We start from the raw sequence: 53754 nt of genomic DNA on the forward strand, positions 1-53754 counted from the left end.
CTTCACCACCCGCTTCCCCATACCTGACAGAATACATGAATCCGGCGTCACCGTGACGGCGGAGTTGATGCGCTAACGATCCGCGACGGACATTCGAAGCCAATGCGAGCGAAAGATCCAAACAGGTCGTTGTGGGCGGGTTTGGCCTGGCTTGTCCCCAGAACTCCTCAGAACAGGGTGGGGATCGAGGGTTCGAGGCCGCGCAGGTCGTCGTAGTCGACGACGGCGCAGCCCAGGCCCCGGTCGGCGGCGAGCAGCCGCGCCTGCGGGGTGATCGACTGGGCGGCGAGAATCCCCCGGACCGGGTGCGGCAGTGCCGGGTCGTCGCGCAGCCGGACGAGGTAGCGGGTGAGCTGCTCGACACCGTCGATCTCGCCCTTGCGTTTGATCTCGACCGCGACCGTGGAGCCGTCGCTGTCCCGGCAGAGCAGGTCGACCGGTCCGATGCCGGTCTCGTACTCCCGGCGCACCAGGGTCAGCCCCGCCGCGATGGCGTCCGGTCGGTCCGCCAGCAGGACCTGCAGGTGCGCCTCGACGCCGTCCTTGCGCAGTCCGGGGTCGATCCCCAGCTCGTGGGTGGAATCGTGCAACACGTCCTCAAGGGTGATGACGAGCTGCTCGGACGCCTTGTTCGTCACCCGCCAGACGCCCTCCTCCTCGGCGATGACGCAGGGCGGGCTCATCCAGTTCAGCGGCTTGTAGGCGCGTCCGTCCGCGTGGATGGAGACCGAACCGTCCGCCTTGACCAGCACCAGCCGCACCGCGCTCGGCAGATGGGCGGTGAGCCGCCCGACATAGTCGACACTGCACCGTGCGATCACAAGCCGCATGCGGTCACGGTATCGCGCCCGCCGCGTCCCCCTTGCCTGGCCCGTCGAATCCGTCATCGGCATCGGCATCGGCACCGGCACCGGCACCGTCGCCGGCCTCGGGCGGGGCCCTCCTCCCGGCGACAAGATCGTCGAGAAGCGTGCGGCGGCCGGCGTAACGCTCGGCGAGGAGTTGGGACTTCTCGGCGCCGAGGCGGGCGAGGCGGACGGGATCGGAGTTGTCCTGCATGTCGGCGTGCTTGACGACGACGGCCACCGGATCGGCGGCGACTCGAGCGAGGTAGTCGCGCATCGACTCGTCCGGGCGGCGCGAAAGCGCGTCCACCGCGTCGACGACGACGCTCGGATACCCCGCCGCGGTCAGATCCGCAGGCGTGACCTCGGTGTCCTCCACGACGTCGTGCAGGATCGCGGCGAACTGCGCGGCCAGCGGATCAACCCCGGCGGGGCCGGCGGTGCGGGACACCGTCTCCATCACCCGTCGGGGATGGCCGATGTACTCCTCCCCGGCCTTGTCGATCTGCCCGGTATGCAGCCGCGCCGCCAACGCGATGGCGTCCTCGAGTGTCGGTGCCTGCGTGGACGCGCGAGCGGCGATAGGCGTGGGGGTCACACCGGCCGCGGCCGTGGCGGCGGCACCATCAGGGGGAATCGAGCCCATGACGTGACCGTACGACTCGCAGAATGTCCAGAATGATGGCGTCCAGCTCGTAGTCACGCGGGGTGTACACCGCGGCCACGCCGAGTCGGACGAGCTGCGACGCGTCGGCGGGCGGGATGATGCCGCCGACGATCACGGGCAGGTCGTCGGCACCGGCGGCGCGCAGCCCTCCGATCACCTCGGCGGCCAGGTCCAGGTGGGCGCCCGAGAGGATCGACAGGCCCACGACGTGGACGTCCTCCTCGATCGCCGCGGCCACGATCTGCGCCGGGGTCAGCCGGATGCCCTGATAAATCACCTCGAAACCGGCGTCACGGGCCCGCACCGCGATCTGCTCCGCGCCGTTGGAGTGCCCGTCCAGGCCAGGCTTGCCGATCAGCAGCCGGATCGGACGGCCGAGCTCGGCATGGGTCCGGGCGACCAGCGCGCGCAGCTCCTCCTCTCGCGACGGCCCGCCGTCAGCGCCGGCGCCGACGTCGGCACCGGCACCGGCACCTGTCCTGGCGCCACGGCCGGCCTTCGCCGCCGTGGCGCCGGCGACACCGGTGGGCGCGCGGTATTCCCCGAACACCTCGCGCAGGGTGTCGGTCCATTCTCCGGTGGTCACCCCGGCACGGACGCAGGCGAGGGTGGCCGGCATCAGGTTCGCCGTGGTCGCCGCGGCGGTGCGCAGCCCGAGCAGGGCCTCGCGCACGGCGGAGGCGTCCCGTCCGGCCCGCCAGGCGGCGATCTCGCGCCGGGCCGCCCGCTCGGCCTCGGGGTCCACCGTCTGGATGGCCGCGTCGAGCTCGGCGAGCAGCGGGTTGGGCTCGGTCTCGGTGAACCGGTTCACACCGACGACGACCTGCTCGCCATCCTCGATCCGGGCCCGGCGCTCCGCCTGCGCGGACACCATCGCCGACTTGAGGTAGCCGCTCTCGACGGCCGCGACCGCACCGCCCATCGCCTGCACCCGGTCGATCTCCGCCTGGGCGTCGGCGACCAGTTCGTCCACCCGAGCCCGCACGACCAGCGAGCCCTCGAAGAGGTCCTCGTGCTCGAGCAGGTCGGTCTCGTAGGCGAGGATCTGCTGGATGCGCAGGGACCACTGCTGGTCCCACGGCCGGGGCAGGCCGAGCGCCTCGTTCCAGGCCGGCAGCTGTAGCGCCCGGCAGCGGGCGTTCTTCGACAACGTCACCCCGAGGGTCTCCAGCACAATCCGGATGATGTTGTTCTCCGGCTGGGCCTCGGTCAGGCCGAGCGAGTTGACCTGCACGCCGAACCGGAACCGGCGGGCGGTCGGGTCGGTCACGCCGTAGCGGGTGCGCAGCAGATCGTCCCAGAGCGCGACGAACGCCCGCATCTTGCACATTTCCTCGATGAATCGCTCGCCGGAGTTGACGAAGAACGACACCCGGCGACAGACCTCGCCCATCTTCTCGGGCGGGACGGCCCCGGCGACGGCCACGGCGTCGAGCACGGCGATCGCCGAGCAGATCGAGAAGGCGAGCTCCTGCACGGGTGTCGCCCCGGCCTCCTGCAGGTGGTAGCTGCAGATGTTGATCGGGTTCCAGCGCGGCAGTTCCGCGAGCGCGTAGGCGATGACGTCGGTGACCAGCCGCAGCGACGGCCCGGGCGGAAAGACGTAGGTCCCGCGGGACAGGTACTCCTTGATGATGTCGTTCTGCGTGGTACCGGCGAGCTGCGCGGGATCGGCACCCTGCTCCTGCGCGACCACCTGGTAGAGCGCCAGCAGCCACATCGCGGTGGCATTGATCGTCATCGAGGTGTTCATCCGCGCCAGCGGGATCTCGTCGAACAGCCGGCGCATGTCGCCGAGATGCGCGACGGGGACGCCGACCCGGCCGACCTCGCCGCGGGCCAGCGCGTGGTCGGGGTCATAGCCCGTCTGGGTCGGCAGGTCGAAGGCCACCGACAGACCGGTCTGCCCCTTGCCCAGGTTGCGCCGGTACAGCGCGTTGCTCTGCGCCGCGCTCGAGTGTCCCGCATAGGTCCGGAAGATCCACGGCCGGTCCCGAACCGCGGCCGCCTGATCGGCTGCCGAATCGGCTGCCCGCGCTCCGTCGACCGGCGCCGCGGGACTGGATGCCACCGGACGCCCGGGCGATGCCGGACGGCCGGCGGGCGGGTCCGACGGGGCCGAGCGGGTGGACAGATCCGTCATCGACGCCGCCTCTCCCCGGGCGCGCCACGGCGGCCTGGGACATGGAACCTGCCCGGGCCGGACCGGTCACGGGCAACGCTAGGAGAGTACGGCCGCAGCCCTTCCGCCGCTCGCGATGTGCAGGCCTCCCCTTGCTCCCTGGCCCGCTCGGCGCCGGCCGGCGCCGGGAGTTCGCCCCGGCCACGCCAGTGCCCGGCCCGGGGCCGGGCGCCCGTGCGTCAGTGCGTGCAGGGCTGCGGCTGGCCCTTCCAGACGTCCAGCAGCGCCTTGGGGATGCTGTTGCAGGCGCCCGCGTCGTGGCTCACGATCGTCCATGGCCCGGACCCCATCCGCCGCCACACGTACGGGTTGGCGGGTGGCTTGACATCACCGGCGATGGTGATCCGCCCGATCGCCCAGTACTGGTCCTGCGCCGCGTCGACTCCCTCGATCCCGCCGAAGAACATGCCCTCGACCACGGTCACCTGCTGGGGGGTGACGGTGCTCGCCCGGTCGGCGGCCTTGATCTGCGCCGCGACCGTGTACTGCAGGGCCATGCGCAGCGCGACCGGGTCCGGCTCGTCGTTGAGCACCATCTGGTGCGCCGCACCAGGGCTGCGGGAGTTCACCCAGAACGGCGCCCGCTGCGCCGGGCTCAGTTCCGGGGCGGGTGCGGCGGTCACGGCGTCGCCGGGCGCCGAGCCACGATCCGCGGTGACATACCCGATCCCCACGCCGAGCAGGATCGCCACGACGAAGGCCGCGATCACCACGACCGGCCGCAGCTCTCGGGTACCGAGCAGCCCCGCGGGCCGCGCACCGCGTTCGCCGGCGACATCCACCTGCGCGGGCACCTCCACGTCCTGCATGCCTCCGTCCGGCCTCCGCCGTGCTGTGTTCCCCGTCCGCCACCAGTTGGCAGTACCCGATCAGCACGTACCTGGCAAGCATGCCCCATCAGACGGACAGTCGACCGGCAGGCGCACCGCAGATGACGGAGCGCTTCCGCCCGAGTTCATGTGGCCAGCGACCGCTTCCCCTTCGTGCCTGCCATCATCCTGCGCATCCCCGGCGGAGCGCACCGAACCCACACCGCCGTCCCCAGCTGCGCCGGCACCGGCCGGCAGGACGCCCGCTAGGCATGCCCCACATGCACCATCTCCTCGGGTTCCTCGAACCGAAGGACGCGGCCGAGCCGGTCGGCGACGACCATCCGCACGAGTGCTCCGGGTACGTCGACCAGCACCATCGACCGCCCAGCCGCCCGCGCCCGGCGGGCCCCACCGAGCAGAACACCGAGCGCGGATCGATCCTCGAGCTCGAGCCCCGCCACATCGACCCGCAACGGCCCGGTACCGCCGTCGATCACGGCGTGCAGCAGGCACCGCAACGTGCCGGCGCTGCGCACATCCACCCGCCCGACCAGCCGGACCGCCTGCCCCCGTCGGCTCCCCGCCGACACCGCGCAGGACGTCTCCACCACATCGACTCCACTCACACCGGCCGCACGCGGTCCATCCCCGCCCGCTCCCGCTCCCGCTCCACGCGGTGCTCTCCGATGCGGTCCCGCCCCACGCGCCGTCCCATGGGGTGCGGGTCGCCGTATCGGCCTGTCGCCGCTGTCGCTCACGATCCTGTCGCTCAACGTGGTCTCCCGTCCCCGGCCGCCCCGCGAGGACGCCGGTGCTGTCGGCCAGCCCGTCCGCGGGTGGGACCGCGACTGGCACGCACGTGGCGGTCCGCCCGGGACGGACCGTGAGGCACCCGTCACCTCAGCCGGGCTGTCGTCGGTCGGCCACGAAGGGTCGCCGGTCAGGTACCTCGATGATTCCAGCCGCCACCGCGTGGCGATTCCTCAGTCGGATTCCGCGGGCCGGATTCCGCCGGATCTCAGGGCAAAGGACCTGCACCGATCCGTCCGGGGACCCGGCCGAATTCCCGGGCGTCTGGGACGATGACCCAGGAGGCCGATCCGACGGGGCGCCAGCCGGTGGGCCAAGCCCGCAGGGCAAGAACGGGAGGGCCTGCCGAGGCCGGGCTCGGGGTCCGGAGACGATCGGTCGAGGCCTCCCGGTCAACCCCTCAGGCCGGCGGGAGCATCTGGCTGTCGGGAGCCGGGCTGCCGGGGCCGGGGTGTCGGGGCTCGAGGGGTCGGGAGTCGAGGTGTCGGGAGTCGAGGGGTCGGGAGGTGTCAGGCGACCGTGAGCACGGCGGAGTACCTCATCGAGCCGACGGCGTTGGTGATGGCGCTGGCGCTGCTGCTGATCGCGGCGCGGTGGGCGAGCACACCGCTGCGAACCCTGCCACGTGGTGTCGTGTTCGGCCACGACTTCGGCCTGCTGGTTCCGGTCGCCGTCGTCGACACGCCCACCGAGGTGAGCCTCGCCCAGGCTGCGCTGTGCACCCAGGGCATCCGCTCCACCTGGGCAATGGTGATGACCCCGCTGCACATCGACGCCGCCGGCAACATCCTGTCCCGTCCCCGCCGCCGTCGTCACGTGCTCGTCTTCGGCTCGGATGCCGCCCGGGCCGCCCGCGCGCTGGACATCCCCCGCGGCGGCGGCCCGCTGCCCCAGGCCTGACCGACCCGAACGAGCGCTCAGGCGACCGCGCGGTCCTGGACGCGGCTGATGTCGGCGCCGAGCGCACGAAGATCCTCGACGAAGTGCGCATAGCCACGGTCGATGTGGTGGACCTCGGTCACCTCGGTGACTCCCTCGGCCACCAGCCCGGCGAGCACCAAGCCGGCCCCGGCCCGTACATCGGAGGCTGTCACCCGCCCGCCGGTCAGCTTCGCAGGCGGGCGCACGACGACATGGTGCCCGTCCGTGCGCAGGTCCGCGCCCAGCTTGTGCAGCTCCCGGCAGAACACGAACCGACTGTCGAACACGTTCTCGGTGATCAGTGACGTCCCGGAGCTGATCGCCTCCAGCGCGATCACCTGCGGCAGCAGGTCGGTCGGGAAGCCCGGGTAGGGCAGTGTCACCACGTCGATCGAGCGCGGTCGCTCCCGTCCCACGACGCGGAACCCGTCGTCGCGCACGTCCACCTGCGCTCCGGCCTCGACCAGCTTCTCCAGCACGATCGTGAGATTCCCGGCCCGGCCACCCCGGATCATCACGTCCCCGCAGGTCATCAACGCGCCGACCGCGTACGTGCCGGCAACGATCCGGTCCGGCACCGTCTCATGCTCGACCGCGGACAGCTCGTCCACGCCGTCGATCACCAGGGTGGACGATCCCGCCCCGCCGATGCGAGCGCCCATCGCGGCGAGCATCGCGCACAGGTCGGCGATCTCCGGCTCCCGCGCGGCGTTGTCGATGACGGTCGTCCCCTTCGCGAGGACCGCCGCCATCAGCAGATTCTCGGTGGCACCGACGCTGGGGAAATCCAGCCAGATCGACGTGCCCTGCAACCTCCCATCACTGCGCGCGACCAGGATCCCGTCCTCGACGTCGACGACCGCGCCGAGCTGTGTCAACCCGTGGATGTGGATGTCCAGCGCCCGCGAGCCGATCGCGTCCCCTCCCGGCAACGCCACCCGCGCCTCACCGCGCCGGGCCACCAGGGGCCCGAGTACTGCCACTGACGCCCGGATCCGCCGCACCAGATCGCCGTCGGCCGCACCGCCTGCGTCCTGCGGTATGTCGATGCACAACCGGTCACCGGCCGCGCCCGGTGCCGCCACCCCGCCCGGCCTCGGGTCCCCCTGCGACGGGGCTGCTCCCTGCGAACGTGGCGCCCGCTGCACCGTGGCGCCCAGGCCGGTGAGCACGTCCGCCATCACCGTCACGTCAAGGATGTCGGGAACCGCGGTCAGGGTCGTACGGCCGGCCGCCAGCAGGCTCGCGGCCATCAGTTTCAACACCGAGTTCTTGGCACCCGGCACGGCGACCTCGCCGACCAGCCGGGTGCCGCCTGTCACGACGAAGCGCTCCACGGATCTCGATGCTAGGTCCTAACCCGAAGATCTTCACCGGCCCCCACCCGTTTGACCCCCACCACACCCCGTAATCGCCTCATCCCGATGCGCCCAGGTTGAGCACGGACACCCCGTCATGCGCCCGCACCGCCGCCTCGCTCCGGCCGTCCAGCGCATCCGCCACCCGCACCGCGAACGCCGGAACGAACCTCTTCTCCACCTCATCCGGTGAAAGCCAGCAGATCTCCGCCGACTCCTCGGTACTCGACGCGATCGCGTCGTCCACAAGCCGGCAGAGGAAGACCATCGCCACCACCGAACGCGGAAGGTTCACGACGCTGCTGGTCTTCTGGGGATTTCACGTGCTGCTCACCGGATCGTCCGGCGGCGAGCCGCGCAGGCGTCACCTCGCACCGGCAGCCATGGGGGTCATACTCTTGGTGGCGGGTTTCGTCATGACCGTGTGGGGGCCGGCGGATGCGGGTGGTGCAGTCCCTCAGCAGGTCAGACAAGACACACAATGAGGATGCGGTCGGCGCCCGGCCGGACGCTCTCTGGGTGATCGATGGCGCCAGCCCGCTGGGCGACGAGACGGCGGTGGACGGCCGTTCCCCCGCAGCCTGGTTGGCCGCCACGGCCAGCGAGTATCTGGCCCGAATGCCCTGGGTGGAGGCCGGACGGCCGCTGCGGACCGTCGTGCGCGAGCTCATCCAGCATCTGCGCCAGGCCGGTCGGCGCGCCGGGCTGGACTCCACTGCTGCCTTCCCCACCGCCGCTTTGAGCCTTGTCCGCCTGGCACACGGCCATCTCGAGCTCTGCCTTCTCGGGGACAGCCCTGTCCTGGTGCGGGCCCCAGGCAGAACGGCGACAAAGTTCGTCGATCCGCAGTTCGACGGAGTGGAAGAGCATCTGCTCGAGGCGGTTCGCGCGGAGCTCGACCAGGGCGTCGATCCGCAGGTCGTCCACGCGCGGGCGCGAGCCGGCAATCAGGAGCGCCGGGCCTGCCGAAACACCCCGGCGGGGCTCTGGGTGCTCGCGGACATCCCCGCGGCCGCCGAGCATGCGTTCGTCACGTCGGTGCCGGCCGCGTCGGAGACAGAGGTGGTGGTGATGTCCGACGGATACGCCCGGGCACTGCATCCCTTCGGCCTGGTGACCGATGCCGGCATGCTGCTCGACGAGATCGCCGCTGGGCGGGGAGAGGCTCTGCTCGACCGGCTGCGGGCGGCGGAGGAGGCCGATTCGGCGCGGGTGGGGTTCCCCCGTTTCAGTGTCAGCGACGACGCCACGATGCTGTACGCCCGGCTGCAGACCGATGCGGGACGAGCGTCGGATGGGCCGGATTCCTAGACTGGGCGCATGGCGGTGCACCTCACCCGGATCTACACCCGTACTGGCGACGATGGGACGACCGCGCTCGGTGACATGTCCCGAGTGGCGAAGACTGATCCGCGGCTGGCTGCCTATGCCGACGTCGACGAGACGAACGCGGCGATCGGCGTCGCGCTTGCCCTCGGTGGGCTGGCCGAGGAGATCCGCGCCGTCCTCGGCCAGGTGCAGAACGACCTGTTCGACGTCGGTGCCGACCTGTGCACACCAGTTATCCCGGACCCGCAGTACCCGCCCCTGCGGATCACCGAGGGCTACGTCGAACGGCTGGAGGAGGCCTGCGACCGGTTCAACGCCGACCTCCCGAAGCTCGCCTCGTTCATCCTGCCGGGTGGCACGCCGGGGGCGGCGCTGCTGCACACGGCCCGCACAGTCGCCCGACGGGCTGAGCGGTCGGTCTGGGCCCTGGTCGACGCCGACCCGGAGCACACCGGCCCGCTGCCGGCCCGCTACCTCAATCGGCTCTCGGACCTGCTGTTCATCCTTGCCCGGGTGGCCAACCCGAACGGCGACGTCCTCTGGCAGCCCGCCGCGCACGCCTGAGCCCACATCCGAGGCTCATTGGAGGCGCCGACCTGAGGCGCCGACCTGAGGCGCCGATCTCAGGCGCCGACCTGAGGCGCCGATCTCAGGCGCCGATCTCAGGGCGCGGCAGCGCCACGAGGCCGCGCCACCGCCGGCATGAGGCCCATGAGGCTCACACCTGAGGCGGGAGCCACGAGGCCGCGCCGCGGGCAGGCATGCGTTCCCGAAGCCGTGACCGCGTGGGAGCTGTCGGCTGCCTACCGGAGGGTCGACAGTCCAGTCAACCCGATTGTAAACTGACGATCGTGAGCACCACGGTGCGCGTGAGCGATCGGACACGGCAGCGGGTCGCGGCCATGGCCGCGACCACCGGCCAGCAGATGCAGACGATCCTCGACGAGGCCGTCGCGGCGTACGAGCGCGAGCTGTTCTGGCGCGGCTTCGAGGCGGGCTGCAAACGGCTCGCCGATGATGCCGACGCCTGGAGCGATCTCGAGGCCGAACGAGCCGGTGAGTCCCCTACCCTGCGCGACGGCCTGGAGTGATCTCGCCTCGCCGTGGCGAGGTGTGGATGGTCGACTTCGGCGAGCCCGTCGGCCATGAGCAGGGGCTACGCCGCCCGGCGGTGGTCGTGTCGGCGGACCGGCTCAACCGCAGCCGCGCCGGCCTTTCCATCGTCGTGCCACTCACCCGGACCCACCGAGGGCTGCCGTCCCATGTCGAGCTCGAGCCCGGCGGCACCGGGCTGCGGGAGACGAGCTACGCAAAGGTCGAGGACGTGAAGTCCGTGTCCCAGCGCCGCCTCACCCGTCGCCTCGGAGTCGTCGACCCCGACCACCTGCTCCGCATGGTCGAGGCCCTACGCTTCCTCCTGGACATTTGAATCCACACCCCCGCCCCTCACCACCACACACCCCCACCGGCCCACCGGCCCACCGGCCCACCGGCCCACCGGCCCACCGGCCCAGGCGTGATCCGAATCCTGCCGAAGGACACAACCGTGGGTCACTGAAGCGGCCGCGCTTTCGCCGAGGCTGTCACCTGTGGTCACCGTGGCCTAGCCGCGCCGGAGGCTGGTCAGGTCCCGTTCCGGAACCGGCCCGACGATCGAGGCGCAGCGCAGAGTCGAATCGTGGACCGGGCCGCAGCCAGGACGCCTATGGGCGCGTTCCCGGTCTACCGGGGAACGCGCCCACGAAATGCCTGGCCCGGCGGTGGTTCAGACCATCCACCGCCGGAACCTCGCGACCGGACTTGCCGCGGTCAGCCGCTCAGTGTGGCGGTCTCGGCCAGGATGCTGACGCCCTGTCGCGTGACGGAGATGAAGCCGCCGTCGACCTCGGCGGTGATCTCCTGGCTGCCGGTCTTCACCCGGACCGTCCCGCCGGGGGCCAGAACCCCGAGCAGCGGCACGTGGCCGGGCAGGACGCCGAGGTCGCCGTCGGTGGTCCGGGCGACGACCATGTCAGCGTCGCCGGACCAGACCTCCTTCTCGGGCGAGACGATCGCCACCCGGATCGGCATCAGAGGTTCTCCGCGTTCTTCTCGGCTTCCTCGATCCCGCCGCACATGAAGAACGCCTGCTCGGGCAGGTGGTCGAAGTCGCCCTGGGTGAGCCGCTTGAACGAGTCGATTGTCTCGTCGAGCGGGACGAACTTGCCGGGGATGTTGGTGAACTGCTCCGCGACGAAGAACGGCTGGGACAGGAACCGCTGGATCCGACGGGCCCGGTTGACGAGGATCTTGTCCTCTTCGGAGAGTTCGTCGATACCGAGGATGGCGATGATGTCCTGCAGGTCCTTGTAGCGCTGCAGGATCCGCTGCACCTCACGCGCCGTGTCGTAGTGGTCCTGCGCGATGTAGCGGGGGTCCAGGATCCGGGAGTTCGAGTCCAGCGGGCTGACCGCGGGGTAGATGCCGAGGTCGGAGATGGACCGGTCGAGCACCGTCTGCGCGTCGAGGTGGGCGAACGTGGTCGCCGGCGCCGGGTCGGTGATGTCGTCGGCGGGGACGTAGATCGCCTGCAGGGAGGTGATCGAGTGGCCGCGGGTCGAGGTGATCCGCTCCTGCAGCACGCCCATCTCGTCGGCGAGGGTGGGCTGGTAACCCACGGCCGAGGGCATCCGGCCGAGCAGGGTCGACACCTCGGAGCCAGCCTGGGTGAACCGGAAGATGTTGTCGATGAACAGCAGCACGTCCTGCTTCTGGACGTCCCGGAAGTACTCGGCCATGGTCAGCGCGCCGAGCGCGACCCGCAGCCGGGTGCCGGGCGGCTCGTCCATCTGGCCGAACACGAGCGCGGTGTCCTCGATGACGCCGGCCTCGGTCATCTCCAGGAACAGGTCGTTGCCCTCGCGGGTGCGCTCGCCGACACCGGCGAACACCGAGACGCCACCGAACTCCTTGGCGACCCGGCGGATCATCTCCTGGATGATGACGGTCTTGCCGACGCCCGCGCCGCCGAACAGGCCGATCTTCCCACCGCGCACGTACGGGGCGAGCAGGTCGATGACCTTGATGCCGGTCGTGAACATCTCGGTCTTGGACTCGAGCTGATCGAACGGTGGAGCCGAGCGGTGGATGGCCCAGCGCTCGGTCGCGTCGACCTTGTCGACGTCGAGCGGGATGCCGAGCACGTTGAACACGTGCCCCTTGGTGGCGTCGCCGACCGGGACGGAGATCGGGGCACCCGTGTCACGCACGGGTGCGCCCCGCACCAGACCGTCGGTCTGCTGCATCGAGATGGCCCGCACGGTGTTGTCACCAATGTGCTGGGCGACCTCGAGGGTCAGCGTCAGGGTCTGGCCGCCGATCGTCCGGTCGACCTCAAGTGCCTGGTAGATCTCGGGGAGCTCATCCGGAGCGAACTCCACGTCGACGACCGGTCCAATGACTCGGGCGACCCGGCCGACTCCCGGGGCCCGGCCGTCCGCCGTGGCCGGCGAGCTGGTGGTGACGGTCATGGCGTCCTCAGTTTCCCATCGTTGCCCGTCGCCGCAGCCTCGGGCTAGCAGTTCTCTGGCACCTCGGGCACCGCGCCGGTGTGGCGGACTCGTCCCCGCCGGTCGCACCGGCACCGCGCCGTTCTACAACGATCTGCCGTACTACAACGATCTAGTGGTCCCAGCGTGCCGGCGGTGCCGGCCGCGGTCGACCCTTTCGTACCGGCGCTGCCGACACCTGGCAGCTGCCCTGCGCCGTCATTGCCGGTACCCGGCAACCGCTTCGTGCCGCTGCCGGTACCGGCTGACGTCCGGGCACTGGCCGCACCGCCGCACCGCGCTGGTCAGGAGGCCGAAGCCAGGGCGTTCGCCCCGCCGACGATCTCGGAGATCTCCTGGGTGATGGCGTCCTGCCGGGCGCGGTTCGCCAGGCGGGTGTAGGTCCGGGCGAGGTCCTCGGCGTTGTCCGTCGCCGACTTCATCGCCCGTTGCCGCGCGGCCGACTCCGACGCCGCCGATTCCAGCAGCGCCGCGTAGAGGCGGCTTTCGACGTACCGGGGCAGGAGCGCGTCGAGCACCGCCTCGGCGGACGGCTCGAACTCGTACTGGGGCAGCAGCCCGCCGGAGCTGGACGGCCCGGTGGAGGACGACTTGCCCGCCGACGCGTCGAGCACCATCGGCAGCAGCCGGTTCGCGACCGCCGTCTGGGTCAGCGCCGAAACGTACTCGGTGTGGACCAGGTGGATCTCGTCCACCCCGCCGTCCTCCCCGCCCGCGACGAACGAGGAGATCAGCGCGTCGGCGACCGACTTGGCGTCGGCGTACGAGGGCTGCTCGGAGAAGCCGGTGTACTCGCCGTTGATCGTCCGGCCGCGGAAGCGGTAGTAGCCCACTCCCTTGCGCCCCACGACGTGCAGCTCGATGTCCTTGCCCTGCGCACGCAGGGTCTCGGTGAGCTCACCCGCCCGCTTGAGCGCGTTCGAGCTGTAGCCGCCGGCCAGGCCGCGATCGCTGGTGATCACGACGATCGCGACCCGGGTGGCCTGCGGACGGCCGGTGGTCAGCGGGTGGGGGGTGTTCGACTGCGACGCCACCGCCTCGATCACCCGGGTGATCTCCTCGGCGTACGGGCGGGCCGCCGCGACCCGGGCCCGCGCCTTGGCGATCCGGGAGGCGGCGATCAGCTCCATCGCCTTGGTGATCTTCTTCGTCGACTGCACCGAGCGGATGCGCCGCCGGTACTCCCGAAGCTGCCCCGCCACGGGTCAGCCCTCGTTCCCGGCCAGCGGCCGTCCATCCGCCAGCGTGAACTGGTTCTTGAACGCGGCGATGGCCGACTCGAGCTCGGAGAGCGTGTCGTCACCGAGCTTGCCGGTGGCGATGATCGCGTCGAAGACGTGCCCGTGGGTGCGGCTGACGTAGTCGAGGAACTCCCGCTCGAACCGGCGGATCTCGCCCACCGGCACGTCGTCGAGCTTGCCGGTGGTGCCGGCCCACAACGACACGACCTGCCGCTCGGTGGAGTACGGCTGGTTCTGCGGCTGCTTGAGCAGCTCGACGAGGCGCGCGCCCCGGGCGAGCTGGTCACGCGAGGCCTTGTCCAGGTCGGAGCCGAAGGCCGAGAACGCCTCGAGCTCACGGTACTGAGCGAGGTCCAGGCGCAGGCGGCCGGCGACGGACTTCATCGCCTTGGTCTGCGCGGACCCGCCGACCCGCGACACCGAGGTACCGACGTTGATCGCCGGGCGGACGCCCTGGTTGAACAGGTCCGACTCGAGGAAGATCTGGCCGTCGGTGATCGAGATGACGTTCGTCGGGATGTAGGCCGAGATGTCGTTGGCCTTCGTCTCGATGATCGGCAGCCCGGTCAGCGATCCGCCGCCCAGCTCGTCGGACAGCTTCGCGCAGCGCTCCAGCAGACGGGAGTGCAGGTAGAACACGTCACCGGGGTAGGCCTCACGGCCCGGCGGGCGACGCAGCAGCAGCGAGATCGCGCGGTAGGCCTCGGCCTGCTTGGAGAGGTCATCGAAGACGATCAGCGAGTGCTGGCCGTTGTACATCCAGTGCTGGGCGATCGCCGAGCCCGCGTACGGGGCGATGTACTTGAATCCGGCCGGCTCGTCCGCGGGGGCGGCGACGACCGCGGTGTAGGCCAGCGCGCCGGACTCCTCGAGGGTGTTCACCACCTCACGGATGGTCGACTTCTTCTGGCCGATGGCGACATAGACGCACTTGACCTGGCGCTTCGGGTCGCCCGACGCCCAGTTGTCCCGCTGGTTGATGATCGCGTCGATGGCGACCGTGGTCTTGCCGGTCTGCCGGTCACCGATGATCAGCTGGCGCTGGCCACGGCCGATGGCGGTCATGGCGTCGATCGCCTTGATGCCCGTCTGCAGCGGCTCCTTGACCGGCTGGCGCTGGACGACGGAGGGAGCCTGCAGCTCCAGAGCCCGGGTGCCCTCGGTCTGGATCTCGCCCAGGCCGTCGATCGGGCGGCCCAGCGGGTCGACGACCCGGCCGAGGAAGCCGTCGCCGACCGGGACCGCGAGGATCTCGCCGGTGCGGCGGACCTCCTGGCCCTCCTGGATGTGCTCGGAGTCGCCGAGGATGACGCTACCGATCTCGCCGACCTCGAGGTTCAGCGCCAGACCGAGCACGCCGCCCTGGAACTCCAGCAGCTCGTTGGTCATCGTGTGCGGGAGACCCTCGACCCGGGCGATCCCGTCTCCGGTGACGACGACCCGGCCGACCTCCTCCCGGCCGGCGGAGGTGGCCTGGAAGGAGTCGACGTACTCCCGCAGTGCGTCGCGGATCTCCTCCGGCCGGATGGAGAGTTCAGTCATCGCGTGTGTCCTTCGTCGTTCATCGCGGGCAGGTCATTCGTCGCGGGCGCTGTCTCCGCCAGCGTTGCCATGATCGACATGGCCATGATCGCCACCCCGGGCTACCGGAGCATCGCCCGGCGCGCGGCGACCAGACGGCGCAACACGCTGCCGTCGACCACCTCGTCACCGACCTGTACCACGACCCCGCCCAAAAGGGCCGGATCGAGGTCGACCTGAAGCTGGATCTGTCGGCCGAAGTACCGGCTGACGGCGGCGCCCAGACGAGCGACCGCCTCGTCGGACAGCGGCACCGCCGAGCGCACGATCGCCACAACCCGACCCCGGCGGGCCGCGGCGATCCGGCTGTAGTCGGACAGGCGCCGCTCCACGTCGCCGTGGATTCGGTCGGCCGCGGCCTGCTCGGCCAGTTTCAGGGTCACCGGATGGGCCCGACCGGTGAGCAACCGGGCCAGCAGCCCGTTCTTCACCGACGTGGGCGCAGCCGGATCGGTGAGGGCGAGCGCGAGCCGCGGGTTCTGGTCAAGAATCCGGCCGAAGCGGAACAGCTCGTCCTCGACCTCCTCGAGCGCACCGTCCCGCTCCGCCTCGACCAGCAGCGCCTCGACGCTCAGCTCGATCAGCGCGAACCGCAGGTCGCTCTGGCGCGACCAGCGGCCGCCGACCGCGGCCTGCACGATCGTCAGGCTCGCGGGGGCAAGCTGCGCGCCGAACAGCCGGGCCGCGAGGTCGGTACGGGCCGCGACCGGCGCGCCCGGGTCGGTGAAGGCCCGGCGCACGGTCGGCTCCCGCCCGAGCAGCGCGGCGACGGCCCGCAGGTCGTCGGCCACCCGACCGGCATCGGCGGCGCTCGCCGCGGCGACCCCGGTCGGGGTCGCCATCACCTGGTCAAGGGTGGCGCGGGCAGAGGCGAGCCCATGTCTGCTGGCTCCCTCCACCCCTCAGCCCCCCGGCCCGACCGGCGCGGCGCCGCTGGGCACGGCCGAGTTGTCCAGCGCGGCGATGAAGTCGTCGATGAGGCGGGTCTGGGTGGTGGTGCTCTCTACCTGGTAGCCCACGATCTTCGACGCCAGCTCCACCGCGAGGTCCCCGACCTCCCGACGGACCTGGGCCACGATCTGCGACCGGTCGGCCGCGAGCTGGGCGTCGGCCCGGACCCGCAGTTCCGCGATCTCCCGCTGAGCCTCGTCCCGGAGTCCCGCGGTGATCTGCAGCCCCTCGCTACGCGCCTCGTCCCGGATGCGCGCGGCCTCCGCCCGCGCCTCGGCAAGCTGGGCGCGGTACTCCTCGAGCAGCGTCTGGGCCTCGCGCTGCGCCGCCTCGGCGCGGGCCAGCCCGCCCTCGATGCGGTCAGTACGGTCCTGATAGACCTCCGAGATCTGCGGGCGGATCTTCCAGAAGAAGAAGGCCACCAGCAGGCCGAAAGCCAACGTGCCGATGATCAGCTCGCTCAGCGGCGGAATCAGGACGTTCTCGTCGTGGCCGCTTTCGCTGGCGGCCTGAAGAATGACAGCAGCAGTCGCACTCATCGTCGCTCCGCCGGTCTACGGGAAGACGAAGGGAACGACGAAGCCGATGAGCGCGAGCGCCTCGGCGAGCGCGAATCCGATCAGCATGTACCGGAAGGCAACCTGCTCCGCCTCGGGCTGGCGAGCGATCGCCTGGACGCCGAGGCCGAAGATGAGGCCAATACCGATACCCGGGCCGATGGCCGCGAGGCCATAGGCCACGGCGCCGAGGCTGCCGGTGACGGCGTCCTTCGAGGCCAGGATGGTGGGTGCGAGCGAAAGGTCGGGCACGGTGCAATCCTGTTCAGTCGGGCACCGGGCTCGCCGGTGCAGTAGTGAAGGAGGGAAACTAGGCGTGGGCCGCCGCGGGCACACCCACGGGGGCATGCTCGGCGAGATCCCCGGACGGAGCGACCTCGTGCTCTCCGTGCGCCATCGCGCCACCGATGTAGGCGGCGGTGAGGATGGTGATGATGTAAGCCTGGAGAGCGTCGATGACAAGCTCGAACGCCGTGAGGATAATCGCCACGAGCAGCGACGCGACACCGAAGACGAAAGGCGGCTTGGGCAGCAGGTAGTCCGCTCCCAGCGAGAAGACAAGCAGCAGGAGGTGACCCGCGAACATGTTCGCGAACAACCGGATGGCCAGCGTGAACGGCCGCACGACCAGCGTCGAGAGAACCTCGATCGGGGCCAGCAGCACCCGGATGCCCAGCGGCGCGGTGGGCGCCGGGTCGATCATCTCCTTGAAGTACGCTCCCGCGCCGTTCGCCTTGATCCCGGCGTAGTTGAACATCACGTAGGTGATGACGGCGAGGACCATTGGCACCGCGACGCGCGACGTCGCGGGGAACTGCGCCGCCGGGATAACCGCGAGTGAGTTCGCGACCAGGACGAAGCTGAACAGGACCAGCAGGTAGGGCGTGTACCGGGCACCCTTCTCCCCGATGACGCCCCGCGCGATCTGCGTGTCGACGAAATCGTAGGCGGACTCGCACAGGTTCTGGATGCCGCGGGGTATGATCCTAGCTTGACGGAAACCCAGCCAGAAGATCACGCCGACGAAGAGGGCCGCAAAGATCGTGAGTCCGGTGGCCTTGTTGAGGTAGAGGTTGACCGAACCGATGTGGATGTCAAACCAGTGCGGGGTCTGGAAGACCTCCTTCGTGGGCCCCTTGAAGCCCTCATCAGCGAGGACCGGCACGACTGACACCTCCATGATCGATTAGGTAAGGCACGCACGGCCCAGTGAGCTTGCCGTGCCGGCGGCAGATTGCCCCCACCCTACCGGGTTCGCACGACACGCCCGCACCGAAGAACGACTTGTAGTCAACCGGCGTTAGCGCATCGAGGGACGCCCCGGCGCACCCGAACCCTGACGGGTGTCGACCGCCCGACGTCCTGTTGACCGCGATACTATCCACACCCACACGCTGCAGGCACGAACTCGCTTCGAGGTTCATCCTGCCTCACGCGCACGTTGTCCTCGGGTTTCGCTCCGTTGATGACGATTCCACATTGCGTGACCACCTTATGACGTCCCGTTCGGCCTGTCGTCCGATCGCAGGCCGCCGATCGGACCGGTGGCGGGACAGCCGCGGGACGCTGCCGTCTCACCCTCCCTCCGGCTCCCGCCGGCTTGCACCTACTCTCGCCGACCACATCCCCGTCGTCGATGACCACCGAGGTCATGACGAGCGGGCGCAGCGGTTGCCGCAGGTCGTTCGCCGCGATATTCCCGGTGGCCGGTGGGATCGCGGCCAATCGGGCCGGCGGCGCCCGTCGATCAGACCGGCAACACCATCGAACAGCCAGCAATGCCCGGCAACCAGGTCCCTCGGGAGGGAAGGATCCGGTCCATTCGGAACGGCGCCGCCGGGACCATCGGAACGGAACGACGGGACGACTGCCCATCTGCCAACAAATGGGGCATTGCTCCCCTGATCGACCGGGCTAACGGCGGGTCAGACGATAGATCACGAGGTACATCGCCGCGGCGATGCCAACTCCCAGCCCAATCGGCAGGAACAACGCCCGAAACCCGAACAGGCGATCAGCGCCGAATCCCACCAGACCCCAGAACGCCAGTCCCGCGGTCAGGGTTCCGAAGATGTTCCAGGCCTCACCGGGATGCTGTGTCCGCCCCGGCGGCCCGGCCGGGCCCGCGGGCCGCCGCGCCCCCTGGGCCGGTCCGCCACGCTCGTTCCCGCGCTGGTGAGCCTGGCGACGGACCCCACCTGGACCGGAGCTCTTTCCCGCCCGACCGACATCCGTACGGTCGGCACCCGTACGGTCGGCACCCGCGGGGCCGGCACGGCCAGGGGTAACGCCGTCCGGCCGAGGTTGGCCGCCACCGGCACCTTCGGGCCCGCAGCGACCGCCGGCCGGCTCGGCCCGGTTCCGGTCCGCGCCGTCGCCGCCGCCGGCGGCGGAGCCGGTCGTCATCGGGCGGGTGGGCGGCGGCGGGCCTCGAAGGCCCCGGGTTGCTCCGGGTCGTAGAAGGGCACCCGGGTGTGGGTGGCGACCCACAGCTCGGCGCCGATCCACGCGAAAACCCCGGCGAAGATCGACCAGGCGAACGACGGAAGGTCGAGCGTGTCGGTGTCCTGGATCGACAGCAGCACCCCGCCCAGAATGGCAATCTTCAGCGCGTAGGTGCCAAGAGCCGCCGGCAACAGGTGCTGCGGCGCGCGCCGCGCGACCGCGCCAACGGCGAGTTTCGAAATGCTGAAGAACGCCACCACGATGGCCAGACCCACCAGAACGCTCACCACCGCGGTGCCCCCGCGCACCGCGGCGGAAATCCCGACGGCGGGCAATGCGAGCAGCGCGGTGATCAGCACTCCCAGCCGGATCACGCGGGCCGCCGGCACGATCATGCCTTCGCCGACTTCTGTGTGCTGACCAGCAGCGCGAGCAGAGCCGCGAGCCCTACCCCGACAGTGGCGACCAGGATGGGCAGTGGCGAGGCCGAGAACGACGCCGCGACCCCGCCGAAACCGACAAGAGCCGCCCAGAAATACATGAACAGAACCGCCCTCACGTGCGAGTTACCGATCTCCAGCATGCGGTGGTGGAGATGCATCTTGTCGGCCGCGAACGGGGACCGACCCGCCCGGGTCCGCCGGATTACCGCCAGACCCAGATCCAGAAACGGAACCGCAAGCACGGCCAGCGGGATCGCCAGCGGGATCAGGGACGGATAGGACCGGGAGGGTCCAGCGTATCCCCCGTAGGCCACCTGGCCGGTGACGGAGATCATCGACGCGGCGGACAGCAGGCCGATGAGCATCGAACCCGAATCCCCCATGAACAGCCGGGATGGATTGAAGTTGTGCGGCAGGAAGCCGATACACACCCCGGCGGTGACCGCGGCCAGCAGCGCGGCTGGAGACGCGCGGTAGAACCCGTCGATCACCGCGATCTCGTAGGCGAAGTAGAACGTGGCCAGCGACGCGATCGCCGCGACCCCGGCGGCCAGTCCGTCCAGACCGTCGATGAAGTTCATGGCGTTGACCAGCACCACCGTCGCCAGGATCGACAGCGGCACCGCCGTCTCCGGGCCGAGGCTCAGCGTGGTCTCGCTGTCCCGGTTGATCGCGAACGACCACTGGACGCCGAGCAGCACCATGATCCCGGCGGCGGTGAACTGGCCGGCGAGCTTGGTCAGCGAGTCAAGCTCCCACCGGTCGTCGGCGACGCCGAGCAGGCAGATCAGCGTCCCGGCGACCAGCACCGCCCGCGTCTCGGACCAGTCCTGCGAGACGACGGACAGGAACGGCAGCCGGTCGGCCACCTCCAGACCCGCATACAGCCCGGCGAGCATCGCGAGCCCGCCGAGGCGCGGAGTCGGCGTGACGTGCACATCCCGGGCGCGGACCCCGGCGACGGCGCCGATCCGCAGGGCGAACGCCCGGGCCAGCGGGGTGGCCAGGAAGGTCACCGCCGCCGAGACCACGAAGACGAGCAGGTACTCGCGCACCGTTCCGGAATCTCCCACCGCTGGGCATGGACCTGTCGAACATGCGGCCGGCAAACCTTCAGCCCGCCAATGTGGATCTGACGAATGTGCGGGTGGCGAACCCACTCCTGGCGATCACGGATCGAATCGGATCGGATCCGTGATCAGCTCGGATCGGCGCCGGGTGCGGCCTAGGGACGCGGGTAGGCCGGGTACCGGCCGACAAGCGCGGACACCGCTGCGGCGACGTCGCCCGCGGCCCCGGGATCGCGCACCGCCCGGCCGATCAGCGTGGCGATCTCCTTCATCTCGCCCTCGCCCATCCCCTGCGTGGTCACAGCCGGCGTGCCGACCCGGATACCCGAGGAGATCGCGGGCGGCTGCGGATCGAACGGGATCGCGTTCTTGTTCAGCGTGATCCCCGCCGCGTCGCAGCGACCTTCCGCATCCCGCCCGCTGACGCCGAGCTCGCGCAGATCAAGCAGGGCGAGATGGGTATCGGTCCCGCCGCCGACCGGCCGGAAGCCCTCGGCGACCAGCGCCTCGGTCAACGCCTGCGCGTTGGCGACGACCTGGCGGGCGTATCGCGCGTAGTCCGGCGTGGCCGCCTCACGTAGCGCCACCGCCTTCGCCGCCACAGCGTGCATGAGCGGACCGCCCTGGCTGAACGGGAACACCGCCTTGTCGATCCGGCTGGCGAGTTCCTCCCGGGAAAGGATCATCCCGCCGCGGGGGCCGCGCAGCACCTTGTGCGTGGTGAAGCTGACGACGTCCGCGTACGGCACCGGGCTCGGGATCGCGCCGCCGGCGACCAGGCCGATGAAGTGGGCCGCGTCCACCATGAGCCACGCGCCGACCTCGTCGGCGATCGAGCGGAACGCGGCGAAGTCGATCAGTCGCGGATAGGCCGTAGCCCCACAGATGATCATCTTGGGTCGATGCTGGCGGGCCAGGTCGCGGACCTGGTCGTAGTCGATGAGCTCGGTGTCCTCTCGCACGCCGTAGGCCACGACGTCGAACCATTTACCCGAGAAACTCACCTTGCTGCCGTGGGTGAGATGTCCGCCATGAGGCAGCGACATCGCCAGCACCGTATCCCCCGGCGTCAGCAGCGCCGCGTACACCGCGAAGTTCGCCGAGGCACCCGAATGCGGCTGCAAATTGGCGTGTTCCGCGCCGAACAGCTCCGTCGCCCGCGCGATGCCGATCTCCTCGGCCCGGTCCACCACCTGGCATCCGCCATAGTAGCGCCGGCCAGGATATCCCTCGGCGTACTTGTTCGACAGGGTTGAGCCCAGCGCGGCGAGGACCGCGGGTGAGGTGAGGTTCTCGCTCGCGATGAGCTGCAATCCGCCCCGCAGCCGGGCCAGCTCGTCGAGCACCACCTCGGCGATCTCCGGATCGGTGCCGGCAAGCTCGTCGAAGTCGGGGCCCCAGAACGGGGTGCTCATGGCGTCGCTACCTCCCTGTGCTCAGCCGTCCCTGGGCTGCGCCGTGCTCTGGCCATGACGGGCAACTCCCGCTCGACCTCACATCTGGCCCGGGTCTCGTGCCCGCTCGGCGTGCGTACCCTCCGATGCGCGACCAATGCTCCTCCCCTCCCAGCCGCTGCTCCACTCGCCCCACCTCCTGGGCCGGTCCCACTTCCAGCCGGTCCCACCTCCCAGGCCGTCCCACCCGCAGCGACATCCGCGCCGGGATGACACCGGCGCCGCCGCGGAGCCCGGACAGAGCAGGCCGCGGCTCAGGGGGCGGCGGGCTCGCGAACCAGGGGGAGGACCTCACGCAGGGCGTCGAGGCCGATGGCGCCAGCGCGCAGGACGACGGGGAACTCGCCGGTGCAGTCGACGATCGTGGACGGGGTGGCGGCCGCGCACGGCCCGCCGTCCAGGTAGACCTCGGCCGCGCCACCGAGCTGGGCGACCGCATGATCGGCGGTGGCGGCGGGCGGCTGGCCGCTGATGTTCGCACTGGACACGGCCATCGGACCGGTCCGGCCGAGGAGCTCGATGGCCACGGGGTGCAACGGCATGCGGACAGCGACCGTGCCGCGAGCGTCACCCAGATCCCAGCGCAGCGACGGGATGTGCCGGACCACGACCGTGAGCCCACCCGGCCAGAAGGCCTGGATCAGGTCCCGGACCTGCGGAGTCATCCGGTCGATGAGGCCATCCAGGGTGCGCCAGGCACCGATCAGGACGGGGACGGGCATGTCCCGGCCGCGTCCCTTGGCGGCAAGCAGCGAGGCCACCGCCGCCGAGTCGAAGGCGTCCGCGCCCAGCCCGTACAGGGTGTCGGTGGGCAGCACGACGAGCTCGCCGCGGCTGACAGCGGCCACCGCCGCGTCCAGCCCCCGGGCCCGCTCGGCCTCGTCGGAGCAGTCGAAGCGCAGCATCACCCGTCCCTTCCCTCACCCGGCCGGACCATTCTGCCGGGGGCGAACCTGCCGGTGACGAACCGGTCCCGACCGGCCAGGTCGGTGTGATCAGCCACGTCCGTCCAACGCCCGTCGGCCCGCAGCAGCGCCGGCGCGCTCGTACCGTGGCCGTCAGCGTGCTCGACCACCAGCAGCCCACCGGGGCGCAGCAGCCCTGCGGCGAGCCGCACCACCGCGCGCACCACCCGCAGACCGTCCGGGCCACCCCACAGCGCCACCGCGGGGTCGTACGCACCGACCTCCGGTTCGACCGTGGCCCGGTCGGCGTCAGGAAGGTACGGCGGGTTGCTCACCACCAGGTCGACCGCCCCCATGAGCCGGGCGAGCGACGCCGGTGGCTCGGCGGTGACATCCGCCTCGTGCACGCGGACCGGCAGTCCGGTGGAGGTCACGTTACGGCGCAGCCAACCGAGCCCTTCGGGGTCCCGCTCGACCGCGTGCGCCTGGGCCCCCGGCACCTCGGTCGCCAGCGACAACGCGATCGCCCCGCTGCCCGAGCACAGGTCCACACACACCGGCCCGCCGGCGCCCCGTCCCGTCGCCTCGGTTCGCAAGGTGTCGATCGCCCAGCCTACGACGGACTCCGTCTCGGGGCGCGGGATGAACACCCCGGGGCCGACGGCGAGATCCAGGTAGCGGAATCCGGCGATCCCGGTCAGATGCTGCAACGGCTCACGGACGGCCCGGCGGCGCACCAGCGCGTCGAATTCCGCGGCGGCGTGCGCGGGCAGATCCTCCACAAGCACGAGCCGGGCGCGGCCGACGCCGAGGACGAACGCGGCCAGCTGCTCGGCGTCCGCCCGCGGACTCGGCACGCCGGCGGCGGCGAGCCGCTCGGTGGCCGCCGCGATCCGACCCGCCAGCCCTCGCTCGCGCCGCGCGGCCGTGCCCGGTGGCGAGGCTGGGGGCGGTGGCGTCGGCGGGATGGGCGAGGTTCGCGTGACCGTCGGCGAGGCCGGCGCGGGTGTCCCGGGCTCGTGCGTCGCCGGACTGGTCACGAGGCCGGCGCGGACAGCCGGGCCTCGAGGTCGGCGGCGGCGAGGGCGTCGAGCACCTCGTCGAGCTCGCCGTCGAGCACCTGGTCGAGGTTGTGGGCCTTGTAGCCGACCCGGTGGTCGCTGATCCGGTTCTCGGCGAAGTTGTAGGTGCGGATCCGTTCGGACCGGTCGACCGTGCGCACCTGGCTGGCCCGCGCGGCCGACGCCTCGGACTCGGCCTGTTCACGGGCGGCGCTCAGCAGCCGGGCTCGCAGGATCCGCAGCGCCGACTCCTTGTTCTGGAGCTGGCTCTTCTCGTTCTGGCAGGACACCACCAGACCGCTGGGCAGGTGGGTGATGCGCACCGCCGAGTCGGTGGTGTTGACGCTCTGCCCGCCGGGCCCGGAGGAGCGGAACACGTCGATCCGCAGCTCGTTCGGGTCGATCTCGACGTCGACGTCCTCGGCCTCGGGCAACACCAGGACACCCGCGGCGGAGGTGTGGATGCGCCCCGCCGACTCGGTCACCGGCACCCGCTGGACACGGTGCACCCCGCCCTCGAACCGCAGCCGGCCGTACACCCCCGGGCCGGCGTCGCTGCCGCGGGACTTCACCGCCACGCTCACGTCCCGGTAGCCACCCAGGTCGGACGGGTTCGCGTCGAGGATCTCGGCCTTCCAGCCGCGTCGCTCGGCGTACCGCAGGTACATCCGCAGCAGGTCGCCGGCGAACAGCGCCGACTCCTCACCGCCGGCACCGGCCTTGACCTCGAGGATCGCGTCGCGGGCGTCGTCCGGGTCGACCGGGACGAGATATGCCCGCACCCGCTCGTTGAGGCCGGCGAGCTCGGCGTCCAGATCCGCGGCCTCGCCGCGGAAGGACGGGTCCTGGGTCGCGAGCTCCCGGGCGGTCGTCAGGTCGCCGGACACCCGGTCGAGCTCTCGGGCCAGGTCCACGACCGGGGCAAGCTGGGCATAGCGGCGGCTCAGGGCACGGGCTCGCGCGGGATCATTGTGCACCGCCGGATCGGCGAGCTGCCCCTCGATCTCGGCGTGCTCCGCGACGAGTCCGTCGAGCGGGGACGTCATGCTGTCGGTACCTCTTCGCACGTCAGAATGTTCGATGACTCGGTCCCGGCGCGATGTGCGGCTTCGTTGTGTGGCACGGTGCTCGTTGTGTGGCACGGTGCTCGTTGTGTGGCACGGTGCTCGTTGTGCGGCACACGGTGCGGGAGGAACGGGCGGTCCTGGCCGCGCCACCAGCCCGGACCGGGACGCAAACGGCGCCCGCCCGGGGTCCGGACGGGCGCCGATACGTCGCTACTTCGCGCCGCCGACCTTCTCGCCGGGGCGCCGCCGGCCGAACCGGCGCTCGAACTTCTCGACCCGTCCGCCGACGTCCAGGATCTTCTGCTTGCCCGTGTAGAACGGGTGGCACTGCGAGCAGACCTCGGCGTTGACCACGCCGTTCTCCTTGGTGCTGCGGGTGGTGAAGGTGCTCCCGCAGGTACAGGTCACGGTCGTCTCGTGGTAAGTCGGGTGGATATCAGCCTTCATGGCCCCTCGTTTTCCGATGTGGCCGCCGGGTCGCCGTCCACGGTGTGGAGGGCGTGAACCGGAGCCGGTCTACGTGCCAGTCTGCCAGAGCCGAACGCCAAGGCCATGCCGACCGCCAAGGCCATGCCGACCGCCTGTGCGTCCTGCCGCGAGCAACGCCCCCACATCCCCGTGTGTTCCCGTCCACCCACGCCGGCATCCCGCGAGAGCGGCGGCCCGTCGCTTTCGTCCTGGGGCACCCAGCGCATCCGTCACGTGCCGTAGCCGGTCGTCAGGCGAGATCCTCCCAGGCAGGTCGCCGTGGGGGGCAAACGGGACACGAAAACCCCCACTGCGACCTCTGTCGATCTTCTACCCGCACGGCCTTCGAACCGCCGTCGCGGAGCGTGAGCTGGGCAGGCAGGTCAGTCCTGCGGTGGGGCTGTCTTGGAGATCTGCATGAGGAACTCGTAGTTCGTCCGCGTCTGCTTGAGGCGGTCGAGCAGAAGTTCCAGCGCCTGCTGGTTATCCCGGGTGTGCAGCACGCGACGCAGCTTGTGCATGATCGCGAGCTCGTCCGGGGCGAGCAGGATGTCTTCCTTCCGGGTGCTGGAGGCGTCGACGTCGACCGCGGGGAAGATGCGCTTGTCGGCGATCTTACGGTCGAGCTTCAGCTCGGCATTGCCGGTGCCCTTGAACTCCTCGAAGATGACGGTGTCCATGGTCGAACCCGTCTCGACGAGCGCGGTGGCGATGATGGTCAGCGAGCCGCCGTTCTCGATGTTGCGCGCCGCGCCGAGGAAGCGCTTCGGCGGGTACAGCGCCGTCGAGTCGACACCACCGGACAGGATCCGGCCCGACGCGGGCGCGGCCAGGTTGTAGGCGCGGCCGAGCCGGGTGATCGAGTCAAGCAGGACGACGACGTCGTGGCCGAGCTCAACCAGCCGCTTGGCCCGCTCGATGGACAGCTCGGCGACGTTGGTGTGGTCGGCCGGGGGGCGGTCGAAGGTGGAGGCGATGACCTCGCCCTTCACCGACCGCTGCATGTCCGTGACCTCTTCGGGCCGCTCGTCGACGAGAACGACCATGAGGTGGACCTCAGGGTTGTTGGTCGTGATCGCGTTGGCGATCGACTGGAGCACCATCGTCTTGCCGGCCTTCGGCGGGCTGACGATGAGCGCGCGCTGCCCCTTGCCCACCGGCATGACCAGGTCGATGACCCGAGTGGTCAGCAGATGCGGCTCGGTCTCCAGGCGCAGCCGATCCTGCGGGTAGAGCGGGGTGAGCTTGGTGAACTCCGGTCGACCGCGGGCCTCCTCGGGCTCCATCCCGTTGATGGTGTCGAGGCGGACGAGCGCGTTGTACTTGTCGCGGCGCTGCTCGCCCTCCTGCGGGGCCCGCACGACGCCGGTGATGGCGTCACCGCGGCGCAGGCCGTTGCGGCGCACCTGGGCGAGGCTGACGTAGACGTCGGTCGGCCCGGTCAGGTAGCCACTGGTCCGCACGAACGCGTAGTTGTCCAGGACATCCAGGATGCCGGCGACCGGAACGAGGACGTCGTCCTCGCGCACCAACGGCTCGTTTTCCACCGGGCCCGTCTGGCCGCCACGACCGCGGTTGCGGCCACGCTCACGGAAACGGCCCCGCCGGCTGCGACCGTTGAAATCGTCGTCGCTCTGGCTGCCCTGGCCGGCACGGTCGTTCTGGCCGGCACGATCGTTCTGACCCGCACGATCGTTCTGACCCGCACGATCGTTCTGACCCGCACGATCGTTCTGACCCGCACGGTCGTTCTGACCCGCACGGTCGGACCGACTGGGGCGGTCCCCAGACTGCCGGTCAGACCGGTCAGCACGATCACTGGGCTGACGATCGCCACGGTCGGCCCGCTCACTGCGGTCAGGACGGTCACTGCGGTCAGGACGGTCACTGCGGTCAGCACGGTCACCGGACTGGCGCTCGGCGCGGTCCCCGCCGGAACGACGGTCGGTGCCCTGACGCTCGTTGCCCCGCTCGCCGCTGTCGCCGCTGGACCGGGAGCCCTCACTCGAACGGCCCTCACCTGAACGGCCGTTGTCGGCGGAACGGTCCCGGCGGTCCTCGCGGGTCCGCGGGCCACCGTCGCTCTGGCGGCCGCCCGCGGGCGGGGTCTGCACGGGCGCCGCGGTGGCCTGGGCCGCACCCGACGGCCCCGCGGTACCGACGCCGGTCACGGCCGTGGGGGATGTGGTCGACGCGGGCGGGGCTGTCACGGCCGGAGTCGAACGCGCCTCGGCCGAGGCGTCGCCGCCGGACTCGGGCAGGGTCGGCTGCTCGGCCGCCGGGCTCGCCGCCGCACGGGAGGCACCACGGCGGGTGCGGGTGCGGGTCAGGGTGGCACCTGCGGCGGCATCCGCGCCGCGCCGCGCGGCGGGCGCGGGCGGGGCGCTGGCGGCACCGGCCGGGGCGGAAGCTGCGCCGGACAGCGCGGACGTGGCCGACGCCGCAACCGCCTCGGCGCCCTCCGACGCGGGCGCCACCGATCCGCCTGTGCTCTCGCTCTGGAGATTCTGGATCGCGGCGATGAGCTGCCCCTTGCGCAGCCGGCCGACCCCCGGGATCCCCATCGACTGCGCCATGGCCTGCAACTCAGGAAGCAGCATCGCCGAAAGGCCGGTGCCCTGCCGGCGCCGGCGGGTCACGCTCGCGCTCGCCGCCTCGGCAGCCCGGGCAGCGGAGTTCGCCCCCGCGCTGCCGCCGTCGTCCTCCGTGGTGGCGGGCGCGGTGGTGCGGGTGTCTGCGGCCGAGGCGACGGCCGTCGGCCCGCTCTCGTGGGGCGATGCAGGCGCCGCGTGCGCCGCAGACTCACGTGCGCTCTGTGGCAGCACGTTGGTGGTGTCGCTCAAGGTTTTCCTTCCCTGAAGGAACTGGCTCGACAGACGAGCCGGGCGTAGCGTGTGAACTTTCTTCGCCTGCACAGATGCCGGGTGAAGGGATGTACAGCACCGGATGGGCGAAAGTAGCGCCCGTCTACGGCGCCAGCGGCCGACTGCCGCGAGCGAACTCGCCGATCCCGCCCAGGTGTGCCGGTGTGGAGCCGAGGCAACGACGACGAGGCCGATACACCGGAGTCCCGAACCACGGTCCACCTGGCGAAGCCAGAGCGACACTGCGGGAGCGAGCACGCGCCGCGGTGGCAGCGGGTGCAGTCACCAGACTATCCAGCTGCGGACACCCCGGCAACAACCTTGAGGCGTCAGGACTTCCCGATGTGACACATAACCGGGCTCGGCGGGACGTCCGTACGATCGGATGCCCGAACGCTCACCGCCCATTATGCATGATCATCATTCCTTGCGCACCTCGATAACCTCGGCTCCTCTGCGGTCGACAGCGAGCGGCAGCACCGAGAACCCGCTGGTCACGACATCGGCGGCCAGCACCGCCTGCTGCCTGCCCACCGCCAGTGCCAGCACCGAAGGTCCGGATCCCGACAGGGTCGCGGCGATGCCGAGGTCCCGCAGCCGGCCGACCAGCTCCCCGGCGGCCCCGGCAGTGGGTAGCCGGTAGGGCTGGTGCAGAAAGTCCTCGGTGGCCTGGAGCAGCACCGATGCCCGCGTGTCAGCAGCCGCGGGTTCCGCCGCCGACATCGCGAGCGCAAGCAGCGCGGCCCGGCCGACCGTGCGGGCCGCGTCGGCGAGCGGGACCCGCCCCGGCAGCGCCCCGCGGGACGCCTCGGTCGACTGGCGCAGCGCCGGGACGAACACCACCGGCCGGACCTGCTCGAACGGCTCCACCCGCAGACAGTCCGCACCGTGCGAGCCCGACCAGGCCACGGTGAAACCGCCGGCCAGCGCGGCGGCGACGTTGTCCGGATGGCCCTCGATCTCGTCCGCCAGCCGCAGCATCCAGCCGGCGGCGGCATCACCAGGGCCGGCCGCCTCACCCGACCTGGCGAGCGGGTCGTCGGCGCCGCACAGGGCAGCGGCGGCGGCGATGCCGGCGACGATCGCCGCGGCCGACGAGCCGAGTCCCCGCCCGTGCGGAATCCGGTTGACGCAGCGCAACGCGAGGCCCGGCTGCGGCCGGCCGAGCACGTCGAAGGCGGCGCGGATCGCCCGCACCACCAGATGTGTCTCGTCCTGGGCCACGGCATCCGCGCCGACGACCTCCACGGTCAGACCGGTGGTGGTCAGTTCCACGTCGACCTCGTCGTGCAGGCCGAGAGCGAGCCCGAAGGCGTCGAAGCCGGGCCCAAGGTTCGCGCTGGTCGCGGGCACCCTGACCCGCACCCGCCCGGGCAGGCCACGCCCGCCGGCCGCATCGGCCACGCCCGCGCGGGACGTCACGAGGTGGGCAGCCCGAGCGCCTCGGCCGCGCCGGCGACGGTCGGTCGGATCGTCTCCGGCCGCGCCGCCCCGCTGATCGCCCAGTCGGGATCCTTCAGACCGTTGCCGGTGACCGTGCACACGACCCGTGACCCGGACTCGATCCGGCCGTCAGCTCGCGCCATCAGCAGACCGGCGATGCTGGCGGCGCTGGACGGCTCGACGAACACGCCCTCCCGGTGCGCGAGCAACCGGTAGGCGGAAAGGATCTGCCGGTCGTTGACGGCGTCGATGAGGCCGCCGGAGGAGTCCCGCGCATCGACGGCGAACTCCCAGGATGCCGGGTTGCCGATCCGGATCGCCGTGGCGATCGTCTGCGGTGCGGCCACCACTTCGCCGCGCACGATGGGTGCCGCACCCGCGGCCTGGAACCCGCACATCCGGGGCCGGCCGGACCCGGTGAGCGCGTCCTGCTCGGTGTAACCCCGCCAGTAGGCGGTGATGTTGCCGGCGTTGCCGACCGGCAGGCAGTGCACGTCGGGCGCCCGCCCGAGCGCATCGATGATCTCGAACGACGCCGTCTTCTGCCCCTCGATGCGAAACGGGTTCACCGAGTTGACCAGGGTCACCGGGGAGGTGTCGGCGAGTCCGCGGGCGACCTGCAGACAGTCGTCGAACGAGCCGTCAAGCTGCAGCAGCCGCGCGCCGTGCACGAGCGCCTGGGCAAGCTTACCCAGAGCGATCTTGCCGCTGGGGACGAGCACCGCACAGGTGATGCCGGCCCGGGCGGCATACGCGGCGGCCGACGCCGAGGTGTTGCCGGTGGACGCGCAGATCACCGCCTGCGAGCCCGCGCCGACGGCGAGGCTCAGCGCCACCGTCATCCCCCGGTCCTTGAACGAACCGGTCGGATTGGCCCCTTCGACCTTGAGATGAACCTCACATCCGGTCAGCTCGGAGAGATGGGGTGCTGGCACCAATGGGGTACCGCCCTCCAGCAGGGTGATCACCGGAGTGTCCGCATGAACCGGCAACCGGTCGCGGTACTCCTCGATGACGCCCCGCCAGGGCCGGAACGACCCCAGCCCTCCCACAGGCGGCCCAGCCCCTCCGGACGGCCCAGCGTCCGCGGACGTCGGGACGCCGCTCGACGACCCACTTCCCGCAGGCGGCACGGCCTGCGCGGACGGCCCGAGCGCGGACGCTCCACCTGTGGTGGACGACACATCGACCGTGGACGACGTGATCACGGCTCACCTCCCTCGACCCGCAGCACCCCGGACACCGCCCGCACCTCGGCGAGGCCACGCAGCTCCTCGACGGTGGCGGACAGCGCCGCGTCCGGCGCCGCATGCGTCACCAGGACCAGGCTCGCGTCGTCGCCGCGGCCTTCCTGACGGACGCTTCTGATGGACACATCGTGACGCGCGAAGGCACCGGCGACCGCCGCGAGCACGCCGGTCTTGTCGGTGACGTCGAGGTTCACGTGGTACCTCGTCACGGTACGGCCCATCGGCAGCACGGGCAGGGCCGCGTAGGACGACTCACCTGGGCCGCTCCGTCCGGCGATGCGGTTGCGCGCGACCGCGACCACGTCACCGAGCACGGCCGACGCTGTCGGCGCGCCACCGGCGCCCTGGCCGTAGAACATCAGCTGCCCCGCCGCCTCCGCCTCGACGAACACGGCGTTGAACGCCTCGCGCACCCCGGCCAGCGGGTGCGTGCGCGGGATCATCGCCGGATGGACGCGGACGCTGATCCCCTCGGACTGCGCCGAGCGCTCGGCGACGGCCAGCGCCTTCACGGTGCACCCGAGCTCCCGGGCGCTGGCGATGTCGGCGGCGGTGACGTCCCCGATGCCCTGGCGGTAGACGTCGTCGATCGTCACCGGGGTGTGAAAGGCCAGTTGGGCCATGATCGCGGCCTTGGCGGCGGCGTCGAAGCCGTCGATGTCGGCGGACGGATCGGCTTCGGCGTACCCGAGCGCACCGGCCTCGGCGAGCGCCTCGGAGAACGACGCACCGGTCTCGTCCATCCGGGTGAGCACGAAGTTGGTGGTGCCGTTGACGATTCCGAGCACCCGGCGGACTCGGTCGCCGGCCAGGCTCTCGCGCAGCGGCCGGATCAGCGGGATCGCCCCACCGACGGCCGCCTCGTAGTAGAGGTCGGTGCCGCCGGCGGCGGCCGCGTCGTGCAGCAGGGCGCCGTGCGAGGCCAGCAGGGCCTTGTTCGCCGTCACCACGGGTTTACCGGCGTTCAGGGCGGCGAGCATCCACGCGCGGGCCGGCTCCACCCCACCGACGACCTCGATGACCAGGTCGACGTCGTCGCGGGCGACGAGCGCGGCGGCATCCCCGGTGAGCAGCGCGGGGTCGACCTCGGGGTCGCGGACCCGCTCGGGCCGGCGCACCGCGATGCCGACCAGGCGCAACGGCTCACCGACCCGGGCGGCCAGATCGTCCGCGCTGGTGCGCAGCAACCGGACGATCTCGGTGCCGACCACGCCGCAGCCGAGCAGAGCGAGGTTCATCGTCCCGCCCCAGAGCCGGCCGAGTTCGCCGCGGGCGCCGAACTGCCCGCGGGCGGCGAGGCGCCCGCATGCCCCACATTCACCTGATTCCCCGAATTCGCCGAGTTCGCCGTGCCCGCGAAGTCCGCCTCCGCGGTCGAGGCCACCGTAGTCGTCAGGTCCGACAACTCGGCCGGATCGACGTCGAGGCGGAGCAGGTCGTCCTCGGTCTCCCTGCGGACGATCACCCGGGCGGACCCGTCACGCACGGCGATGACCGGCGGGCGGGGCACATGGTTGTAGTTGCTCGCCATCGACCGGTGGTAAGCGCCGCTGGCGGGCACGGCCACGAGGTCACCGGGGCGCACATCGTCCGGCAGCGCGACGTCGTGCGCGACGACGTCGCCGGACTCACAGTGCCGCCCCACCAGGGTGACGACATGCGTGCTCGGCGCGCCGGGCCGGGAGACCAGGCGAGCGGTGTAGCGGGCGTCGTAGAGGGAGGTTCGGATGTTGTCGCTCATCCCGCCGTCGACGCTGACGAAGGTGCGCAGGCCGGGCAGCTCCTTGACCGTGCCGACCTCGTAGAGCGTCACCGTCGTCGAGCCGATCAGCGCCCGGCCAGGCTCCACGCCGAGCCGCGGGACGGCCAGACCCGCGGCGGCGCATTCCTTGCCGACGACGGCAAGAAGCCGCTCGGCGAACTCGTCCACCTCGAGTGGGGCGTCCTCGCTGGTGTAGGCGATGCCGAGGCCGCCACCGAGGTCGAGCTCGGGTAGTTCGAGGCCGTGGTCGTCGCGGATGCGGGCGAGCAGGCCGACCATGCGGTGCGCGGCCAGGCCGAAGCCGGCAGTGTCGAAGATCTGCGAGCCGATGTGGGCGTGCAGGCCGACGAGCTCAAGGCTCTCGGTGGCCAGCACTCGGGCCACCGCCTCGGCCGCCGACCCGTCGGCGAGCGAGAACCCGAACTTCTGGTCCTCCTGACCCGTGGAAATATAGCTATGGGTATGCGCTTCAACGCCTGGAGTGACGCGGACGAGCACCCGCTGACGCACCCCCGCCTCAGCGGCGAGAGCGGCGAGACGGTCGATCTCGACGAAGCTGTCGAGGACGATCCGCCCGACCCGATAGTCCAGCGCCGCCCGCAGCTCGCCGACCGACTTGTTGTTGCCATGAAAGATCAGCCGCTCGGCCGGGAATCCCACTGAACGCGCCACGGCCAGTTCGCCACCGGTGCACACGTCAAGGCACAGGCCCTCGTCCTCGACCCAGCGGGCGACGGCCCGACACAGAAACGCCTTGCCCGCGTAATAAACATCACAGTCGGCGAACGCCCGGTGCCAGGCCGCGGCACGCGCACGGAAGTCGGCCTCGTCCAGCACGAATGCCGGCGTGCCGAACTCGGCGGCAAGCATGTCCGCCCGCACCCCGCCGACGCGCAGCACCCCGTCCGGGTCAATCCGGGCCGTGGCCGGCCAGAGGTTCTCCTCCAGGCCGGCCGCCGGCCCCGCCACGGTGGTGGGTTCGGTCTCGCTCATCTCGTCTCCGCCAACCTTGCCGAGCCGGCCGTCCATACCCGGCCTGGGTTCCTGACGCACGCGCCTCACATCCGATCGGGGGCACTCACGCCGAGCAGCGCGAGGCCGTTCGCGAGCACCACCTGCGTGGCCGCGGCCAGCAGCAGCCGGGCGCCGGTGAGTGGGCCGGCCGGTTCGTCCCCCTGCGGGAGTACCCGGCAGGCGTCGTAGAACCGGTGGTAAATCCCGGCGAGTTCCTCGAGGTACCGCGCCACCCGGTGCGGACCGCGCAGGCTCGCCGCCGCGTCGACGACCCGCGGGAACTCCCCGAGGGACCGCAGCAGGTCGACCTCGCGCGAGTGGTTCAGCAACGCCACGTCCGCGCCCTCGGGAGACAGCACGAGCCCGAGCGCCTCGGCGTTGCGCAGCAGCGAACTGATCCGGGCGTGCGCGTACTGCACGTAGAAGACCGGGTTGTCGCTGGTCTGCCGGGAGATCAGGTCCAGGTCGAGCTCTAGGGACGAGTCGTGCGACACCCGCACCAGCGAATAGCGCGCCGCGTCGACCCCGACCGCGTCGACCAGGTCGTGCAGGGTGAGGAACGTCCCGGCCCGCTTGGACATCTTCACCGGCTCACCGCCGCGGGTCAGCGACACCATCTGCCCGATGATGACCTCGAGGTTGACCTCCGGATCATCCCCGAAACAGGCCGCGATCGCCTTCAGTCGGCCGATGTAGCCGTGATGGTCGGCACCGAGCAGGTAGACGGCCTTGTCGAAACCTCGGCCCCGCTTGTCGCGGTAGTAGGCGGCATCGGCACAGAAGTACGTCCCCTGGCCGTCGCTCTTGACGAGAACCCGGTCCTTGTCGTCGCCGAAGTCGGTGGTGCGCAGCCAGACCGCGCCGTCAGCGTCGAAGACATGGCCCTGCGCCCGCAGATCGTCGACGGCCTTCGCCAGCCCACCGGCGTCGTGCAGCGCCTTCTCGGACGCCCACGTGTCGAAGTGGACGCCGAAGCCCTCCAGGGTGCTACGAATCTCGGTCAGCATCAGCGTGAGGCCATGGTGGGCGGCGACGGCGAGCGCCTCGTCCGGCGGCAGCTCGAGCAGGTCCGGCCGCTCGGCGAGCACCGCTGTCGCGATCTCCGCCACGTACGCCCCATGGTAGCCGTCCGCCGGGATCTCCCGCCCCGCCGCCGCTGCCAGCACCGACGCACCGAACCGGGCGATCTGCACCCCGGCATCGTTGACGTAGTACTCCCCGCCCACCGCGTACCCGGCCGCGGTGAGGATGCGCACCAACGCGTCCCCCACCGCCGCCCAGCGCGCCGAGGCGAGCGTGACCGGCCCGGTCGGGTTCGCGCTGACGAACTCCAGGTTGATCCGCACGTCCCGCGGCTTCGGCGCATGACCGTACTCGGCGCCCGCCCGCAGCACCCGGCGGGCCACCTCGCCCAGCGCCGCCCCGGCCAGCGTGACGTTCAGGAACCCCGGCCCCGCGATGTCGACCCGCGCGACGCCGTCGGTGGCCGCAAGCCTGCCGGCCAGCACCTCGGCGACCGCGCGGGGCGCTCGTCTGGCGGCCTTGGCGAGCTGAAGTGCCACGGGCGTGGCGTAGTCCCCGTGGTCGGGGTTCTTCGGTCGCTCCACCGTGACAGTGGTCGGCACCGGCACGTCCAGGTCGCCGTCGGCCACCGCGCGGCCAATGGCCGCCACGATGGCGTCAGCGAGATCGGCAGGGGTCATGCCGCGATGCTATCGGCGCGCCGACACCGCATGGCCGGCGCGACGCCAGCGGACACTTCAGACGGTCTGACCCTCGGCGAGCTTCTGAACCACCGTGATGAGCTCGTCCGGGTCGAACGGCTTGGTGAGGTAGTAGTCCACGCCGATCCGCGAACCACGGCGGACGTCGGCCTCCTGCGCCCGGGCGGTCAGCATGATCAGCTTGATTCCGGCCGTGGCCGGGTCCTCACGCAGCTGCGCGGCCACGTCCCAGCCGTCCATCCGGGGCATCATGATGTCCAGAGTGATCACATGGGGAGCCACCTCACGCACCACCTCCAGCGCGTCGACACCGTCGACGGCCGTGTGCACCTCGAATCCTTCCAACTCGAGGTTGACAACCACTAGCTGACGGATCACCGCGTCGTCATCGACAACGAGGACCCTGGGGGCGGCGGCGTACACACCCGGCAGCTTACGGCCCACCCGGACACGCGACCCACGGTTCCCACCTGGTAACGTGTGATCCGTCAGCCCCGAGCCCCCGTAGCTCAGGGGATAGAGCACCGCCCTCCGGAGGCGGGTGCGCAGGTTCGAATCCTGCCGGGGGCACGCGCCGGGATTCCATGCTCGCCGCTTTTGGCGGCTTCGGATCGGCCGCGATGTTGCCCGGGGGGCCTAGCCCCCCGGACCCCCGAGTTCCTGGGTCCGGTTACCGGGGCACGCCGGGACTCCACGCTCGCCGCGGGATTGCATGCTCGCCGCTTTTGGCGGCTTCGGCGTTGCCCGGGGCCCGGGGCTTTTCTCGCGGATCATGATGGTCCATCACAGCAGACCGGCTGGTTCTGCCCGATCCCCGGTCGGGCTCGGACCACGTCCGACGTCCTCGGCGGCACACGCACCGTCCGGCATACCGCGTGGCCGGTGGCGCATGATGCCCCTGCCGTCACCGTCAGCTCCGGTCGTGACGACCAGCGAGCCCTCTCCCCAGCACCGACCCGCCACCGCCTCCCCGCCGCTGCGCGTGACGACGGATCGGCCCCGGAAAACCTTCATGTCGCTTCTACAGGGTTACGAAGGGACAAAACAGGCAGCAAACCCGGTAGAAGCGACATCCCTGCCCATCAGCAACGCCACCACCCCCGAAAAACATCACGGACAGCGAGATTCGCTGGGTGCAACGGCTGAGGTGGGTGTCGGGGATGGCGCCGGTGTGTTGGTCGGCGTTGGGCTGCAGGCCGGCGAGTTCGACCGATAGCCAGCCGGAACATCCGCGAACGCCGCCAAGGGCCGCCCGGGCCGGTCAGATGGGTGTTGACGCGGGCACGCAGTCCTTCGACGTCGTGTCGGACTTGTTCAGCGGTCTCCTACGCCCGGGTCGTCGTCCGCGAACAGCTCGCCGCCCGCGGCCATCCCCTGTCCTGAAACGGTGCCCGGTTCGGCCGACATCCGGGCTTTGTACGCTCGCCACCATGGGTGTGGGTGACGAGGCGGCCGGGACCAGTGCGCGGACCGTCGCCGCGCCGGAACTGCTGATCGTCGCCGACAGCGTCGCGTGGCGGGCCTGGCTCGACGTGAACGAGGACGTCTCCGACGGCGTCTGGCTGGTCCTGGCCAAGAAGGGCACCACGTCGCCGACGTCGTTGCGCTACGACCTCGCACTCGAGGAGGCGCTGTGCAGCGGCTGGATCGACGGGCAGAAGAAGAGCCTGGACGCCGCCACCTTCCAGCAGCGCTTCACCCCGCGCCGTAAGGCCTCACTGTGGTCGGAGCGCAACACCGTCCTGGTGGCGCGACTGATCGAACAGGGCCGGATGCGGCCCCGGGGGCAGGCCGAGATCGAGCGCGCGAAGGCGGACGGGCGCTGGGACCGGGCCTACCCGGGGGCGGCGAAGGCCCAGATCCCCGACGACCTGGCGGCCGCGCTGGCGGCGTCCCCAACGGCCGGCTCGGCGTTCGCCGCGCTGAACGGCGCCGATCGCTACTCCGTCCTGCACCGCCTGCTGACGGCATCGAACCCGGCGACCCGCGCCACCCGGCTGACAGCCCTGCTCGCGACGCTGGAAAGCGGTGGGCCTGTCTCACCGCGGTGATGGCCAGTAGCTCAAGATCTGTACAGTTCGGGAATGATCGCGCAGCTGACGGAGGCCAGATGGCTCTGCGAGACGCTCGGCGAGATCTTCTGCCTCACCTTCGTCCGTGGAGTCGATGCCGCTGAGGTACTCCGCCGGATGGGCGGCTACCCGGACACCTTCACCGAGCTGAGCCCCGAGGAGATCTTCGAGCGGCAGACCTCGTACCTCGCCGGCTACCCGCGGATCGCCGGTGCCGTCGAGCTGGCCGGGTGGACCGTGGTCCTCGAACCTAACGGGTTCGCCGGGGTCGGAACGCTCCTGGCCGCCGTCTCCCAGGGCACCGAGGCGGTGGCCGTGCTTCGCCACGACTACGCCTACCCGCGCTTCGCCTACGCCGTCGACGGGACGGTACTGACGGCCTTCGACCCCGGCCGGATCGACGAGGTGACGGGAACCGGGACCGGTCGGCTCGGCGCCCACCTCGAGCAGGTCAGACGTGCCCCCGTCGATCAGAGCCCGGACGGCGGCGGAGCCGCACGCGATGCCACCCGCGCCGTTGTGCTCGCCGGTCTCGTCACGGGTGTCCTGCCGCCGCCGAACGCCCTGTCCGGCCCCATGCTGACGGCCCAGTTCGAGCCGTGGTTCACCAGCGCCGCGCCAGAGGACGGCGGCCTGTCGATGAGCGTGGCGGTGCGTGACCCGCAGCAGGTCGCCCTTCTGATCGACGCCGTCTCCGCCGCCTCGCCGGCCGCGAAACGCGCCACGGCGGTCGCCGAGGTCTGGCGCATCGCCGATCATCTCGGCGTCGCCGGTACACCCGGCCTCCGCAAGGCACTCGCCGACGCGGAGGCCGGCCGTTTCCACCGGATCACAGCGTCGTCCCCGCTCGGTCTGGAGGTACGCGCCTGGCTGCGGCGTGCGTCGACGGCGAGTGGGTCACGCAACGATCCGACGGCCCCGTGGATGACGGAAGCCGAACGCCTTCGCAGCAACCTGTTCGGCTGGCTGGCCCAAGCCCTGCGCGGCGCGCTGTACCCGGATCCGGACGTCGCCGTGCGAACAGCGCTCTACGCCCTGGGCGTGAGCCTGCCCGCCCTGTCCGATCCACAGGCCTACGCCGCCGCGCTGTCCCATCTCCGCTCCTCGCTGTCGGCGGATGGTTGTCCGGCTTGATGGGCCATCTGGCGCTCGATCTCGGTGACAGCGCCGTGGCTCACGCGCACTGCCTGACGGCGTGGCAGCTCGCCTCGGAGTCCGGCGACACGAGGCTGGGCGCGTGGGTCCGAGGAACACAGGCGATGATCGCCTTCTACGCGGGTGACGCAGCGGACGCGCTTCGCTATGCCTTGGCCGGTCTGGACATCGCCCCGCGGAATTCCTTCATCCAGACTCGACTCCTCGCGCAGCAGGGACGAGCCCACGCGCGTCTGGGCGACGCCGACGGGGTCAGCGTCGCGTTCGCCCGCGCGGAGGACTCCTTCGAGTCGGTGACGGAGAAGGCGTCGCACAGCATCTTCTCCTTCACGGGAAAGGACGAGACAGAGGAGGGCAGGATCGGGATTCCCCTCTGGGGTTCAACCGTGCTTTGAAACGGCATCGCCTCCAAGCTGCCACATTTCATAGTTCCCACATTCTGCCGTGATCTCGGCCGCCGCCTGAGCCGCGGTGAAGAAGTCGTCGACCACAGGCGAGATGTGCGATGCCGCCACCGCGAGGCACACCTGGTCGGGCGCCAAATCCGGGACGGGGACATAGACGACGTCCGGACGTGAGTAGAACACGGTCGCCGAACGGGCCAGGAACGAGATGCCCCGGCCAGCCGCGACATGCTCGAGCGTTTCGTCCACCCCACGCACCAGGTACCCGGCGTTAGGGTGCGGGCGCCTGGTGGGCTGCGTGCTCGTGTCGGCATGCCAGACCAGCGGCTCGCCGGCCAGGTCGGCCTCGGTGATCTGCTCCTTGCCGGCCAATCGGTGGCTGACGGGCAGCACCGCCACCCGCGGCTCGGTGTACAGCGGGGTGACGCGCAGGCCGGCCTCGTCGATGGGCAGCCGCACATAGCCGACGTCGATGCGGCCGTCGAGCAGCATCGTGGCCTGGTCGTCCCATTCAATCCGCTGCACGTCCACGATCACGCTCGGGTGCCAGGTGGCGAACTGCCGTACCGCCGGGGTGACCGCGATGCCTGCCCGGAAGCCGACCATGAGCCGCTGGCTGCCCCGTGCGGCCACGGTCACCCGGCGGCGGGCCGCGTGCGCGGAGGCCAGCAGCGGGCCAGCGTCGGTCAGCAGCTGCCTGCCGGCGTCGGTCAGCACCACGCCGTGGCTGTCCCTTGTCAGCAGCGGGGTGCCGAGATCCTGTTCCAGCGCGCGGATCTGCCGGCTGAGTACCGGTTGCGCGATGTGCAGCTCATCGGCAGCGCGGCCGAAGTGCAGCTTGTCGGCGACGGCGACGAAGTAGCGCAACTTGCGCAGGTCCAGATCCATGGAGCCTCCCGGTCCGGCGATGCCTCCAGGGTATCGCCGCGGCTCAAAGAGGTCTTGGACACCCATTCAGGCCGATGGCAACCTCGAAATTGAAGCGCCGTCCAGGCGTGTCATTCGACGGCGCCGGCGACACAACCGTTGACAACGACGGGGTGGGCATGCCGTCCTATCCAACTCCAGAAAGCGGCACACCATGAGCAGCAGCATCAGCATCATCGGCGTGGGGGGCATGACCCGCGCCATAGGCGCCCGCGCGGTCGAGGGCGGCAACGCCGTCGAGGTCATCGGCCGCGACGCGGCCAAGGCCAGGGACCTGGCCGCCGCGCTCGGCGGCGGCGCCACGCGCGCCCGCTGGATGCCGGCGGCCTGGAGGTGGCGCGCTGGCTGGAAGGGGTGGGCCTGGTGATGATCAGCCTGGCCCGCCATGGCGTGGGGAACTTCGACTTCTCTCTCGGCGTCAACCTTTCCGGCTGAGCGCACCCCACCACGTTCTCTCGTCACATCACGTCAGTCGATCTACGGGACGAGAAGAACAGCCCCTCCACTTACCCTTACAAAAGGAGCAGTAGTGCGCGTATTCGTTGCTGGCGGGACCGGCCATTCCGGTTCGTACATCATCCCCGAGCTCATTGCCGCCGGGCACGAGGTCACCGGCCTGGCCCGGTCGGACACGGCTGCGGCGGCGGTGTCCGCGCTCGGGGCGAAGGTGCGTCGTGGCGACCTCCAGGATCTCGACGGGCTCAAGGAGGCGGCCGCGGATTCCGACGGCGTCATCCACGTCGCGCACAGGCAGGACCTGCTGCCGTCCGGCGGGATCGACGCCGTGGCCGCCGCGGAGCTCCCGATCATGCTCGCGTACGGTGAGGCACTCACGGAAACCGGAAAGCCGCTGGTCGTGGCGGGGAGCATCGGCTCGCCCGGGAACCTGGGCCGGCCGGCCACCGAGGAGGACCCGGCCCTACCCGGCGGCGATGAGTACAAGGGCACCCTGCGGGTTCGTAACGTCGTGGAAACCGCCGCAGTCGGCCTCGCCGAGCGGGGGGTGCGGTCCTCGGTCGTGCGGATTGCCAACATCGCGCACAGCACGACCGATCGTGCCGGCTTCCTCGTGCAGCTGATCGGGCTCGCGAAGGAGAAGGGCTTCGTCGGCTACCCTGGAGAAGGCACGAACCTGTGGAACGCCGTGCACGTCCGCGATGTCGCCTCCTTGTTCCGCTTGGCGCTGGAGAAGGGGCCGGCTGGCAAATATTGGCACGCGGTTGGGGACGGGGCCATCCCGCTCCGCGAGATCGCCGAGGCCATTGGCAGCCGGCTGGGCCTCCCCGCCGTGAGCATTCCCGCCGACGTACTGATGGTGCCGGGATACTTTGGGTTCCTCGCGAACATAGTCACGCAGAACTACCCGGCGTCCAACCTCATCACCCGCCGGACCCTCGGCTGGGAACCCGCTCAGCCCAGCCTGCTCGCCGGTTTGGACAACGGCCATTACTTCTCCGCCAGCTGACGACAAGGAACCCGATGACGACTGTGGGATTCATCGGAAGCGGCAACATCGGCATTACAGTCGCGCGGCTCGCGATCGACGCCGGGCACCAGGTCGTGCTCAGCAACTCGCGCGGTCCCGAACCGCTCGCGGACACAGCCGCGGAACTGGGGCCCCGAGCGTCCGCGGCGACGAGCGGGGAGGCCGCGGCGGCCGGTGACATCGTCGTGGTCGCGGTGCCGGTCAAGTCCTTCCCCAACCTGCCCGCCGCGCCACTGGCCGGGAAAACGGTCATCGACACGTGCAACTACGGCGCCGAACGTGACGGGCACATCCCCGAGCTCGACAGCAAGTCGCTCACCTCAAGCGAGCTGTTGCTGCGGTACATCCCAGACGCCATGCTCGTGAAAGCGTTCAATAACATCTTCTTCAAGCACCTGCTGTCACTCGCCCGCCCGGCGGGGGCGGCCGACCGCTCGTTCCTGCCGATCGCCGGGGACTCCGCGCGGGCGAAGGCGGCGGTGACCGAGTTCATCGAATCCATCGGGTACAGCGTGGCGGACACGGGACGGCTGGCCGATAGCTGGCGGCAGGCGACGGGCACCCCGGTGTGGGGGACCCCGTACGGGCCGTACTCGAACGAGAAGGGACAGCCGGTCGGCGAGTACGCCATCCGCGCGGCACTGGCCACCGCAGCGCGGTAACCGCAAGTTGGCGCGGGCCGCGGTATGGTCCGAGCGTGTGATGGCGATCGACCTGCGCCTCGGACTGGCTGACGACGTAGACGATCATTGGACCACCCTGTTACGAGGCAACGGGTCGACTCGATGCCCTTGCTGCGTTCCGCCGACCTCGCCGTGACGGCGTGCTGCGCGCGAGTGAGGTCTCAGGTGTCAACGTTGGCCGTGACCCGTGGTCGGTCTACGACGGTGACCCCGACGGGCAGTGCCGACGCGATGGCCACCACTCTGCTGGATGCTCACCACGCCGCGTGCGCCGCCCGCCAAGCCCGGCAGAACACGCTGACCCCGAGGTACTCGCCGAGATCCGTCACCACTACCTCGGCGCGCTCGCCCGCGGCGACACCGACGACCAAGGCCGGCGCGGCCCACTGGCGAACGACGCCCGGCGTGTCATAGCGCCGGGCGGTATCAACGTCCCAGATCTCCTCCTGCCGCACGGTGCCAGCGATTGCCCCGGGCATGGGCGCTGTCCATCGGTTTTGACGCCGGTCGATAGGCGGTGACGGACACTGGCCGCTTCAGGCCGAACGCTTGGCGATGAACACGAACTCACGCCCCGGGCGGTCCGGTGCCTCCCGCACGTCGAGGACTCTGTAACCGTTGGCGACCAGGCTTGATTCGACCTCGCCCCGGCCGCGGAACCGCAGGGTCGAGTCCGAGGTGACGACCACGCCGCCGGTCAGGAACCGGTAGGTATATCGGAAGGAGACGAACGGAAGGCTGACGTCGGTGACCTCCTGACGTCGTTCCACCAGGCCGATGTCCGCGACGTCGAGCGTGACCGGATCGACATCCACCGCCCATTCCTCCCAGGCGTGACGTTCGGGGCGCCTGGTCTCGAAAACGAGATGGCCGCCTGGGCGAAGGGCGGTGTGGATCCCCTGGAGGGCCCGGTCCCAGTCGTCGTCGGTGAGAAAGACCTGGGCCACGTTCCCGGTCATCGTCGCCAGGTCCGCGTCGAGCGCCGGCAGTGCCGCGGCATCACCCCGGATCCAGCGGACCTTTCCCGCCCGGTCCTTCGACCTCGCGACCCTGAGTGACTCCTCGGCCGGGTCGACACCCACGACCGTGCAGCCGCTTCCAGCGAGCAGGACCGCCAAGGAGCCGGTTCCGCAACCGACATCGAGTACAACACGCGCGGTCAGCTCGGCGGCGGTCGCGAGGTAGGCGACCAGGTCCTCGCGGTCTCCATCGAAGGCGTCGTAGACGCGCACGAGGAGAGGGTGGGCAAAGATCGGATCCGGCATCCAGGGACCCTACCCACGCCGGAGCGGAATGCGCCCTGAACGTGTTCCTTCGATCGCGGCGCTGGCCCCGGGCAGGGCAGGTGGGACGCGCCGCAACGAAGACTGAATGGCGGCCGTGATCGGATTCGTACCGGCCGGCGACCTCTTCCTGGAGGCGAAGGCCGATGTCAGGCGGTGTACGCCGTTGTTCGACAACCTCCGCGCCGTGGCTCTTGGGGCCGGTATCTCATTGTGATCATGGGGTGGTGCGGGTGAGGCCTCTGGTCCAGGTCATGGTGGCGAGGCAGGTGGAGGCCAGCGAGACTCGCGGTCGCGATCAGGGTCCGGTAGGGAACCACGCAAGCCCCGACCATCACAATCCGCGACGGCTAAAGGGGGCATCGGGTGGCGATGATCCTTTGTTGATCCTTCTGGGGGGACGAATCGGACACGGACCCCCCCGAAGGATACAAAGATCGACTTGGCGCGACGAACCCTCCCCATTTCGGCTACTGATCGTGACCTACGGGAGGTCGGGAGGGTCGGGGCGGCGGTGATCCGGGTCAGAGCTCCCCAGGGCTGTGATCACAACCGGACACGCGCCCTAGCCCCGATGACTTAAGAACGGTCCCGGTAGACCTCACGCCGATGGCCGATTTCCACCAGGGTCACGATGAGCACATCGTCCCGAACCTCGTAGAGCACCCGGTAGACACCCACACGGACCCGGTAGCCGGGCCGGCCAGTCAACGGGAGGCACCCATGCGGCCGGGGGTCCTCGGCCAACCCGATCAGGAGCCGTTCGACGCGCCGCCGAACATCCACAGGCAGCTTGCGAAGTTGCCGCAATGCCAACGGGCGCAACTCGACCTTGTAGACCACCTGCTACAGCTCAGGAGGCCAACAGGTCGGTGTCGCCGAACTCGGCCAGCACCGCTTCCAACGGAATGTTATCGCCCGGCTCGGCCAGGGACGCATCCCAAGCAGCCCGGTCGGCCTCCTGCTCGTCGTCGGGGTACTCCACATCCCACAGCGGGACGGCAGGCCCCTCCCCCATCCGCCCCTCGGGAACGGTCGGCTCACCCATCCTCCAAGCGTACGCGGCACTGCCCTCCACTGGCGCCCTCCCAACAGCGACATGTGATCTATCCGGAAGGACACGGCCGGTCGCCGTATCCCTGGACATCCCTACGACGAGATTCCGCATTCGTTCAAATTCGGGTTGGTCTGCGTCTCTTGCGGTAGTTGACAACCGTCGTCGGCGGCGAGCGGCTCACCCGCATCGGCCGTCTGGCGGCCGGAGGCTAGAGGCTGGACATGCCCAGGTAGATGGCCTCAAAATCGACGTCGATCTCGACTATCGGCCGTGACCCACCTGCGACCGTGCTGGTGGACCGATGTGGCTCGCGCCCACGCGCCGTTGGGCCGCGCCCGTGACAGGCGCCGGGCGGGGAGCGACCTGGTATCAGGGCGACTGGCAGGAGGGCGACGATGAGCAAGGACTTCCGCACGGTTGGCCGGGGCCTGTCGAACTGGGGGCGCTGGGGGTTGGACGACGAGGTCGGAACCCTGAACCTGATCACGCCGGCGCGGGTCGCCGCGGGGGCGGCCCTGGCGCGGACCGGCCGCGTGTTCGATCTGGGGTACGTCCTGTCGTCGAAAGGTCCGCAGATCGGACTGGGCGGGCGGGTGAACCCTGTCCATCTGATGTCGATGACGGGCCAGTCCGTGTATCCCGACGGTGCCGGATTCGCGGACGACTTCATCGTCATGCCACTGCAGTGCGCCACCCAGTGGGACGGCCTCGCGCATGTCTTCTACGACGGCTTCTGCTACAACAACGTGCCCGCGTCGTCGATCACCCCGCAGGGAGCTGGAAGGCTCGCCATCGACCGGATCGCGCGGGGGGTCATCGGGCCGGCCGTGCTCGTGGACGTGGCGCGTTTCCACGGCGTCGACTGCCTGGCACCGGACCACGGGATCGGCCCACGCGAGCTGGATGCGGCCCTCGACCGCCAGGGTGTCACGCTGGAGCCGGGGACCATCCTGGTCGTGCGCACCGGGTGGACCCAGCGGTTCACCGAGGGCTCGGCCGCCGAGTTCATGAGCGGCGAGCCCGGCCTCACCCTGGAATGCGCCCAATGGCTGCACGAGCACGACGTGGCGGCGCTCGCTGCCGACAACTGGGCGGTCGAACGGTATCCGACCGGTGACCCGCACGCCATCATGCCGGTGCATTACATTCTCATCCGGGACATGGGAATGACGCTCGGCGAGATGTTCGACCTCGAGACGCTCGCCGCGGACTGCGCCGCCGACGGAGTGTACGAATTCCTCCTGGCCGCGCCGGCGCTGAAGGTCGCGAACGGCGTCGGGACGCCCCTGAACCCGTTGGCGGTGAAGTAACGGCTGACTCGGCGCCAGGCCTCGAGCTGTTCGCGGATTCGGGACCAGCGCTACACTCCCCGGTGCCCCGGAGACGTTCTGAGCGCCGGGGCGGATCCAGGACTTTCCACGGGGGGAACAGCACGATGACCGAGCCAGCCGATCACACCACCGGCAGGGAGCAGCTGCCCGCACCGCGCGGAAGCATGCAGCCGGCGCCAGCTCCGCACCCGGCGTGGGCGCCGAATCCGCCGTACCCGCCGTACCCGGCCCAGCCGGGCTGGTCCGGCGCCCCGGCCCGGCCCCCGGTCGGGGGGGTTCCGCCGGTCCCGCGCAAGCAGGGAGCCTGGGGACTGTGGTGGCTCTGCGTACTCACATTCTCTATCTACTATCTCCTCTGGTACGACCGGATCAATGCGGAACTGGCCGCCGTTCTCGGCCAGCCGCGTCGGGCGAACAGCCGGTGGTGGAACCAGCTCATCCCGTTCTGGGCCTTCGTCGGCCTTGGCGCCACGGCCAAGCGTCTCAACGCCGCGCACGCCCTCGTCGGCTCACCGACCCGGGTCGGGGTCTTCACGTCCTGGTTCTGGGCTCCGGCCTGGTTCGGCTCACAGACCCGTTACCTGCAGCGCCGCCTCAACATCCTGCACGACGTGCTGACCTCGCGGACCACCCAGTCCGGATACTGATCGCCCATACCAACGTCGTCGAGGCGTTGGCCGCCTTCCCGCGAGCGCCGCATGCGGGTGCCGCCCACGGCACCACCGCCTGGCAGGCGGTCCTCGACGGGTTCGACGGGTTCGACGCCGAGACCTACCTTCGAAGGGCGCTCGTCGACGGGCTGTCAGGTCAATCGTTCAGCTCAGCCGGCCGGGTAGAAGAGGAACAGGGTGCAGCCGGTGGTGGTCGCGGGGATGTGCCACGAGCCGGCGGGGGCGTGCAGGAACGTGCCGGCCGGGTAGTCGCGGGCGCCGTCCTGGAAGGTGCCGGCGAGTACGTAGACCTCCTCCGGGCCGGGGTCGTGAACGTCCCGCCGCGGCCAACGGGCGCCCGGGTCCATCTCGAGCACGTTCGCGTGCGCGCCGGACGGCCCACGCCACAGGGAGCGCAGCCGCACCCCGGGGAAGAGCTCGCGGACCGGGATGTCGTTGGTCTGGACGGCGATATACCCCTGCTGGGCGAGGATCTCAGGGTGTTGGACCTCAGGGTGTTGGATCTCGGGGCGCGGGATCTCCGGGTGCATGACACCGATGGTGCCCTGCGCGGGGCCCGGTGAGACAGCGCCTGCGCGGACACCGCCCGGTGCTTTCCTGCCACGCATCGTGGGGTGGCCCTGGTCCGGCACGCCACGCCGGTTGTACCAGACGCCGACGATCGCACCGCCGGCGAGGACGACACCGAGACCGATCAGCCAGGAAAGGAGGGTGAAAACCACGCCGATCTCACCGTAGTTCAGCTCGTTCGAGACGATCGAGTCGGAGAACAGCAGCCGGCTCACCAGGCCGAGTCCGGTCAGCCCGATCGTGGTGAACACGGTCGCGGGAAGGATCTCCCGCCAGCGCAGCCGACCGCACAGAAGGATCCAGGTGCCGCCCCACAAGAACAGTGCGAGTGCGACGGTGACGATCAGGCCCTGGCAGACCTGGCCGGCGGTCGTGCGGGACAGCATCGTGCCGGTGGCCGTGCTGCCGGCCAGAAAAACGATCAGTCCGGCGAGCCAGAGCAGCTGCGCCAGCAGGCCGCGCGGTCCGAGCGGCGGTATCCGATGGGCGCGCCGATAGATCGACTGCACCGACCCGGCCAGGCTCAGACCGCCCAGGCTGATCCACAGCGCCCCCAGCCCTGTCCACGTGGATTGGACGCCTGCGCCGGTGTGGGGAGTGCCGGTGTGAGGAGTGAGGAGACGCTCAACCGCGAGGGCGGCCTCGTGGTTGAGGCCCATCCGCCTGATGATGACCTCTGCCGCGCCGCCGGGACGTAGCGGCGACACGGCGGCAAGCATGATCAGGAAGGGGAAGAACAGCATCAGGATGAGCGCGGCCAGCGTCATCGCACCGTTGATCAGATCGCCTTCCCGCAGCCGGCTGGCCAGGTCCTGCGCCGCCGAGCCGCGCCACCTGGCCCGCAACCCGTCCCGCAGCCGCAGCGCCCGGTCCCGGGCGGCGTTCACGGACAACCGGGATCCGACCGAGTCTCCCCCGTGGTGGAGGCCGCCGCGGGGGCCATGGCAGCCGCCATCGGCCTTTCGGGGCTTTCGCGGGAGTTCGGGCAAGACGTCATCCCGTCCGTACGCCCTGGGCCGTCGTGATCCGGCCGGTTCGGGCGGCCTCGGCCAGCGCGGCGTGGTCCCGTTCGTTCTGGTCGGCGTAGGCCTCGGCGAACCGGGTGATCGCCCGGTCGAAGGCGTCACCGGCGCCGAGATAGGCGGCGATCGCGACCGGGTCGCCCGAGCGGGCGTGCGCCCGCGCCAGGGTGGCCCCGCACAGCCTCCCGAACAGCGCGAGGCCATGGGCGTTCATCCGCGCCGGAACCGCGATGCCCTTCCAGTCCTCGAGCTGGCGGATGTAGAAGTCGCGGCGCTGCCCGTCGATCCCGTCCACCCGACGCCAGCCCAGGAAGATGTCGCCGGCGGCCTGCATCAGACGTTGGCCGGCGACGACCCGCTCCCCCTGACTGTCGTAGCGGCTGGCGGGAAGGTGTTCGGCCAGGACCGATGTCTGCGCCTCCTTGACCTGCAGGAGCAGGGGATCGTCGGGGCCGCGGCCGAGGAGCAGCGCCACCCAGCACCGGGTGCCCACGCTGCCGACACCGACGACCTTGCGGGCTACGTCGACGAGCCGGTACCGGTGCAGCAACGTGCGCCGGTCGTCGCCCAGCGTGGCGCCGTACTCATCGACGATGGCGGTGAGCTGGCCGGTAAGCCGGTCGCGGTCGGCTCCGGCGAGCAGCTCCCGGACGGGGACGAGCAGCGGCGGGTCTGAGCGAAAACGTGGCCCGGCCGGCGTGGTCTCGGTCAGTGCGGCGAAGGCCCGGTGCCGGTCGCGACCGCGGGCACGGCGGGTGGCCCGAGCGACCTGCCGGGCCGCACGTCCCGGCAGGGCGTCGGCGAGCTGGTCGCGCAGCTGGTCGGCCTCGACGTGGGCGTACCAGACGTCGAGGGTGGTCATAGCGGCGAACCGGCGCATCCAGCCCCGGTAGGCCCCGGCCGCGGCCAGCACGGCCGCCCGGCGCGTCGACCGGCCGAACCCGTTGGCACGACCGGCGATAACGAGGCTCGCCGCCAGGCGTTTGACGTCCCACTCCCACGGGCCGGGCAGCGTCTCGTCGAAATCGTTGAGGTCGAACATGAGATGCCGCTCGGGCGAGGCGAGGAGCCGAAAGTTGAGCAGGTGCGCGTCGCCGCACAGCTGCACGTGTATTCCGGACACGGGCGTGCGGGCGAGGTCCGCCGCCATGAGCGCCGCCGCGCCGCGAAAGAACCGGAACGGTGATTCCAGCATGCGCGTATAGCGCAGCGGAACGAGTTCCGGCAGCCGTGCCCGAGACTGGAGTTCGAGCAGATTCACCGGGTCCGCCCGGCCTGGCCCCGATTCGTACTCGCCGTGTGCCCAGCGCGGCACGAGATCCCGCGCGGCCTTTCCCCGAGCGGCGCGTTCGAGCGACGTGAGATTTTGGATTTCTACGGACAGCCCTGTCCGCAGGGATTCCGCGGCAGGAAATGGGCTGACGACAGCTGTCATGATCCGCCTCACCCCGAAGCAAACTTTCCCGCCCGAGCAGTGCCCGCGAGCGACGATCCACAAACGTGCAACACAGCTGGATCATGGCCCTCGGGACCGCTTTCCGACTTTTCCCGACCTGCTCAGCGTCACGCGGAGCAGGCGCGGTCCGTTCGCCAGTTCGACGTCGTCTGCCGGTGTGTCTCTGACGAATTCAGACTTCTCGTAGGGCGAGAAGACGGCAACCGTCGGCTGCGCTCCGGAGGCCTGCACGGCCTCGTCCGTTCCCACATAGCCGGCCAGAATACTGTCGTCCTGAGCCGGCAGCGAAGTCACCGGGTTTCAGGTTCCGGCATCCGCCCGGGTCGGCTCGTCGCTGCCGTGGGCCAGCAATGCGGCGCTGCCCAGGCCCACGAGGGCGATGACGGCGAGGGTGACCATGGCGGCGGCGTAGGAGTGCCGCGCCAGGCCGGCGACGAGGATGGTGCCGGCGATGGCGGTGCCGAGGGAGGAACCGAGGTTCGAGATGCTGCGGGAAAGGCCCGAGATCTCGCCCTGTCGTCGAGCGGGAAAGGCGGACTGGACGACGTTGACCGAGGGGGTGAGCATGACGCCGACGCCGATACCGGTCAGCAGCAGCCCGGGGGCCGACGCCCACGGGCTGGGCGATCCCGCCGCCATGCCGAGCAGGACGGCGATGCCGGCGATGTTCAGCGCGAACCCGGCCATGATCAGGGTGCGCTGCGGGTACCGGACCGCGAGGCGCTGCGCGGCGAGCGAGGTGGCGAGCAGGCCGATGGTGGCCGGGGTGAAGATCAGACCTGTCTGGATGGCGTCGTAGCCGCGGACGACCTGCAGGTAGGCCGCGACGGTGAACGAGGCACCCATCAGCACCAGCCACTGGATGTTCTGGGTGATCAGGCCGAGGTTCGAGGCACGGTTGCGGAACAGCGTCGGGGACAGCAGCGGATCGCGACCGGCCCGTTCCCAGGCCCGCGCCCGGCGCAGGAAACCGGCCAGGACGACCACGCCGGCGACCAGCAGGACGGCCGTCAGCACCAGGTTGTCGTCGGCGGCGAGGATACCCAGCACGACCAGGACGAGGCCGGCGGCGGACAGGACGGCGCCCAGGACGTCGAAGGAACGTTGCGGATCCGGGGGAAGCGGGTCGGGAAGGGACCGCGCCAGGATCAGCACGAGGGCGATGACCAGCGCCTGGAACACGAACGCCGCCCGCCAGCTGATCGCGGTGGTGATCAGACCGCCGAGCAGCGGCCCGGCCGCGGCCCCGACACCCGCGGCGGCCATGACGGCCCCGAAGGCACGGGCGCGGCCGGTGAGATTGGTGAACAGCACCGTGATGAGGATGTAGACCGGGGGGATCAACAACGCGGTGCCGATGCCTTCGAGGATCGAGTTCCCGAGGATCAGCACACCGAGTCCGGGTGCGGCGGCGCTGAGCACGGCGCCCACCCCGTACACCGCGAGCCCGGCGAGAAAGCAGCGTCGGCGGCCGAACCGGTCGGCCAGGACCCCGCCGGGGATCATCAGCGCGGCCATGACCAGGAGAAACAGTGTGATGGTCACCTGCACGCCCTGGGCGGTCGTGTTGAGGTCGGCACTGATGTCGTTGATCATCACGTTCATGTTCGACCCCGCGAAGCTGCAGATGAACTGCGCGAGGACGAGTGGGGCCAACAGCCACCGCCGGGTGCCGGCCGGCGGTGGGGCGTGGGCCGGTGCCAGGGTGCGAGCCGGCGGCGAGATGTCCGCCGAGGGCCAGCGGCCGGCCGGCCGCGGGGCGCGCGTTCCCGTGGCGCGGGTCTGCCTGCTCATGCCGGCTGCCTGTCTCCGACCAACTGCTCGGCCCGGTCAAGCTCCTCATCCAGGGCGATGGCGGCGTCGATGAGCGCGAGATGGGTGAAGGCCTGGGGGAAGTTACCCAGCTGCTCTCCGGACGGGCCGATCTCCTCGGCGAACAGGCCGACGTGGTTGGCGTAGGTGAGCATCTTGTCGAACGCGTAGCGGGCCGCGTCGAGACGCCCGGCGCGGGCGAGAGCCTGCACGTAGAGGAAGGTGCACAGGTTGAAGGTGCCCTCGGATCCGCGCAGGCCGTCGGGCGAGGCGTCCGGGTCGTACCGGTAGACGAGGCTGTCGCTGACAAGCTCGTCGTCCATGGCGTCGAGGGTGCTCAGCCAGTCGGGATCGTCCGGGGCGAGAAAGCCGACGCGGGGCATGAGCAGCAGGGATGCGTCCAGGACGTCGGTGTCGTAGTGCTGGACGAAGGCGTGGCGCTTGTCGCTCCAGCCGCGGTCGAGGATCTGTTGGAACACGCGGTCGCGGGCGCCGCGCCAGCGGGTGAGGTCGCCGGGGCGGGAGTGGGTGGTCGCGAGCGTGATCGCACGGTCGAAGGCAACCCAGGTCATCAGGCGGCTGTAGGTGAAGTTCTGCCGGCCGCCGCGGGTCTCCCAGATGCCCTCGTCCGGGCGATCCCAGTGCTCGGTCAACCAGTCCGTGACGCCGGCGAACGCGTTCCAACCGCGGACGGCGCCGATGTCCTTTGTCTCGGCCAGGGCATAGGCGGTCTCGCCGTAGATGTCGAGCTGGATCTGGTCGGCGGCGGCGTTTCCGGCCCGGACCGGGGCGGAACGCCGATAACCCTCCAGATGGTCGAGAACCTCCTCGGTCAGGTGGGGTTCTCCGTCGACGCGGTACATGATCTGCAGCGGCTCGCCGGAGACGGTGACCCCCGCGTCCAGTCGTCCGCGCAGCCAGCCGCGGAAGGCGTTCGCCTCGCGGGTGAAGCCGAGCGCCGTCAGGGCGTGCACGGACAGGGAGGCGTCACGGATCCAGGTGTACCGGTAGTCCCAGTTGCGTTCGCCGCCGATCTGCTCGGGCAGGCCCATCGTGGCGGCGGCGATGGGGGCGCCGGTGGGTGCGTAGGTGAGCAGCTTCAGCGTGATCGCCGAACGGGTGACCATCTCGTGCCAGCGGCCGCGGTACCGGGAGGCACGCAGCCAGTCCAGCCAGAAGGCACGGCAGGTGTCGAACGCCTTCACGATCGACTCGACGGTGGGTGGTGGGCCGCCGCGATGTCCGTGGCGGCCGGCGTCGCCGTCGCCGTCGCCGCTGGTGCTGGTGCTGGTGAGGACGACCGCGGCCAGCTCGCCGGCGTTGAGAGTGAAGCGGGCGGAGACGTCCTGGCCGTCCGGATGGAGCGTGACCGGGGCGGTCGCCTGCAGCCGCAGGTCCGTGCCCGGGCCTTGGAACACCATCGACCCGTCATCGAGGTGGCGCAGAGTGTGGGAGGCGCGGCCATAGTCGAACCGCGGCCGGCACAGCAGCTCGAACGGCAGGCTGCCGCGGACCACCCGGGCGACCCGGATCAGCCGGTGCCGCGGCGACGGGACGGTCGACGGATCAGGCTCCATGAAGTCGACCACCTCGCCCACCCCGCCCGGCGCCATGAACCGGGTGACGAGCACCGCGGTGTCGGTGAGGTAAAGCTGCCGGACGGTCGCCCCGTCCACGTCACTCACATCGGCGGCCAGACGGCAGTGGCCGCCCCGATCGCTGTCAAGTAGCGAGGCGAACATGCTCGGCGAGTCGAACCGTGGCGTGCACCACCAGTCCACGGTCCCGTCGGCCGCGACCAGCGCCGCGGTCTGCAGGTCGCCCACGAGGCCGTGATCCGCGATCGGTGGATATTCGTCCATGATGGCACCTCCGCCGACCATCGTGCACCTCACCCACCATGACCGCATCCTCACCATCCGTGATGGTGCGTGGCGCCCCCACTGCGGTGAAGATCGGTGATGACGCCGAGTCCGTGTCAAGGCTTCCTGAAAACTGACCACGTGGGGGTCTCGGAAATTTGACCCCCTGGTCCCTGGTTGATCAGTTGTGG

Annotated in this window: 48 protein-coding genes, 1 tRNA gene and 3 pseudogenes; 15 read left to right on the forward strand and 37 right to left on the reverse strand. The window is 70.6% G+C overall.

Annotated features, from left to right (window positions below):
- Positions 1-167 precede the first annotated feature (167 nt).
- The 5 genes from nucS to MXD95_RS09655 form a co-directional block, all read right to left on the reverse strand.
- Positions 168-830, reverse strand: coding sequence for an endonuclease NucS (gene nucS / locus MXD95_RS09635; RefSeq protein WP_250640216.1), 663 nt, complete (start codon positions 828-830; stop codon positions 168-170).
- A 4-nt stretch (positions 831-834) separates the two neighbouring features.
- A complete protein-coding gene (locus tag MXD95_RS09640) occupies positions 835-1491 on the reverse strand; it encodes an HD domain-containing protein (RefSeq protein ID WP_250640217.1) in 657 nt (218 codons plus the stop codon).
- Positions 1472-3655, reverse strand: coding sequence for an ethylmalonyl-CoA mutase (locus MXD95_RS09645; protein WP_250640218.1), 2184 nt, complete (start codon positions 3653-3655; stop codon positions 1472-1474). The genes MXD95_RS09640 and MXD95_RS09645 overlap by 20 nt, the downstream gene beginning before the upstream one ends.
- 218 nt (positions 3656-3873) lie before the next feature.
- On the reverse strand, positions 3874-4503 hold the full coding sequence (locus MXD95_RS09650; protein WP_250640219.1) for a hypothetical protein: 630 nt from the start codon (positions 4501-4503) through the stop codon (positions 3874-3876).
- Between the two features lie 266 nt (positions 4504-4769).
- On the reverse strand, positions 4770-5132 hold the full coding sequence (locus tag MXD95_RS09655; RefSeq protein WP_250640220.1) for an STAS domain-containing protein: 363 nt from the start codon (positions 5130-5132) through the stop codon (positions 4770-4772).
- A gap of 703 nt (positions 5133-5835) precedes the next feature.
- Here MXD95_RS09655 and MXD95_RS09660 point away from each other — a divergent pair.
- On the forward strand, positions 5836-6216 hold the full coding sequence (locus tag MXD95_RS09660; RefSeq protein WP_250640221.1) for a hypothetical protein: 381 nt from the start codon (positions 5836-5838) through the stop codon (positions 6214-6216).
- 17 nt (positions 6217-6233) lie between these two features.
- On the opposite strand, the gene murA is transcribed toward MXD95_RS09660, so the two are convergent.
- Positions 6234-7574, reverse strand: a complete 1341-nt coding sequence (gene murA, locus MXD95_RS09665) for a UDP-N-acetylglucosamine 1-carboxyvinyltransferase (protein ID WP_250640222.1) — start codon at positions 7572-7574, stop codon at positions 6234-6236.
- Between the two features lie 79 nt (positions 7575-7653).
- Positions 7654-7890, reverse strand: a complete 237-nt coding sequence (locus MXD95_RS09670) for a hypothetical protein (RefSeq protein WP_250640223.1) — start codon at positions 7888-7890, stop codon at positions 7654-7656.
- A gap of 143 nt (positions 7891-8033) precedes the next feature.
- Between MXD95_RS09670 and MXD95_RS09675 the strand changes: the two genes are divergently transcribed.
- The 4 genes from MXD95_RS09675 to MXD95_RS09690 all read left to right on the forward strand — a co-directional run bounded on the left by MXD95_RS09675 (position 8034) and on the right by MXD95_RS09690 (position 10353).
- Positions 8034-8906, forward strand: coding sequence for a protein phosphatase 2C domain-containing protein (locus MXD95_RS09675; RefSeq protein WP_251078090.1), 873 nt, complete (start codon positions 8034-8036; stop codon positions 8904-8906).
- Between the two features lie 9 nt (positions 8907-8915).
- Positions 8916-9488, forward strand: coding sequence for a cob(I)yrinic acid a,c-diamide adenosyltransferase (locus tag MXD95_RS09680; protein ID WP_250640225.1), 573 nt, complete (start codon positions 8916-8918; stop codon positions 9486-9488).
- Positions 9489-9793: 305 nt separating this feature from the next.
- Positions 9794-10015 carry a hypothetical protein gene (locus MXD95_RS09685; protein ID WP_250640226.1) on the forward strand — a complete coding sequence of 74 codons (222 nt, stop codon included), beginning with the start codon at positions 9794-9796 and terminating at the stop codon, positions 10013-10015.
- Positions 10012-10353, forward strand: a complete 342-nt coding sequence (locus MXD95_RS09690) for a type II toxin-antitoxin system PemK/MazF family toxin (RefSeq protein WP_308301471.1) — start codon at positions 10012-10014, stop codon at positions 10351-10353. The genes MXD95_RS09685 and MXD95_RS09690 overlap by 4 nt, the downstream gene beginning before the upstream one ends.
- A gap of 380 nt (positions 10354-10733) precedes the next feature.
- On the opposite strand, the gene MXD95_RS09695 is transcribed toward MXD95_RS09690, so the two are convergent.
- The 22 genes and pseudogenes from MXD95_RS09695 to MXD95_RS09800 all read right to left on the reverse strand — a co-directional run bounded on the left by MXD95_RS09695 (position 10734) and on the right by MXD95_RS09800 (position 36195).
- Positions 10734-10994, reverse strand: a complete 261-nt coding sequence (locus tag MXD95_RS09695) for a F0F1 ATP synthase subunit epsilon (protein WP_250640228.1) — start codon at positions 10992-10994, stop codon at positions 10734-10736.
- Positions 10994-12433: a F0F1 ATP synthase subunit beta gene (atpD, locus tag MXD95_RS09700; RefSeq protein ID WP_250640229.1), complete on the reverse strand. Its 1440-nt coding sequence runs from the start codon at positions 12431-12433 to the stop codon at positions 10994-10996. Before atpD ends, MXD95_RS09695 begins: the two co-directional genes overlap by 1 nt.
- Positions 12434-12756: 323 nt before the next feature.
- Positions 12757-13674, reverse strand: a complete 918-nt coding sequence (locus MXD95_RS09705) for a F0F1 ATP synthase subunit gamma (RefSeq protein ID WP_250640230.1) — start codon at positions 13672-13674, stop codon at positions 12757-12759.
- A 21-nt stretch (positions 13675-13695) separates the two neighbouring features.
- Positions 13696-15255, reverse strand: a pseudogene (gene atpA / locus MXD95_RS09710) (F0F1 ATP synthase subunit alpha); the annotation flags it as partial.
- A 101-nt stretch (positions 15256-15356) separates the two neighbouring features.
- Positions 15357-16193, reverse strand: coding sequence for a F0F1 ATP synthase subunit delta (locus tag MXD95_RS09715; RefSeq protein ID WP_250640231.1), 837 nt, complete (start codon positions 16191-16193; stop codon positions 15357-15359).
- Between the two features lie 3 nt (positions 16194-16196).
- The gene (locus MXD95_RS09720) at positions 16197-16784 is read right to left on the reverse strand and encodes a F0F1 ATP synthase subunit B (protein ID WP_250640232.1); all 588 of its coding nucleotides are present in this window, start codon (positions 16782-16784) and stop codon (positions 16197-16199) included.
- 15 nt (positions 16785-16799) lie between these two features.
- On the reverse strand, positions 16800-17054 hold the full coding sequence (locus MXD95_RS09725; protein ID WP_250640233.1) for an ATP synthase subunit C-like protein: 255 nt from the start codon (positions 17052-17054) through the stop codon (positions 16800-16802).
- A 58-nt stretch (positions 17055-17112) separates the two neighbouring features.
- On the reverse strand, positions 17113-17982 hold the full coding sequence (gene atpB, locus MXD95_RS09730) for a F0F1 ATP synthase subunit A (protein ID WP_250640234.1): 870 nt from the start codon (positions 17980-17982) through the stop codon (positions 17113-17115).
- Between the two features lie 1222 nt (positions 17983-19204).
- Positions 19205-19642, reverse strand: coding sequence for a Cg1360 family ATP-synthase-associated protein (locus MXD95_RS09735; RefSeq protein ID WP_250640235.1), 438 nt, complete (start codon positions 19640-19642; stop codon positions 19205-19207).
- On the reverse strand, positions 19639-20745 hold the full coding sequence (locus MXD95_RS09740) for an MraY family glycosyltransferase (RefSeq protein ID WP_250640236.1): 1107 nt from the start codon (positions 20743-20745) through the stop codon (positions 19639-19641). The genes MXD95_RS09735 and MXD95_RS09740 overlap by 4 nt, the downstream gene beginning before the upstream one ends.
- A gap of 170 nt (positions 20746-20915) precedes the next feature.
- Positions 20916-22175: a serine hydroxymethyltransferase gene (gene glyA / locus MXD95_RS09745; RefSeq protein WP_250640237.1), complete on the reverse strand. Its 1260-nt coding sequence runs from the start codon at positions 22173-22175 to the stop codon at positions 20916-20918.
- A 293-nt stretch (positions 22176-22468) separates the two neighbouring features.
- On the reverse strand, positions 22469-23119 hold the full coding sequence (locus MXD95_RS09750; RefSeq protein WP_250640238.1) for an L-threonylcarbamoyladenylate synthase: 651 nt from the start codon (positions 23117-23119) through the stop codon (positions 22469-22471).
- Positions 23119-24159 (reverse strand): peptide chain release factor N(5)-glutamine methyltransferase, encoded by a 1041-nt coding sequence (prmC, locus tag MXD95_RS09755; RefSeq protein WP_374122000.1) that lies wholly within the window; start codon positions 24157-24159, stop codon positions 23119-23121. Before prmC ends, MXD95_RS09750 begins: the two co-directional genes overlap by 1 nt.
- The gene (prfA, locus tag MXD95_RS09760; protein ID WP_250640239.1) at positions 24156-25226 is read right to left on the reverse strand and encodes a peptide chain release factor 1; all 1071 of its coding nucleotides are present in this window, start codon (positions 25224-25226) and stop codon (positions 24156-24158) included. Before prfA ends, prmC begins: the two co-directional genes overlap by 4 nt.
- A 231-nt stretch (positions 25227-25457) precedes the next feature.
- A complete protein-coding gene (rpmE, locus tag MXD95_RS09765) occupies positions 25458-25694 on the reverse strand; it encodes a 50S ribosomal protein L31 (RefSeq protein ID WP_009742199.1) in 237 nt (78 codons plus the stop codon).
- A 404-nt stretch (positions 25695-26098) separates the two neighbouring features.
- Entirely contained in the window at positions 26099-28558 is a 2460-nt protein-coding gene (gene rho / locus MXD95_RS09770) for a transcription termination factor Rho (RefSeq protein ID WP_250640240.1), read from the reverse strand.
- A gap of 441 nt (positions 28559-28999) precedes the next feature.
- Entirely contained in the window at positions 29000-30001 is a 1002-nt protein-coding gene (gene thrB / locus MXD95_RS09775) for a homoserine kinase (RefSeq protein ID WP_250640241.1), read from the reverse strand.
- Entirely contained in the window at positions 29998-31074 is a 1077-nt protein-coding gene (thrC, locus tag MXD95_RS09780) for a threonine synthase (protein WP_250640242.1), read from the reverse strand. The genes thrB and thrC overlap by 4 nt, the downstream gene beginning before the upstream one ends.
- A 152-nt stretch (positions 31075-31226) precedes the next feature.
- Positions 31227-32510, reverse strand: a complete 1284-nt coding sequence (locus MXD95_RS09785; protein WP_250640244.1) for a homoserine dehydrogenase — start codon at positions 32508-32510, stop codon at positions 31227-31229.
- A complete protein-coding gene (gene lysA, locus MXD95_RS09790; protein WP_250640245.1) occupies positions 32507-34027 on the reverse strand; it encodes a diaminopimelate decarboxylase in 1521 nt (506 codons plus the stop codon). Before lysA ends, MXD95_RS09785 begins: the two co-directional genes overlap by 4 nt.
- Before the next feature lie 65 nt (positions 34028-34092).
- The gene (argS, locus tag MXD95_RS09795) at positions 34093-35751 is read right to left on the reverse strand and encodes an arginine--tRNA ligase (RefSeq protein WP_250640246.1); all 1659 of its coding nucleotides are present in this window, start codon (positions 35749-35751) and stop codon (positions 34093-34095) included.
- Between the two features lie 57 nt (positions 35752-35808).
- Positions 35809-36195: a response regulator transcription factor gene (locus MXD95_RS09800; protein ID WP_308301472.1), complete on the reverse strand. Its 387-nt coding sequence runs from the start codon at positions 36193-36195 to the stop codon at positions 35809-35811.
- A gap of 75 nt (positions 36196-36270) precedes the next feature.
- On the opposite strand from MXD95_RS09800, the gene MXD95_RS09805 reads away from it, so the two are divergent.
- The 4 genes and pseudogenes from MXD95_RS09805 to MXD95_RS09820 all read left to right on the forward strand — a co-directional run bounded on the left by MXD95_RS09805 (position 36271) and on the right by MXD95_RS09820 (position 39394).
- A tRNA-Arg gene (locus MXD95_RS09805) sits at positions 36271-36342 on the forward strand.
- Positions 36343-37202: 860 nt separating this feature from the next.
- Positions 37203-37823: a YdeI/OmpD-associated family protein gene (locus tag MXD95_RS09810; protein WP_250640248.1), complete on the forward strand. Its 621-nt coding sequence runs from the start codon at positions 37203-37205 to the stop codon at positions 37821-37823.
- A 33-nt stretch (positions 37824-37856) separates the two neighbouring features.
- Positions 37857-38378: pseudogene (locus MXD95_RS29585) on the forward strand (DUF6461 domain-containing protein); the annotation flags it as partial.
- A gap of 386 nt (positions 38379-38764) precedes the next feature.
- The gene (locus tag MXD95_RS09820) at positions 38765-39394 is read left to right on the forward strand and encodes an NsdA family TPR-like regulatory protein (RefSeq protein ID WP_480024037.1); all 630 of its coding nucleotides are present in this window, start codon (positions 38765-38767) and stop codon (positions 39392-39394) included.
- Here the strand turns inward: MXD95_RS09820 and MXD95_RS09825 are convergent.
- Complete coding sequence (locus tag MXD95_RS09825) at positions 39380-40291, reverse strand: LysR family transcriptional regulator (RefSeq protein WP_250640251.1); 912 nt, start codon at positions 40289-40291, stop codon at positions 39380-39382. The two genes, MXD95_RS09820 and MXD95_RS09825, sit on opposite strands and share 15 nt — an antisense overlap.
- A gap of 193 nt (positions 40292-40484) precedes the next feature.
- Between MXD95_RS09825 and MXD95_RS09830 the strand changes: the two genes are divergently transcribed.
- The 4 genes and pseudogenes from MXD95_RS09830 to MXD95_RS09845 form a co-directional block, all read left to right on the forward strand.
- Complete coding sequence (locus tag MXD95_RS09830; RefSeq protein WP_250640252.1) at positions 40485-40697, forward strand: NAD(P)-binding domain-containing protein; 213 nt, start codon at positions 40485-40487, stop codon at positions 40695-40697.
- A 162-nt stretch (positions 40698-40859) separates the two neighbouring features.
- Positions 40860-41795 (forward strand): SDR family oxidoreductase, encoded by a 936-nt coding sequence (locus MXD95_RS09835; protein WP_250640253.1) that lies wholly within the window; start codon positions 40860-40862, stop codon positions 41793-41795.
- A 14-nt stretch (positions 41796-41809) separates the two neighbouring features.
- Entirely contained in the window at positions 41810-42478 is a 669-nt protein-coding gene (locus MXD95_RS09840; RefSeq protein WP_250640254.1) for an NADPH-dependent F420 reductase, read from the forward strand.
- Positions 42479-42663: 185 nt separating this feature from the next.
- Positions 42664-42912, forward strand: a pseudogene (locus MXD95_RS09845) (IS66-like element ISFsp10 family transposase); the annotation flags it as partial.
- A gap of 123 nt (positions 42913-43035) precedes the next feature.
- Here the strand turns inward: MXD95_RS09845 and MXD95_RS09850 are convergent.
- From MXD95_RS09850 to MXD95_RS09860, 3 genes are all read right to left on the reverse strand, one after another.
- A complete protein-coding gene (locus MXD95_RS09850; RefSeq protein ID WP_250640255.1) occupies positions 43036-43764 on the reverse strand; it encodes a class I SAM-dependent methyltransferase in 729 nt (242 codons plus the stop codon).
- 597 nt (positions 43765-44361) lie between these two features.
- Positions 44362-44625 (reverse strand): type II toxin-antitoxin system RelE family toxin, encoded by a 264-nt coding sequence (locus tag MXD95_RS09855; RefSeq protein WP_250640256.1) that lies wholly within the window; start codon positions 44623-44625, stop codon positions 44362-44364.
- A gap of 10 nt (positions 44626-44635) precedes the next feature.
- Positions 44636-44830 carry a hypothetical protein gene (locus MXD95_RS09860; protein WP_250640257.1) on the reverse strand — a complete coding sequence of 65 codons (195 nt, stop codon included), beginning with the start codon at positions 44828-44830 and terminating at the stop codon, positions 44636-44638.
- 404 nt (positions 44831-45234) lie between these two features.
- Between MXD95_RS09860 and MXD95_RS09865 the strand changes: the two genes are divergently transcribed.
- Both MXD95_RS09865 and MXD95_RS09870 read left to right on the forward strand, forming a co-directional pair.
- Positions 45235-46149, forward strand: a complete 915-nt coding sequence (locus tag MXD95_RS09865) for a cyclase family protein (protein WP_250640258.1) — start codon at positions 45235-45237, stop codon at positions 46147-46149.
- Between the two features lie 125 nt (positions 46150-46274).
- Positions 46275-46817: a hypothetical protein gene (locus tag MXD95_RS09870; protein WP_250640259.1), complete on the forward strand. Its 543-nt coding sequence runs from the start codon at positions 46275-46277 to the stop codon at positions 46815-46817.
- Positions 46818-46990: 173 nt separating this feature from the next.
- On the opposite strand, the gene MXD95_RS29590 is transcribed toward MXD95_RS09870, so the two are convergent.
- The 4 genes from MXD95_RS29590 to MXD95_RS09890 form a co-directional block, all read right to left on the reverse strand.
- Positions 46991-48298 carry a YhjD/YihY/BrkB family envelope integrity protein gene (locus MXD95_RS29590; protein WP_250640264.1) on the reverse strand — a complete coding sequence of 436 codons (1308 nt, stop codon included), beginning with the start codon at positions 48296-48298 and terminating at the stop codon, positions 46991-46993.
- A gap of 106 nt (positions 48299-48404) precedes the next feature.
- Positions 48405-49868 carry a DUF2252 domain-containing protein gene (locus MXD95_RS09880; RefSeq protein ID WP_250640260.1) on the reverse strand — a complete coding sequence of 488 codons (1464 nt, stop codon included), beginning with the start codon at positions 49866-49868 and terminating at the stop codon, positions 48405-48407.
- 321 nt (positions 49869-50189) lie between these two features.
- Positions 50190-51683, reverse strand: a complete 1494-nt coding sequence (locus tag MXD95_RS09885; protein ID WP_250640261.1) for an MFS transporter — start codon at positions 51681-51683, stop codon at positions 50190-50192.
- A complete protein-coding gene (locus MXD95_RS09890) occupies positions 51680-53563 on the reverse strand; it encodes a glycoside hydrolase family 15 protein (protein ID WP_250640262.1) in 1884 nt (627 codons plus the stop codon). The genes MXD95_RS09885 and MXD95_RS09890 overlap by 4 nt, the downstream gene beginning before the upstream one ends.
- Positions 53564-53754 lie beyond the last annotated feature (191 nt).

The sequence above is a fragment of the Frankia sp. AiPa1 genome (assembly GCF_023243075.1).
Classification (GTDB): Bacteria; Actinomycetota; Actinomycetes; order Frankiales; family Frankiaceae; genus Frankia.

What these genes read in the sequence shown, in the direction of transcription:
- nucS (WP_250640216.1), bottom strand. Translation starts at nt 830, where the DNA reads ATGCGGCTTGTGATCGCACGGTGCAGTGTCGACTATGTCGGGCGGCTC.
- MXD95_RS09640 (WP_250640217.1), bottom strand. Translation starts at nt 1,491, where the DNA reads ATGGGCTCGATTCCCCCTGATGGTGCCGCCGCCACGGCCGCGGCCGGT.
- MXD95_RS09645 (WP_250640218.1), bottom strand. Translation starts at nt 3,655, where the DNA reads ATGACGGATCTGTCCACCCGCTCGGCCCCGTCGGACCCGCCCGCCGGC.
- MXD95_RS09650 (WP_250640219.1), bottom strand. Translation starts at nt 4,503, where the DNA reads ATGCAGGACGTGGAGGTGCCCGCGCAGGTGGATGTCGCCGGCGAACGC.
- MXD95_RS09675 (WP_251078090.1), top strand. Translation starts at nt 8,034, where the DNA reads ATGCGGGTGGTGCAGTCCCTCAGCAGGTCAGACAAGACACACAATGAG.
- MXD95_RS09680 (WP_250640225.1), top strand. Translation starts at nt 8,916, where the DNA reads ATGGCGGTGCACCTCACCCGGATCTACACCCGTACTGGCGACGATGGG.
- MXD95_RS09695 (WP_250640228.1), bottom strand. Translation starts at nt 10,994, where the DNA reads ATGCCGATCCGGGTGGCGATCGTCTCGCCCGAGAAGGAGGTCTGGTCC.
- atpD (WP_250640229.1), bottom strand. Translation starts at nt 12,433, where the DNA reads ATGACCGTCACCACCAGCTCGCCGGCCACGGCGGACGGCCGGGCCCCG.
- MXD95_RS09720 (WP_250640232.1), bottom strand. Translation starts at nt 16,784, where the DNA reads ATGAGTGCGACTGCTGCTGTCATTCTTCAGGCCGCCAGCGAAAGCGGC.
- atpB (WP_250640234.1), bottom strand. Translation starts at nt 17,982, where the DNA reads ATGGAGGTGTCAGTCGTGCCGGTCCTCGCTGATGAGGGCTTCAAGGGG.
- MXD95_RS09735 (WP_250640235.1), bottom strand. Translation starts at nt 19,642, where the DNA reads ATGATCGTGCCGGCGGCCCGCGTGATCCGGCTGGGAGTGCTGATCACC.
- glyA (WP_250640237.1), bottom strand. Translation starts at nt 22,175, where the DNA reads ATGAGCACCCCGTTCTGGGGCCCCGACTTCGACGAGCTTGCCGGCACC.
- MXD95_RS09750 (WP_250640238.1), bottom strand. Translation starts at nt 23,119, where the DNA reads ATGCTGCGCTTCGACTGCTCCGACGAGGCCGAGCGGGCCCGGGGGCTG.
- prfA (WP_250640239.1), bottom strand. Translation starts at nt 25,226, where the DNA reads ATGACGTCCCCGCTCGACGGACTCGTCGCGGAGCACGCCGAGATCGAG.
- rpmE (WP_009742199.1), bottom strand. Translation starts at nt 25,694, where the DNA reads ATGAAGGCTGATATCCACCCGACTTACCACGAGACGACCGTGACCTGT.
- MXD95_RS09785 (WP_250640244.1), bottom strand. Translation starts at nt 32,510, where the DNA reads ATGAACCTCGCTCTGCTCGGCTGCGGCGTGGTCGGCACCGAGATCGTC.
- lysA (WP_250640245.1), bottom strand. Translation starts at nt 34,027, where the DNA reads ATGAGCGAGACCGAACCCACCACCGTGGCGGGGCCGGCGGCCGGCCTG.
- argS (WP_250640246.1), bottom strand. Translation starts at nt 35,751, where the DNA reads ATGACCCCTGCCGATCTCGCTGACGCCATCGTGGCGGCCATTGGCCGC.
- MXD95_RS09810 (WP_250640248.1), top strand. Translation starts at nt 37,203, where the DNA reads ATGGGTGTGGGTGACGAGGCGGCCGGGACCAGTGCGCGGACCGTCGCC.
- MXD95_RS09825 (WP_250640251.1), bottom strand. Translation starts at nt 40,291, where the DNA reads ATGGATCTGGACCTGCGCAAGTTGCGCTACTTCGTCGCCGTCGCCGAC.
- MXD95_RS09830 (WP_250640252.1), top strand. Translation starts at nt 40,485, where the DNA reads ATGAGCAGCAGCATCAGCATCATCGGCGTGGGGGGCATGACCCGCGCC.
- MXD95_RS09840 (WP_250640254.1), top strand. Translation starts at nt 41,810, where the DNA reads ATGACGACTGTGGGATTCATCGGAAGCGGCAACATCGGCATTACAGTC.
- MXD95_RS09850 (WP_250640255.1), bottom strand. Translation starts at nt 43,764, where the DNA reads ATGCCGGATCCGATCTTTGCCCACCCTCTCCTCGTGCGCGTCTACGAC.
- MXD95_RS09860 (WP_250640257.1), bottom strand. Translation starts at nt 44,830, where the DNA reads ATGGGTGAGCCGACCGTTCCCGAGGGGCGGATGGGGGAGGGGCCTGCC.
- MXD95_RS09865 (WP_250640258.1), top strand. Translation starts at nt 45,235, where the DNA reads ATGAGCAAGGACTTCCGCACGGTTGGCCGGGGCCTGTCGAACTGGGGG.
- MXD95_RS09870 (WP_250640259.1), top strand. Translation starts at nt 46,275, where the DNA reads ATGACCGAGCCAGCCGATCACACCACCGGCAGGGAGCAGCTGCCCGCA.
- MXD95_RS09880 (WP_250640260.1), bottom strand. Translation starts at nt 49,868, where the DNA reads ATGACAGCTGTCGTCAGCCCATTTCCTGCCGCGGAATCCCTGCGGACA.
- MXD95_RS09885 (WP_250640261.1), bottom strand. Translation starts at nt 51,683, where the DNA reads ATGAGCAGGCAGACCCGCGCCACGGGAACGCGCGCCCCGCGGCCGGCC.
- MXD95_RS09890 (WP_250640262.1), bottom strand. Translation starts at nt 53,563, where the DNA reads ATGGACGAATATCCACCGATCGCGGATCACGGCCTCGTGGGCGACCTG.